This window comes from Xenorhabdus thuongxuanensis, assembly GCF_001908095.1.
Classification (GTDB): domain Bacteria; phylum Pseudomonadota; class Gammaproteobacteria; order Enterobacterales; family Enterobacteriaceae; genus Xenorhabdus; species Xenorhabdus thuongxuanensis.
The window spans coordinates 1-56,244 of record NZ_MKGR01000019.1; the positions used below are offsets into that span (position 1 = coordinate 1).

Below are 56,244 nucleotides of genomic sequence, written 5' to 3' on the forward strand. Positions count from 1 at the left end.
CGCGGCATGATGGTGAGGTCTGGTTGTTTTTTGGCGAAAGTAATTATACCAAATCATCATGCTGTCTAATAATCCCTCACAAAACATCAACACGCCCTACCAAGACGCCGCATTATTTGGATATTCTGAAAAAACAACCCAGTTGGCCTTGCAAATTGCATCGTCCATACTTAAGTATTAATTTTAAGCGCAACCAGATTGTCGGTGCCCTGAATGATCATTATCAAATATTATTCAAACAGTTAGAATATACCATTATTAGTCGGATTTTCGATGTTAATGCTTATTTACTAGCAACCATTCAAGGGAAAAATGAAACATTTTTGTTATATATTGATGCACTGGACAATCTGAATAAAGAAGGTGAACTCTCTCTATATATGACTACCGAGGAGAATGTCATTCTGGCCAAGTGCGCCTTCACTTTATTAACGATTGATGGCAAACAAACACTATTTATTGGTGCACTACAAGGGCCAACCAAAGGAGATAATTCTCTGGAGATTATCCGCCATGCAACCAAAGAGTGTTATGGATTATTTCCCAAGCGCCTGTTGATTGAGGCTATTTGTCGTTTTGCCGATCATATGAATTGTGAGCAAATCTTGGCAGCTAGTAACGAGACTCATATCTACCGTAGCATCCGTTACTGGCATAAAAAGAAAAATCAAATGGTGGCCGATTACAATTCTTTCTGGGAATCGCTAAGTGGTGTCAGAAAGGAAAATAATGAATTCCATCTGCCATCATTGATAGAAAGAAAATCTTTGGATGAGATCCCCAGTAAAAAACGCGCCGAATATCGCCGTCGCTATCAATTACTGGATGATCTGGAAAACGATATCAAAGCATCCCTGAAAGCCGCCTGACTTCCTGCCAGAAAGAAATACCAATTAGGCACTCAACGTGGCTTCGCCATTAACCATGTAAGATGCGTTTTAATGGCGGGCCATTCATTGAACAGAATGCTATAAACGCAAGTATCCCTTATCGAACCATCTTTGGCTCGCAGGTGATGACGCAAAATACCATCCAGTTTTGCTCCCAATCGTTCGATCGCCTTGCGGCTTTGATGATTTAAAAAATGGGTACGGAGTTCCACTGCCACACATTCCAGTTCATCAAATGCATACTGCAACAGTAAAAACTTTGCTTCCGTATTAATCGCAGTACGTTGGACAGAATGCGCATACCACGTAGAGCCAATTTCCAATCTGGGAATATTCGCATCGATATTCATATAAGTGGTCATACCAACTGCCGTCCCCGTTGCATTATTGATGACAGCAAAAGGCAACATACTGCCCTTGGCGTGCAGGGTTAAACGGCGTTCAATTTCCGTCTGGACATTGACAGGATCAGGCACACTGGCATACCACAGTTTATGTAACTGTCCATCCTCAATAGCACGAACAAATTCATCATGTCTATCATGTGACAAAGGTACTAAAGTCACACTTTTTCCGGTTAACGTAACCCAATCTGTTATTTTTCCCATAATGACATTCCTCCACTCTTATTTCTACCACACTTATTTCTACCAAGACTTAATTCCACCATTCTTATCCATCATTACGGAAGAATATATTCACAGTATGCACAGTTAAAAACATGCGACAATCATAAATAAGAGGCATTTCTCGCCTCAATAAATTTTCATTAAGGTGCCATTGAAGCTCTATTTCATGATATTTGTCACAATCAATTAACAAAATGGTTCCAATAACGTTGGAACTGTCTAAATTTGATAATTATCTCATCCGACCACTTGGCTGCTTGCCACCATACGGAAAACAATAATATTTCTTGAGCTACCAAATATTTGATGGAGAATGCAATGAGCAATTACCCTCACCTGCTTGCACCGCTGGATTTGGGCTTTACCACGCTAAAAAACCGTGTATTGATGGGTTCAATGCACACGGGGCTTGAAGAACATCCCGATGGTGCCCAACGTCTGGCTCAATTTTATGCAGAACGGGCTGCGGGAGGAGTCGCACTGATTGTGACCGGCGGTATCGCACCAAACCCTCAGGGCGTTGTTGCCGCAGGAGCAAGCGTCCTGAATAGTGAAGACCACCTGCCCCACCACAAGCTTATTACAGAAGCGGTACATCAGGCTGGGGGAAAGATTGCCTTGCAAATCCTGCATGCCGGACGCTATAGCTACCAGAAACATTCCGTTGCGCCTTCAGCCATTCAAGCGCCTATTAACCCCTTTATGCCTAAAGAAATGTCTGAGCATGACATCCAGCAGACAATAAAGGATTTTGCCCACTGTGCCCAACTGGCACAACGAGCAGGCTATGATGGCGTGGAAATCATGGGTTCAGAAGGTTATCTCATCAATCAGTTTCTGGTCACACGCACCAATCATCGACAGGACAAATGGGGGGGAACCTTCGAAAATCGCATGCGTTTTGCGATAGAAATTGTCAAAGCTGTCCGCGCTATCACGGGGGAACGTTTTATCATTATCTACCGCCTTTCCATGCTGGATTTAGTGGAAGATGGATCTAATTGGCAAGAGATTGAACAACTGGCACGGGAGATTGAAAAAGCAGGGGCATCCATTATCAATACCGGCATCGGTTGGCATGAAGCCCGTATCCCAACAATTGCCACAATGGTGCCCAGAGCCGGATTTAGCTGGGTTACGCAAAAATTAATGGGGAAAGTCAGCATCCCTCTAATTACAACCAACCGCATCAATAATCCCCAGGTTGCCGAACAAGTTCTCAGTGAAGGCTGCGCCGATATGATTTCTATGGCGCGTCCGTTTCTCGCTGATGCCGAATTTGTATTGAAAGCCGAACAAAATCGCGCTGATGAAATCAACACTTGCATAGGCTGTAACCAAGCCTGTTTGGACAGAATTTTTGTCGGCAAGCTGACGTCTTGTCTGGTTAATCCACGCGCCTGCCATGAAACTGAATTCATTGCCACTCCGGTAAAATCCCCTAAAACCATCGCTGTTATCGGTGCTGGGCCGGCGGGATTATCCTTTGCTGTCACAGCAGCCAACCGAGGACACCATGTCACGCTATTTGAACGAGAAAACCAAATCGGCGGGCAATTTAATATCGCCAAACAGATCCCCGGTAAAGAAGAATTCCATGAAACTTTACGCTATTTTGAACGCCAATTAGCATTAAATGGTGTCAAAGTACACCTTAGCCATACTGCAACTATCGACCAACTTTCATCATTTGATGAAGTCGTCATCGCGACAGGGATTATGCCACGCATCCCCAATATCGATGGTATTGAACATGAAAAGGTACTGACTTACCTTGATGTATTGAAACATAAACGGCAAGTTGGAAAACATGTTGCCATTATCGGTGCTGGAGGCATTGGTTTTGATACCGCTGAATACCTGAGTCAAAACGGGCAAAGTACCAGCTTGAGCAGCCATGCTTTTAGCCATGAGTGGGGAATTGATCGAACCATTATGCATAGGGGAGGATTACGCCCAGAAGGTGCACAGGTCGAGCGTTCCCCGCGTAAAATCTATCTGCTGCAACGCAAGGATTCCAAGGTCGGGGATGGCTTAGGAAAAACTACAGGTTGGGTGCATAAAACTAGCCTGTTAATGCGAGGCGTCACTATGTTAAACAGCGTTCAATATTTGAAAATTGATGATCAGGGATTGCATATCCGTCGTGGCGATGAACAACAATGCCTGGAAGTCGATAATGTGATTATTTGCGCAGGACAAGAGCCATTGAAAGCACTCTACCAACCGTTACAAACAATGGGGAAAAGTGTACATCTCATTGGTGGAGCAGATATTGCTGCTGAATTAGATGCACGCAGAGCAATCGCTCAAGGAGCCCAATTGGCGCTTAAAGTGTAGATCAAATCTAAAAGCAAGAACGGTGATAATTTATTATCACCGTTCTTAGACCAACTACTCTTAATTCCAACTCATGATTAACGCTGTGCCAGTCGATCAGCCACTGTACGAGACTCTTCGGCTTGACAAGCAGCTGCCGTAAACAGCACATCGGTAGAAGAGTTTAGGCCTGTCTCAGCAGAGTCCTGCAATACTCCAATAATAAAACCTATAGCAACAACCTGCATAGCTATTTCATTGGAAATACCGAACATGCTACATGCCAGAGGGATCAACAATAATGATCCACCAGCAACGCCTGATGCTCCACATGCTGCAATAACAGAAACGACACTCAGAAATATCGCTTGAGGAATGTCTACAGGTATACCCAGAGTATTCACGGCCGCTAATGTCAATACGGTAATCGTCACAGCCGCCCCCGCCATATTAATGGTGGCTCCCAAGGGAATGGAAACAGAATAAGTATCCTCATTAAGTTTCATGCGGCGGCACATTGCCATATTCACAGGAATATTGGCTGCTGAGCTACGGGTAAAGAACGCTGTTACGCCACTTTCGCGCAAGCAAGCAAAAACCAGAGGGTAAGGATTGCGGCGGATTTTCCAGAAGACAATCAATGGATTGACAACCAGTGCAACAACAATCATGCAACCAATTAGCACGGTTAACAGGTGAACATAGCCGAACAAAGTTTCAAAACCTGTAGTAGCAATCGTTGAGGAAACCAGTCCGAAAATACCAGTAGGTGCCAAACGGATAACAACACGTACAAGTTGTGTCACTGCCTCTGACAGGTCTTGAATCAATGCCTTAGTTGATTCGTTGGCATGACGTAAGGCAATCCCCAAACCAATTGACCATGCCAGAATCCCAACGTAGTTTCCTTTTAATATCGCATCAATCGGGTTAGCAACGATATTGATCAGTAATCCTCTTAACACTTCAATGATATTTGAAGGGGGTGACACATGAGTGTCACTCGTCACCAGAACCAACGTTGATGGAAACAACAAACTACCAATGACAGCCACAACAGCGGCACAGAATGTGCCTAACAGATACAAGATCAGAATGGGACGAATATTGCTTTTCTGGCCTATATTATGGTTCGCTATCGAAGACATGACCAAGATCCACACCAGAACAGGAGCTACCGCTTTCAACGCTCCTACGAAGAGAGTCCCTAGCAATTCAGCCGACTTAGCCGCGGAAGGTGCCAGCCAGGCCAGTAATATCCCTAGTATTAACCCGACAAGGATTTGTTTTACTAGGCTTCCTTGTGCAATATACTGCACAAAGCCTGTTTGTTGTTTTTTCATAGCCTTATCCATAGAAAACGATAAAGAGTAATTTATTGCAATATACAGATAACCCAACAATTGATAACAATTCATTTACATTTGTGTGATCGAAACTGCAATTTTCTCATCCAATATATTCTGAGGGATTCATAGTGTAATAGGCTCTTACCACAAGAAATAACAAATTAATCTATTAATTCAACTAATTACTAAAAAAGCGCATTCAGCAATAAGTGTAGATTATTTATTTAAAACGAATAGCATGGAGAAATTATTCTCCACTATTAATCAAATAGCGAAAGTGAAATTAACTGACAATAGATATAAATTTAGCCATTACACATGACAAATTACTCGTTAATGCTATTTTGTAAAATTTCATCGATCGATTAATTAATTGAAATATCTGAATGAATTAATTTTTACATTTAGGTAAACGTTCAATTGATCAGCAAAATTTTCTGTCTCGATACGGCTGATTTTGTTAAAGTGTGCCAGTCGATCTTTATGCCATCTTGAAGGGATTTCGAGATCATTTTATGACAACTGATATTAATTCCTTTTTATTACAAAGTATTTAATAGAAATTAACCATAAATGCACCATAAAAGTAAGATGTAATTCTTAATCCGTGTTTTAGGAACATTTGATGGAAATTGTAACAGACCTTATTTATGCACTCTGGCACCAAGATTACGAAACACTGGCTAATCCGTCGTTGGTATGGGCAATCTACATACTACTATTTACCATTCTGTTTCTGGAAAACGGGATATTACCTGCGGCCTTTTTACCAGGCGATAGCCTGTTGATATTAGTCGGTGTTTTAATTGCAAAAGAGACCATGAGTTTCCCTGTAACATTAGTCATTCTCACCACCGGAGCCAGCCTCGGCTGTTGGATCGGATATCTTCAGGGAAAATGGCTTGGCAATACAAAATTAGTTCAGGGCTGGCTGTCACATCTTCCTGCACATTATCATCAACGCGCACATAACTTATTCCATCGTCATGGCTTATCTGCCTTACTGATAGGTCGTTTTCTCGCTTTTATCAGGACATTGTTGCCAACACTGGCAGGACTTGCTGGGCTAAAAAATGGACGTTTTCAAATATTCAATTGGCTTAGCGGGTTCATATGGGTGGTTATTCTAACAACATTAGGTTATGCCCTTGGTAAAAGTCCTCTGTTCCGCCAGTATGAAGAATATTTGATGAGCTTTTTGATTCTGTTACCTGTGTGTCTATTGCTCATTGGTTTAATTGGAAGTCTGACTATCATTTGGCGCAAAAAGCGCACTAATAAGCCCCTATCATAAAGCTTTATTTTTCCTTGGGTTCCCCTGTGGTATGGTCGCGAACATACCACAGGGAATCACTCTTCTCGCATCTAACCTTGTCTATTAAGCTTCTACACTTAGCCACCTCAAACAATATTTAAGGTTGATTTGCAATATATTGTGATAATTTTTCATCTATTCATACTTTCATCTCCTGATAAAAGCGTCTATGTTTGAAATTCATCCATCGTATATTTAAGGAGACAGGCAATGCCACAAAAGAAAAGCTCTGAAGATCTACGTGCTGAATTACAATCTCTTGCGGATACGCTAGAAGAAGTCCTCAATAGCTCCAGTGATAACTCAAAAGCAGAACTGGAAAAACTACGCATCAAGGCAGAAAGAACGCTGAGAAATGCGCGTACTACGCTCAGTGAAGCTGGCGATAAGCTGATAGGTCAAACCAAAGAAATTGCAGGTCATGCGAATAGTTATGTTCGCGAAAATCCGTGGGCTGGTGTCGGTATAGGTGCTGCAATTGGCGTTGTATTGGGAGTTCTGCTTTCAAGGCGCTAATATGACCCAATCCCCTCACTCGAAAGGCCCAGGAAAATGGCTCTTTGATACTGTACGGCGAGTAGCAGCAATTGCTGTTCACATAGTTGAAACTCGTATCCAACTCGTTGCCGTTGAGTTGGAAGAGGGAGCAGCAACACTGGTACAACTGCTACTACTGGTAGGATTGACATTACTATTCGCAGGCTTTGGCTTGATGTGCCTATTGGTGCTGATATTCTGGGCCACCGATCCAGCCTACCGAATCACGGCAATAGCTATCACTGCCGGAATGTTACTGCTCCTCGCCGTATTTAGTGCAATATGGACGATAAAAAAGGCTCAAAAACTGACCTTTTTTAACGCGACTCGAACACAATTACATGTTGACCGCAAAATGCTGGAGGATGATTCTCATGAATAAATCTGGGTATCACCAGCGAAAGTTGCAAAAGCAGCAGCTATTAAAAGAGATCCAACAACAACGACAGTTAATTGCTGCATATAGCCGGAATTGGCTTGAAGTGGCACAGCCATATGATAAGGGTTGGCAAACTCTTGTTGCTTTTAAGCCCTATGTTGCCATCGGTTCTGGCCTTGCCCTGCTTTACGGATTCCGCCACCCCAGGCAGTTTTATCGCTGGTCACATCGTATAATCAACATCTTCAGGATCATAAAAATCGTACGAAACACACTATACAAAAATTAATACCATCGAATTCTTTCAAAAAAACTGCTTGAAATAGTTAATATTCCTTACTATCAACCAATAACACCTCTCCTTAAAATACTTCCCATCAGATAATGATTAACAAATCGTACTGTTCAGTCCGTTTTCTGGACAATAAAAGCTGAAACAGACAGTTTATTTATCGCGGCCTGCGGTATTTGTGGAGACAATCATGAAAAAATTTGAAGATAGTGGCCTATTGGTTGCCCGTATTTTAATATCCGTTCTTTTCATTATCGCAGGATATGGAAAACTAGGTGATGCCTATGCAGGAACGCAGGAATTTATGGAAGCCATGAAGGTGCCGGGAATTCTCTTGCCACTGACTATCTTACTTGAACTGGGGGGTGGGCTTGCTGTGATGTTTGGCTTATTGACTCGCACTACGGCTGTGTTTACATTTATTTTCTGTATCCTGACCGCGCTCCTGTTCCATAGCGATTTTTCAAATGACCTGAACATGACCATGTTTCTGAAAAACTTCTCCATCGGCGCAGGCTACCTGTTACTGGCTATGATAGGACCAGGAAGATTCAGTATTGACCATGTAATGAAGAAAAATTGGTAATCGAAGAAAAACAGATCATTGCCCTTTCTTTTTATAGCCCCTTCCTGTGTATTTGCAACAAGGGGCTTCATGATATTCTCTACATTCGCTTTATTATCTTGGTGGCATGTACCTTAATTGTTTTTTCACTCATGTTATTGCTTCGCAAACAATTTAGGGATTTCACGCAAGCACCAAGACTTGGCTTCTCCCATACTATCACGCCGCCATGCCATGATAATGTTGGTTTCATGGCTGTATTCCGAACCAATCACCCGCAAACGACCTTCGGCAATATCTTGTTCCACCATAGGGTATGGCATGGTTGCCACTCCCAATCCTGCCAAAAGCGCCTGACGTTTATCTTCCAATGAACTCACCGTCAAGCGCGGTTGTTTATCCAATAACTTAACCGTCAATACCGGACGCTCCCTTGCCGTATCAGCGACAGCTATTCCACGATATTTCACCCGTGTCGCATCAGACAAGGGTTCGGGTTCATGATGAATAGGGTGATCCGCACTGGCAACATAGACATTGTTAATAGAATAAAGTGTCCGTGAATTCACTTCGGCTGACGCCCTGAAATGAAGAGCCGGTGCAATCACAATATCAGCATATCCTGTTTCCAGACGTTCCCAAGCACCGGCTAATACTTCCGTCATTAACGAAAGTTGCGTATTAGATTTCGCCGCCAATTTATCCACGAGAGGGAACAGAGATGCCATTGGGAACAGCGCTTCACACACAATAGTCAGGTGTGTTTCCCAACCACGGGCGAGTGCTTCTGCATCTGCGGTCAATTTATCCGCAGCTTCAAGCAGTAACCGCCCTCGCTCCAATAGCATCCGGCCAACATTAGTAAATTTCGTGCGATGACCAGAGCGATCAAACAGTACAACGTCCAATTCCTCTTCCAATTTCTGCATGGTATAACTCAGCGCAGAAGGAACCCGACCCAACTCATCTGCTGCCGCAGCAAAACTTCCCCGTCGATCTATCGCATCCATTACCCGCAGGGATTCCAAAGTAAGCGCACGCTCTTTGCCCATATTTTTCTCAATCAGGAATTTTGAATATAGCCACCAGATTAACTGGCTAACATTTCAACGTCCAGATAATTAAGATCGACAGTCATAGATCTATAGTTTAAGAGGTAACAGCATGATAATAATGAGAACAGCAAATCAATGCGGAAAAGCCGATTATGGCTGGTTACAGGCTCGCTATACTTTTTCATTTGGCCACTATTTTGACCCAAAATTTTTGAACTATAGGACGTTGCGTGTTCTTAATCAGGAAGTTTTGGCGCCGAAAGCCGAGTTTCAACCCAAATCTTACCCTCATGTTGACGTCCTGAATATTATCCTGCAAGGAGAAGCTCAATATCGAGACAGTGAAGGTAATAACTTCCATGCACGCCAAGGGGATTGTTTGCTATTTTCTGCGCGTCAAGGGATTCGTTACAGTGAGCACAATACCAGTGACACGCTCCCATTGACACGGTTGCAACTCTGGCTCAATGCCTGTCCTCAGCAAGAAGCACGGCCACTACAGCATAGAGTTCTGCCAAATAAGCCGCTGACATTACTAGCCTCTCCTACGTCAGAAAACAATAGCCTGCATCTGCGCCAACAAGCGTGGATAAGCTATCTCGTACTTCAGCCGCATAACAGCCAAATTTTGTCTTTACATGGCAAACATGCTTACCTTCAATCCATCAGTGGTAATGCAATAATTAATGGCAACCAAAGCAGGGATATAAAGATTAAATGTGGGGATGGTGTATTTATTCAGGAAGAGCAGAACGTGATGTTACAAACGAAGACGCCATTTCGGGGCCTGCTGATTGATTTGGCTGACTATTAATTCCTTATTTATAAAGAAAAAGCCCTATAAAGCATCTGCTCTATAGGGCAAAATCTGTGAAGTTGACCGATAAGCCGGGTTCTGTCTTGGACAGCCATTCATCTAGGCCAGCACTTGCGCACTGGCTCAAGCAACCTACCCGGGTTCGGTACGGGCCGTACCATGCGAACCCCTATTTGGTCTTGCTCCGGGTGGAGTTTACCGTGCCACGAACTGTTGCCAGTCGCGCGGTGCGCTCTTACCGCACCCTTTCACCCTTACCTGATCCCAAAATTGCTTTTACAAACAAAGCTAGGCCATCGGCGGTTTGCTCTCTGTTGCACTAGTCGTAGGCTTTCACCTCCCAGACGTTATCTGGCACCCTGCCCTATGGAGCCCGGACTTTCCTCCCCTTTACTTCTCCCGAGAGAGCGGTAAAGCAGCGACTGTCTGGTCAACTCCGGCGCGGATTATAAGAGGTTTAATATCCAATGTATAGGGTTTTCACGCGTCTTCTTCAATTTGTCCCAAGGTCGTGTTTTGATCGAGTGAATAACGATACAAGGCATTTTTCTTCACACCATGGATCTCTGCTGCCAATGCCGCCGCCTTTTTCAATGGCAGCTCTTTTTGCAGTAATGCCAATGTCCGCAAGGCTTCCTGTGGCAAGCTATCCTCGGCGGGCTTATGATACCCTTCCACAATCAGAACCATTTCTCCGCGGCGACGAGTTTCATCTTCCTTGACCCATGCCACAAGCTCACCTGCGGGCATTCCTTGAATCGATTCCCACGTTTTGGTCAATTCTCGTGCCAACACGATATAGCGATCGGCACCCCATACTTTCACAATATCTTCTAAACTGTCCAACAGACGATGTGTCGATTCGTAGAAAATCAGTGTACGCGGCTCTTGTGCTAATTCACGCAAGGTATCCTGACGTCCCTTACTTTTAGCGGGCAAGAAGCCTTCATAACAAAAACGATCTGAAGGCAAGCCAGCAGCAGACAATGCTGTAATGGCAGCACAAGGGCCAGGTAGTGGAACCACATTGATACCGGCTTCACGGCAACGGCGAACCAGATGATAACCCGGATCGTTAATCAACGGCGTACCGGCATCAGATACCAATGCGATACTCGCTCCTTGTTCGAGTTTCGTAAGCAATTGATCTGCTTTTTGCTGTTCATTATGATCGTGAAGTGCGAACATGCGCGCATTAATGGCAAAATGTTGAAGCAACAAGCCAGTGTGTCGCGTATCTTCGGCTGCAATCAGATCGACATGTTTAAGAACTTCAAGAGCACGCTGAGTAATATCCCCCAGATTTCCAATAGGGGTTGGTACAACATACAGCGTGGATGTCGTAACCGCTGCTCGATTGGTTTGATTCATTGTTTCATCCGAATGACCGATTTAAAATTGAGCATCTTTGAAAAAAACATCACTGGATACAGTATGCTTCCCTCAATTTTTGTGCGTTTAAAAACTGGTTTAATCTATACAGCACTGCTGTCAATTATGATTATTGCAGGGTGTACCATGCCCAAACAGCAAGGGCAACCAACTTCTAAGCCTCAGGATAAGATCAGCGCAGAGATTAACCGCTACCAGGCCATTATTGACGCAGCACACAATCAACCAACGCTAGATGTTATCCGTGCTTATATCGCATTAGGCTCCTACGCACCAGATGAAGCTGCCCGCAAAAAAAACCTCGATGAAACCTGGCAATTACTGACGCAACTCTCCCCACAGCAAATGAGCGAATTAGTGATTAATGCCAATGAGTATACGTTGCAGGGCTGGCTTGATTTACTCAATACCTATCAGACCAATAAACTGGATCTTGATAAACTGCGCCTCGCTATTCACGATTGGCAAATCCGTTATCCAAATAACCCTGCGGCACACAGTTTACCTATTGCCTTGCAACAAATGCTACAAGAAGCCAGCGGCAGCCATGCCACAATTGGGTTATTTCTGCCTTTGAGTGGTCCGGCTAAAATATTTGGTGATGCCATTCGCCAAGGTTTCCTTGATGCCCAAAAAGGATTACCAAAACCATCGTTGCCAGAATCATCGTTGCCAGCAAATGCCACCGATCCAAACGGTGCCGTTAACGCCGAACCATCTGCCAACCCTGAAAATGCCAGCACTGCAAACTCAGGGAATGCTGGTGCTGCCACAACGGAACCGGAAATAGGTGCGATCACAGATACAGCATCCCCAGAGACAGCATCTCCGACAACCACAACCTTTTCTACAATTAATGATGCTCCTGTCAATAATCAGACTATAAAAGTCTATGACACCAACAGCCAACCCCTTACCGAGCTGCTGGAACAGGCTAAACAAGATGGTGTCACTCTGGTGGTTGGACCTTTACTGAAACCCAATGTGGAACAACTAGCTCAAATTGAAACTCCACTAAATATTCTGGCGCTCAATGAACTCGATATGCCACAAAGTCGGCCGAATATCTGTTATTTCTCACTCTCTCCTGAAGATGAGGCAAAAAATGCCGCCATGCATATCTGGCAACAGCAAAAACGCAGCCCTTTGGTACTCATACCTCGCACTGAATTAGGTAACCGAGTTGCACAAGCCTTTGCACAAGAGTGGCAAAAGCTGGGTGGTCAGACGGTATTACAACAATCTTTTGGCACGCTGGATGAAATGAGGCAATCCATGAATCGTGGTATTGGCATTCGTTTGTCTGGCACGCCAGTTATTTCCACAACCCCAGCCATGGGTCCCGTCGATGCTGTTTATATTGTCGCAACAGCAAATGAACTGACAATTATCAAGCCAATGATCGATATGGCAATCAGCTCCCGTAAAAAACCAGCACTTTATGCCAGCTCACGCAGTAATAAAGCAGGTTCAGGCGCTGATTTCCGCCTGGAAATGGATGGCATACAGTTTAGTGACATCCCTCTGCTAACAGGCATAAATGTGCCGTTAATGCAGCAAGCAGCCAAGAAATTCACCAATGATTATTCTCTGATGCGTCTCTATGCGATGGGCATTGATGCATGGTCACTAGCCAATCAATTTACGCAAATGCAGCAAGAAATAGGATTTCATTTGAGCGGTGCTTCGGGGGAACTATCCGTGATGGATAACTGTACTATCTTGCGTCAGTTGCCTTGGATGCAATTCAATAATGGTCGCATAACCCTTGAAAATGCCAATAACACCAAAAATACCAATAGCACGGAAGGTATCGATAACATAGAAAGCACCGATAGTACTACTCGAGGAGAAAATCCCGGAAGTGAATAATTTTCTGTGATTAAAGGTATCGTGGTCATTTCAGGATGAAAAAACCAACAGACAATCGCTACGCGCTGGGGCGCCATTATGAACATCAGGCTAAACTGTTTTTGCAAAAACAAGGGCTTGTCTTTGTTGCTGAGAATGTAAAAATTCGTGGCGGGGAAATCGATCTGATTATGCGTGACAGGCATACATGGGTATTCGTTGAAGTTCGTTTCCGCCGAAATGCACAATATGGTGGCGCCATTGCTACAATTACTCAAAGTAAGCGCAGAAAGCTCTTGTATACAGCTGCTGTCTGGCTGTCCCGACGCAATGAATGTCTGGAAACGGCATCATGTCGCTTCGATGTTTGTGCAATAACAGGACAGAAATTTGAATGGCTGAAAAATGCCTTCACCCTGAATGAGAGCCTATTTTAATAGGTTCTCAATTTTCTCGCTAAATAAATAATTCCAATATACATAGGTCATAACGTGCTGGATAGAATTAAAGTCTGTTTTACAGAAAGTATTCAAACTCAGATCGCAGCAGCAGAAGCATTACCCGACGCCATATCACGCGCCGCGATGATGATGGTTCAATCACTGCTGAGCGGCAACAAAATTCTTTGCTGTGGTAATGGTGGATCTGCCGCAACGGCACAGCGTTTTACTGCCAGCATGATCAATCGGTTTGAAACGGATCGGCCAAGCCTGCCAGCTCTGTCATTGAATACTGATAATGTGGTGATCACCGCTATCGCCAATAGTAAACAGCCTGACGAAATCTACGCCAAACAAGTCAGGGCCCTGGGACAAGCAGGGGACGTCCTGCTTGCTATTTCTACACACGGGAACAGTCGAGATATTATCAAAGCAGTAGAAGCTGCTGTTACACGTGATATGACTATCGTTGCGCTGACGGGTTACGATGGCGGTGAACTGGCGGGCTTACTAGGTCCTCAGGATGTTGAGATACGTATTCCCTCACATCACAGCATCAGGATCCAAGAAGTTCATATGTTGACAATCAACTGTCTGTGCGACTTAATCGACAACACGTTATTCCCTCATCAGGATGAATAAGGAGCCAGCTAATGCGGTTATTTTCTCTATTATTGGTATGTTTTAGTGCAATTCTGTTACAAGGATGTATTGGTGCCGCTGTCGTAGGTTCCGCTGCAATTGCCACAAAAGCCGGTTCAGATCCGCGAACCATTGGGCAACAAGTTGACGACACTACACTGGAAGCTCGTGTCAGCAATGCCATCAGCAAAGATCCACAGATTAAGGCACAAACCCGCATAGCAGTGACTGTGTATCAAGGCAAGATTCTTTTAACCGGGCAAAGCCCCAATATGGCCCTGGCCGAGCGGGCAAAACAGATTGCTTCAAAGGTTGAAGGCACAGATGTGATATATAATGAGATCCGTCAGGGCAATCCCATTACCCTAGGCACGGCCTCCACTGATGCCTGGTTAACAACCAAAGTGCGCTCCAAAATTTTAACCAGTGATGCCGTGAAGTCATCCAGCATCAAAGTGGTAACAGAAGATGGTGAAGTCTTTTTGTTTGGCATCGTCACCCGACAAGAGGGGGTTGCGGTTGCGAAAATCGCCAGCGAAACCAGTGGAGTAAAACGTGTAACAACAGCATTTACTTATCTGAACTAAAAATCATTAGGGCGGCATTAATCAATACCGCCCGATCTCACATCCTGTACTCGACTCCCACCTCAAGTTATTTTGCTTTAAGTAATTCACTCCCCCCATTAACTGCATTTGCCGCAAAATCCATTGCTGACGTTGCAGTACATATCTGGAAGGCGCATTCACTTTATAACGATGAGGGTTTGGCAACACAGCAGCAAGCAATGCAGATTCAGTAGCTGTCAATCGACAGGCTGGCTTGCCAAAGTAATGTTGAGCCGCTTCCTCAACACCAAAAATACCATTGCCAAACTCAGCAATATTGAGATAGACCGTTAAAATACGTTTCTTTGACCAGAGTAATTCCAGTACGGCAGTCATTCCCGTTTCTAATCCCTTTCTTATCCAACTACGCCCTTCCCATAGGAATAAATTTTTAGTGGTTTGCTGGGAAATTGTCGATGCCCCTCGAATTCGCTTCTCATATTTTTTGTTATATGCCATAGCATTTTCGATAGCTTCAAAATCAAATCCCCAATGTTTTGGGAATTTTTGATCTTCCGCTGCGATAACAGCTAACGTCATATAAGGTGAAATATGATTCTGATCCACCCATGAAGAACGAGAAACATAAGACAAATTAATTGATATTAAAGAAACAATTTGTCTCTCTATCATCATCATAGAAAACGGCACTGGTAAAAATGAAAAGGCAATTACAGCAATGAACCACAAAACCGTGATCGACACGACAATTCTTTTCAGCCAGCGCCACAATATTGAAAAAGGATTTCTCATCCGGTTACTCAATCATTTCCAATATTTTCCTAACCAACTTATCAATTCCTTTTTCTGCCTGAGCCAAAGATTCTGCGAGCATATAAGCTGGTGTTGTTACAATTTTGTTTTCAAAATCAATGACAATGTCATCAACAGGGCACTCCACATGTACCCCTCCCATTCTCTCTATTTGAGCCACAGTTTCTGGATCATTGCCGATGGTTACTTTTATCGGTTTGCCTAATATTTTAGGCACCATAACAGGGGCAATGCACATGAACCCCATCGGTTTACCTTGCTGATGCATATTTCGCACTATACTCAAAAATTCTTTATTTATTTCACAATCCGATCCTTTGAATGCGAAATTACATAAATTCTTAGCCGCACCAAAACCACCAGGAATAATTAGCGCATCCAACTTATCAATATTAATTTCGGATAAAGGCTGTATATTTCCTCTTGTTATGCGAGCTGACTCTTCCATTATGTAGCGGATTTCTGGTTTCTCTTCTCCGTTAAGGTGATTAATAACATGATGTTGTACCTCATCAGGCGAAAAAAAAGACACTTCAGAGCCAAGACGGCTTAAAGAGAGCATAGTGAGAACTGATTCGTGAATTTCACTTCCATCGTACACTCCACATCCACTTAATATAACAGCAACAGATTTCATATTTCTCTCCATTTGTAGTAGATTAATGCTTAACCCCTTAGAGGGTTAAACACCAATCTTCATCACAGATTTTAATGAATCTTGTAACAAAAAATCTTATCTTTGCTATGTTGGTACTTGTATTGTGTGTGAAAGAATTCTTTAATTACTCGCATCGAAAATAAACCTTAGATAAGCGGGTAAACAAGTTTCCCTGGTGTTGGCGCAGTATTAGCGCACCCCAACTTCGGTTGGGGTTATTTTTTTGTAACGCTTGATAACCAGTTTCTTAATATTTCTATATCTTGCTTCCATTCCAACTTTAACTCATCCACCCATTCCTGAACATTATCCCACCACGCAGGTAAATCCGGTGATTGAATCTGCTGTGCCAATTGCTGCAAATGGCGTAATCCTACTGAACCAGCTGCTCCCTTGATTTTATGCGCCTCCTCCGTAATGCCTTTTTGATCTCTGGCAGTCATATTGGAGTCCAGTAAAGCAAGGTAATTTGGCATCATGTTTTCAAAAATAATCAGGTTGTCTGTGATCATTTTTGGCCCAACCAATTCGATATATTGGTTAAGCATCTCCGTATCCAGCCGTTCTTCATCCTGATTCACAATATCAACTTCCACTAAGGCAGTGTCAGATTCAGAGCCCTTACCCCAATATTTTTCTATTACGGCAGTCAACGCCTTGACAGATAACGGCTTATTGAGCACATCATCCATTCCCGCATCAAGGTATTCTTTTTTATCCTTTAATACATTAGCCGTCAGCGCGATCAAAGGAGGCAAGGATTGGGAGGAGTAACGCTGGTGCAATTGGCGGGAGATATCCAGCCCCGTCATATCCGGTAATTGGATATCCAGTAACACTAAGTCATATTCATCAGGATCAAACATTGCCAGTGCATCATGACCATTCATGGCAACATCCACACTGTTCCCCAACTTCTCCAGAACAGAACGGGCTACAATAACGTTCAATTCAATATCTTCTACCAGTAAGATATTCAGTGCTGGCAATGGCATAGTATCTTGTTCAACCTTCCCTTTCGGGTGTTCATCAATGGCTGGTGCAACGACAGACAAGGTAAAGCAAGAACCTTTGCCCAACGTACTTTTCACCACAATGTCCCCTCCCATGCTTAAAGCAAGACGCTTCGAAACTGCAAGGCCAATCCCAGTTCCGGTTGCAGGACGCCCACCAGCGCTGTCTTTAACCTGGTAATACATGGCAAAGATTTTTTCCAGCTCGTCAGAAGGAATACCAATGCCGGAATCCGTCACTTCAAAGAATAGGAGTTCCTCTTCTTCTTCACACCAGATACGAACTTTAATCTCGCCTTCAGGCGTAAATTTCACGGCATTACTAATCAGGTTCCACAAAATTTGTCGCAAACGGGTTCCATCAGTCAGCACTTTTGTTGGTAGTGGCAACTCTGGCTCTAGAACAAATTTAATTCCCTTAGGCTGCGCTAATAAACCTGCAATATTTTCTAAATCTGTCATGAAACCGGTGAAATCAATCGGTTGGTTATCAAGTTGGATTTTGCGGCGCTCAATTTTATCTAACTCTATAATATCATTGAAAATATTACCCAATGTAATGGCGCTAACATGGATTGTTTCTAGATACTTACATTGCTCTGGCGTTAAGTCGGTATCCATCAAAATTCGACTCAAGCCCACAATGCCATTTAAAGGCGTACGAAGCTCGTGGCTAATCGTAGAGATAAAAGTTGTCTTATCCCTGCTGGCGTTTTCCAATGCGTCTTGATAGCGTTTACGCTCCGTTATATCGCGCCCAAATCCCATTAATCCATGTCGCTTGCCAACACGATCATAAAAAGGGACTTTCCTAAGTTCAAAACAAGCCTTGCGTCCATCGGGGTAAACTAACCATTGTTCATAGGTCAGGGATACATTGTGGCGAAATACTTTTTCATCGGTTTCCATCACCTTGCTGGCAATTTCTTTATCGTAAACATCTGTCGGCGTCAGGCCAATAAGCTGCTTTTCGCTTTTGCCAGTCAGTAATTCCATCGCCCTATTACAACCGGAAAATTCATTATCTTCATTGCGGTAATAAACCAAATCTGGGGAAGCATCCAGAAATGAACGCAACAGTATCGATTGCTGCTCAAGCTCAATCTGGGTTTTCTCACGCTGTTCCATTTCCAATTTGAGTTTATCCAACAAAACCAAATGGGCTTTTTCCGCCTTCTCTCTGTCACTAATCTCTTGGTTCAATTGATCGATGTTTTCTTTGAGTTGTAGGTTTAATTTCGCATCACGCTGGCGGGATTCTTCAAGTTGTTCTACTACGATGGAGAGAAAATAAACTGCCCAGGGGGTAATTAACAAACCAAAAAAGATGGAACGAATTAAATCAATACTCTGTACTTCCCCATGTAGTACAAATGTCACCGCCATCTGCATCGCCATCGCAAGAACGACTAAAGCTGATGCAAGTAATATAGAAAAACGTACCAGCCCCAGCTTCATCATCAAATCTACATAATATTGGGCAAGTCCTCGAATCAGCTTCATAACAGCTCCCAGTGAAATCTTTTCCAGTAAAGTTACTAGATTGAATCATAACGTAAAAAAGTCCCAACTTCGTTACGGAATATCCCCCTTAACTTCTCACAAAGAATAAAAATGAAAATTATAAGAATAATTATGCAAATAAATTTCATTGATTTAATTTTGATCAGAAAAGCACCGATAACTTCCTCTTACAAATTAAAAAATACACAATATAAATCTAATTTTATATAAAATCTTAGATTAATATATCAAAATGGTTGCTTTTTAAAGCATATCCAAAATAGATAATGTGGTGATTTTAGTGATATAACTCACATCATTTAAGAGGAATGATCTTAGTCACAAAATACAAAAAATCGACATTTACTTATAAAAACCAACAAATTAAATAAAAATTATCAACAAAAAACGTGTTTTAACACGATTTGACCAACACTGTTTTTACCGTTAAGTTGGGAATTCGCTGAAAATCACCTGTCAGATGATCCTCTGGCTCATATTTATGCAGTGATAGATAACATAACATCATTTTGATTCACCGCTTGTTAATGCCAATAAAACAAGTGGCGTTTTACTGAGGGCGCAAATTAGACGCCTGTAGAAAAAATATATATCGATAACCTCGCGAGTGATGTGAGAGTCGGACAGAACTTGGGGAGCTTTACAATGTTGTATGATAGATTGCAGGAAAAAGATAACTGTGGCTTTGGGTTAATTGCACATATTGAAGGAGAGCCAAGCCACAAGGTGGTACGCACAGCCATATACGCACTGGCTCGGATGCAACACCGAGGTGCAATTCTGGCAGATGGAAAAACGGGTGATGGCTGTGGTTTGTTAATGCAAAAACCAGACCGTTTCTTTCAAATGATTGCCAGTGAGCAGTCATGGCGGCTCGCTAAAAATTATGCCGTCGGCATGTTGTTTCTAAGCCAGGATGCCAAAATCGCCCAATTATGCCGTGATATTATTGAACAGGAGTTACAACACGAAACCCTATCTATTGTGGGTTGGCGGGAAGTTCCTATCAATCGCGATATCTTAGGTGATATTGCCCTATCAAGCCTTCCTCGCATTGAGCAAGTCTTTATCAATGCACCTGCCGGATGGCGAGCGCAAGATCTGGAACGCCGCCTGTTCGTTTCTCGACGCCGTATAGAAAAACGTATCACTGACAATGACTTTTATATTTGCAGCCTGTCCAATCTGGTCACAATTTATAAAGGATTGTGCATGGCTGCGGATTTACCGCGTTTCTACCCCGATTTGGCTGACCTGCGCATGGAGTCTGCCATCTGTTTGTTCCACCAACGCTTTTCAACCAATACCGTTCCCCGCTGGCCGCTGGCACAACCCTTTCGTTATCTGGCTCACAATGGGGAAATCAATACCATTACGGGAAACCGAGAATGGGCGAAAGCACGAGCCTATAAGTTCCGTACACCACTGATCCCTGACTTACATACTGCTGCACCTTTTGTTAATGAAACCGGTTCCGATTCCAGTTCACTGGACAATATGCTGGAACTGTTTCTCAATGGCGGTATGGATTTAATCCGCGCAATGCGTCTGCTCGTTCCACCGGCATGGCAGAATAACCCTGATATGGATGATGATCTGCGTGCGTTCTTCGATTTTAATTCCATGCACATGGAACCTTGGGATGGGCCGGCCGGCATCGTTATTTCTGATGGGCGTTATGCCGCCTGTAATTTGGATCGTAATGGCTTACGCCCTGCCCGCTATGTGATTACCAAAGATAAGCTGATTACCTGTGCTTCTGAAGTCGGTATTTGGGATTACAAACCCGATGAAGTCGTCGAGAAAGGCCGTGTCGGGCCAGGTGAGTTAATGGTTATCGATACCTATGAAGGACGTATTCTCCACTCAGCGGAAACTGACAATGATTTAAAAAGCCGTCACCCTTATAAAGAATGGCTAGAAAAAAACGTCAAACGTTTGATTCCATTTGAAGAGTTGCCGGAAACACAAGTCGGGCAGAGAGATTTAGATGATCGCCTGTTGGCAACTTATCACAAGCAGTTTGCCTACAGTAATGAGGAATTGGATCAAGTTATCCGCACCCTTGGTGAAAATGCTCAAGAGGCGACCGGCTCAATGGGAGATGACACACCGTTTGCCGTGCTTTCCAGCCGTCCTCGTATTATCTACGACTATTTTCGCCAGCAATTCGCTCAGGTCACTAACCCTCCCATCGATCCATTACGTGAAGCTCATGTGATGTCCCTGGCTACCCGCATTGGGCGAGAAATGAATGTCTTTTGTGAAGCGGAAGGACAAGCTCATCGGTTATGCTTTCAATCGCCAGTCCTGCTCTACTCTGATTTCGTACAACTGACAACACACCAAGAATCCTATTATCGCGCTGATACGCTGGATTTGACTTTCAATTCACAGGAAATCACCCTGAAACAGGCTGTGCTAGCTTTATGTGAAAGGGCAGAAGAACTCGCCCGCAATGGTGCAGTATTATTAGTACTCTCCGATCGCAATATTACACCAGAAAGAGTCCCCATCCCTGCACCAATGGCTGTCGGTGCGATCCAACACTGCCTGGTTGAGAAAAACCTGCGCTGCGACACTAACTTGATCGTAGAAACCGCCAGTGCACGTGATCCACATCATTTTGCAGTGTTGATTGGTTTTGGCGCTACCGCTATTTACCCCTATTTGGCCTATGAATCACTGGGAAAAATGGTGGATGATGGCACAATCAATGCGCCATATACCCGCGTGATGCTGAATTATCGCAACGGCATCAATAAAGGGCTGTATAAGATTATGTCCAAAATGGGCATCTCCACCATTTCCTCTTATCGCTGCTCTAAGTTGTTCGAAGCCGTTGGTTTACACCTGGATGTGACAGATATCTGCTTCAATGGTGTTGTCAGCCGCATTGGAGGGGCAGATTTCAGCGATTTTGAACAAGATCTGCGGAATCTTGCCAAACGGGCATGGTTGCATCGCCACTCCATCGATCAAGGGGGACTGCTGAAATATGTCCATAATGGGGAGTATCACGCTTATAACCCTGATGTCGTCAAAACATTGCAGACCGCTGTTCACAGTGGCAACTACAGTGATTACCTGAAATATTCCGAACTGGTCAATGGGCGCCCCATCACCACCTTGCGGGATCTGCTTGCCCTTGTGCCTAAAGGTGATCCCACCAATATTGCAGATGTTGAACCCGCAGAAGCACTGTTCAAACGTTTTGATACCGCAGCCATGTCAATTGGCGCACTTAGCCCCGAAGCTCATGAAGCGCTGGCAGAAGCGATGAATACACTAGGGGGCTTTTCTAATTCTGGAGAAGGTGGCGAAGATCCCGTTCGTTATCGTACCAAGAAAGTTTCCCGCATCAAGCAAGTTGCCTCCGGCAGATTTGGCGTTACACCAGCGTATTTAGCCAGTGCCGATGTGATCCAGATAAAAGTCGCCCAAGGCGCAAAACCAGGGGAAGGAGGCCAATTGCCAGGGGATAAGGTAACGCCTTATATTGCCAAATTGCGTTACTCCGTTCCGGGCGTTACCCTGATTTCTCCACCACCACATCACGATATTTATTCAATCGAAGATCTGGCCCAATTGATTTTCGATCTTAAGCAAGTGAATCCGCAGGCGTTGATCTCCGTCAAACTGGTTTCAGAACCTGGCGTAGGAACCATTGCCACAGGTGTCGCCAAAGCCTATGCCGACCTGATCACTATTGCCGGTTATGATGGCGGAACAGGTGCCAGCCCTCTCTCTTCTGTCAAATACGCGGGTTGCCCGTGGGAATTGGGACTTGTAGAAACCCAACAAGCACTGGTTGCCAATGGATTACGCCATAAAATCCGCCTTCAGGTTGATGGTGGTTTGAAAACAGGGATGGATATCATTAAAGCGGCTATTTTAGGCGCAGAAAGTTTCGGTTTTGGCACTGGCCCAATGGTTGCTCTCGGCTGTAAATATTTACGCATTTGTCACTTAAATAACTGTGCCACAGGTGTTGCTACACAAGATGAAAAACTACGTCAATCTCATTATCACGGCCTGCCAGAAAGAGTCATTAACTATTTCCACTTTATTGCGCAGGAAACACGTGAACTGATGGCACAATTAGGGGTAAAAAAACTTACCGATTTAATTGGTCGAACAGACTTGCTGGAAATACTTGAGGGAATTTCAGCCAAGCAAAGCAAGCTCAATCTCGAACCATTACTGGAAACGGTAGAACCCCATATCGGCAAAGCGTTGCATTGCACAGAAGGTAATCCTCCTTTTGACCAAGGTACGCTAAATCAATTGATCGTCGCCCATGCTATGCCTTATATAGAAAATGCACAAAGCAAGTCGTTCTATTTTGATATCCAAAATACCGATCGCTCTGTTGGCGCTTCTCTTTCCGGTGAGATTGCAGCTCGGTATGGCGATCAAGGGCGGGCTACCGATCCGATCAAACTGTATTTCAATGGAACGGCTGGACAAAGTTTTGGTGTCTGGAATGCTGCCGGCGTCGAACTGACTTTAATTGGCGATGCCAATGATTATGTCGGTAAAGGTATGGCTGGCGGCTGTATTACTATCCTTCCTCCTGTCGGCTCAGCATTTAAAAGTAATGCAGCCACTATTATCGGCAATACCTGCCTTTATGGTGCAACAGGCGGGAAACTCTTTGCTGCCGGACATGCCGGTGAACGCTTCGCAGTACGTAATTCAGGTGCCATCACCGTTATTGAGGGGATCGGCGACAATGGCTGTGAATATATGACTGGCGGGATCGTCTGTGTTCTGGGCAGCACTGGCGTAAATTTTGGCGCAGGTATGACAGGTGGATTTGCTTACGTACTTGATGAATTTGATGACTTCCGCAAACGCGTCAATCCAGAACTGGTAGAAGTTCTCTCAATAGACACCCTTGCCATTCATAAAGAACATCTGCGGGGACTAATCACCGAACATGTCCGTCTGACAAACTCTCAACACGGTGAAAGCATATTGGAAAATTGGTCTCAATGGGTCAATAAGTTTGCTTTGGTTAAACCTAAATCCAGTGATGTCAATGCGTTGTTGGGGCACCGTAGCCGTTCTTCTGCCGAATTGCGGGTTCAGGCACAGTAAGGAGTCAATAATGAGTCAAAATGTTTATCAATTTATCGACTTACAACGTGTCGATCCTCCTAAAAAATCATTGAAAATCAGAAAAATAGAATTTATTGAGATTTATGAACCATTTTCTGAAATTCAGGCACAGGCACAAGCAGATCGCTGTCTCTCTTGTGGTAACCCGTATTGTGAATGGAAATGTCCGGTACATAACTACATTCCAAATTGGCTAAAACTCGCCAATGAAGGACGCATCATCGAAGCAGCGGAATTATCCCACCAGACTAACAGCCTACCGGAAGTCTGCGGGCGGGTCTGTCCGCAAGATCGCCTGTGTGAAGGCGCTTGTACCCTGAATGACGACTTCGGTGCTGTCACTATCGGCAACATTGAACGCTATATTAATGACACGGCTATTGCGATGGGCTGGAAACCGGATATGTCGCATGTCATCCCAACCGGTAAACGTGTCGCCGTGGTTGGGGCAGGGCCAGCAGGATTAGCCTGTGCAGATGTCCTGACGCGTAATGGCGTACAAGTGGTGGTCTACGACCGCCATCCTGAAATTGGTGGCTTACTCACATTTGGTATTCCCGCCTTTAAACTAGAAAAAGAGGTGATAATTCGCCGCCGTGAAATATTTTCCGGAATGGGTATTGAATTCCGTCTAAACACAGAGATAGGCCGAGATATCACTCTGGCTGAACTCACCAAAGAATTTGATGCCGTATTTCTTGGGGTGGGTACATATCAATCCATCCGCGGTGGACTGGAGAATGAAAACGCTGACGGAGTATATGATGCCTTGCCTTTCTTAATCGCCAACACCCGTCATTTGATGGGTTACTCTTCTCTACCTGAACAACCTTATGTCGATATGAAGGGTAAACGTGTTCTGGTACTGGGCGGCGGTGATACAGCAATGGACTGCGTCCGTACTTCGATTCGCCAAGGTGCAGCCCATGTTATCTGTGCCTATCGACGGGATGAAGAAAATATGCCCGGCTCTCGTCGTGAAGTAAAAAATGCTAAAGAAGAGGGTGTAGAGTTTCGTTTTAACCTGCAACCAATTAGCATTGAGATTAATAGTGCAGGACGGGTTTGTGGCGTCAAGGTCGTGAAAACACAACTGAGTGCCATAGATGAAAAAGGCCGTCGTCAGGCTGAGATTATTCAAGATTCCGAATTTTTGATAGAAGCCGATGCGGTGATCATGGCATTTGGTTTCAAACCTCACACCATGAGCTGGCTGGATGAACATCAAGTCAAGCTCGATCAAAAAGGTCGCATTATAGCGCCTGAATCCAGTGAACTACCTTTCCAAACCAGTAATCCTAAAATATTCGCAGGTGGGGATGCTGTACGTGGCTCTGACTTGGTAGTGACCGCCATTGATGAAGGTAGAAAAGCCGCTTTCAGTCTCCTCGACTATCTTGAAATCTAATATTCCATTCTTTTTTCTAATGACTTCTCCGACATTTTAGTCGGAGAAGATCCCCCCAAATAAAAATCTCAACATTTTTTTATTTTCTTTTACTACCAGATTACTTGTATTTTTGAGATTTATGCGACTATTCTTATATTCTAAAGTCAAATATATCGATTTAATTCCCTGCTCATTATAGCAACACAGAAAAAGTGCCATACCGTAATACGGCAATAAGGTTTACCTTTTCCGAAAGGGAAACTGATTAGCGTAACTAATTAAATAGAAATGAAATATTAGTAAAGACTATTAAAGTGATAATAACAGGTAGAAATATATGCGCTTATTCACCCAGATACTCTGCTTCTCTTTTATATCCTTAGCGAGTTTTCCCTCACTGGCCAGATTTTCTACTCCTGCCAAAATTATGCAGCAAGTGCAAGAAAGAGGGGTAAATTCTGTTGTAGCAGAGATAAACGCAGAACATAAACAGGACAAAATTATCCAGAATATTGCGACCGGTGATAAACAATGGCTGCAAGTTGCCTTTAAGCTATCCCCTAATATCCATCCAGAATTTTCTCAGCAAATTACTAATGCCCTATCAGTTGCTTTAACTGAAAATCCTGTAGAGGTATTGTCACTGACAAAATCACATCGCACCCTCTCATTCACTGATATCTGCAATATACCTCCAACTATCAGAGGACTCAGCCAACAGAGAGCATTTGCCAAGAAAATGATAGATAGCCTAAGAGCTGCGGAAAAATCGAATAGGGGAAAAAACCAATATAATATCGAAGCCTGTATATGGGAATTTGAGAAAGTGCTTAGTTACATGTAAGGCTAATATGCTAAAAATAAAGGAGATCAACGTCTCCTCTATTTTCATCTTAACGAAACCCTTCACTTTCCAAGCTGCGGTCTTTCTGACAGTAACTTGAAATCTATTGGGTATGAGCTTTGAACAATTATTTTACGACGCGCAAGGCTGGGCGGCCTTTTGGCGGTTGAGGGGGTTCGTCATCTGGCGAATCATCATCGTGAGAAGCCTTTCTATCACGCTTACTAGTATGGATCGGCACCAAATTATCCGCTTCTGGCAGATCCGTTTCTTCTGACGCAATATCATCCGCGTCATAGGCAAGTTCTGGCTCAAACATCATTCCTGCGCCATTTTCACGGGCATAAACCGCAATCACAGCTGCCATTGGAACAGTCACTTGACGGCCAACACCACCAAATCGGGCATTGAACCTCACTTCATCGTTCGTCAATTGCAAATTGCCAACCGCTCTCGGCGAGATATTCAAAATAATTTGCCCATTTTGTGCATATTCCATCGGGACGTTAACGCCATAAAAGTTAACATCCACAACAATATGTGGGGTCATGTCATTATCCAACAGCCATTCATAATGTGCCCGCAATAGATAGGGGCGGCGTGGAGACATTTGAGTCATCTCCATATATTAACTCCGTGATTGTAAACGCATTTCACGTTCAGCTTCCGTCAATGAAGCCAAGAATGCGTCACGCTCAAATACACGCTGCATATAGACTTGCAGATCTTTGGCTCCTGGTCCTGATAACTCAATCCCCAAGACAGGCAAACGCCACAGCAGCGGAGATAAATAACAATCCACCAAGCTGAACTCTTCACTCATAAAGAAAGGCATTTCTCTGAAAATTGGCCCAATTGCCAGCAATTCTTCAGCAAGCTGTTTACGTGCAGCATTCGCTTCCTGAACACTTCCTTCCTGAATTTTGTACATCAGGGAATACCAGTCTTTTTCAATTCTATGCATCATCAGACGGCTGGAACCGCGTGCGACAGGATACACAGGCATGAGTGGTGGATGCGGGAAACGCTCATCCAGATACTCCATAATGATGCGAGAATCATACAGGGTCAGCTCACGATCAACGAGAGTAGGAACAGATTGATAAGGATTCAAATCAATCAAATCCTGAGGCAAATTACCCGCTTCAACGTGTTCAATCTCTACGCTAACCCCTTTTTCCGCCAGCACAATTCTCACTTGATGGCTAAAAATGTCGGTCGGGCCTGAAAACAGAGTCATTACCGAACGTTTGTTGGCAGCGACAGCCATGAAAACCTCCAAGTTTATCTAAAAAAAGGAACGAACAGCCCTTCAATGAACAGCGGCTATTCTCGCTCATATTCTCATCCTGTTTCGCACTTATTATCCGAGGTTATCCCCTTTTATTTCCTGGTGACTGCTTTATCGGCTGTAACAAGAAAATCTCTTGGAATATATTTTACCTCTGCCAAATCGGGCAAACTCATGGATAAGGCAAAAAATTGTTATTAGTCTACCAGATTTTGCACATTTTGTGGGGAAGTACATTGAGAATTAATGATGAAATATTAGAGTCTGGAAATTAATTTCTCAAAAATGCTATTTTTTTGCTAAAAATAGAGAATTATCGAAGAGTGAAAAATCTGAAGGAATAAAAAACCCGCCATAAAATGACGGGTTTTTAACTTTAACCCACTGCCACAATTGTGGCAATAAATTAACGTTTGGAGAACTGTGGACGACGACGTGCTTTGCGCAGACCCACTTTTTTACGCTCAACTTCACGAGCATCGCGAGTAACGAAGCCAGCTTTGCGAAGTTCAGAACGCAGAGTCTCGTCATAAGCCATCAGTGCACGGGTGATACCGTGACGGATTGCGCCTGCCTGACCAGAAATACCACCACCTTTAACAGTGATGTACAGATCCAGTTTGTTCAGCATATCAACCAGCTCAAGTGGCTGACGAACAACCATGCGCGCAGTTTCACGACCGAAGTAAACTTCGAGGCTGCGTTGGTTGATTACGATGTTACCGCTACCTGGCTTAATGAAGACACGAGCGGAAGAGCTTTTGCGGCGACCAGTGCCGTAGTATTGATTTTCAGCCATTGCCTATAATCCCGATTAAATGTCCAGAACTTGTGGTTGCTGTGCCGCGTGGTTGTGCTCGCTGCCCGCGTAAACTTTCAGTTTACGGTACATTGCACGACCCAGTGGCCCTTTTGGCAGCATGCCTTTAACCGCGATTTCAATGACACGCTCAGGACGGCGGGCAATCATCTCTTCAAAGGTCGCTTGCTTGATACCACCGATGTGGCCAGTGTGGTGATAATAAATTTTGTCAGAACGTTTGTTGCCGGTTACAGCAACTTTTTCTGCGTTAACAATAATGATGTAATCACCAGTATCAACGTGCGGAGTGTATTCCGCTTTGTGCTTGCCGCGCAGGCGACGAGCTACTTCAGTTGCAAGACGGCCCAAAGTTTTGCCATCTGCGTCAACAACATACCAGTCGCGTTTTACGGTTTCTGGTTTAGCTGTAAAAGTTTTCATTAAAGCTTACCCAATTATAAGTTACACGTTGGTGAACACTCGATGTTCAGAAACTGTTTTTGAGGTTCACACGACTCATGTCCAGCAAACCTACCCCTTCGAATAGCCTATGCCGGCACTAATGCAAGTTTTTTGGGAAATAAAAAATCCTGCTGTAACGTGGGGTCGCAAGATTATAGAGAACTCATCATAAAAAATCGACCCCAAATTCAATAATTATCCCAAAGGACGAAGGAATCAGGGTAAATGTGGAAGTTTCAGGTATTCCTCACTTTGCATTTCCTGCAAGCGAGACAGACAACGTTGATATTCAAACGTCAACAACTCCCCCTGATAAATCTGTTCCATTGGTGCGTCAGCATTAATGATCAGTTTCACCTGACGCTCATAGAATTCATCTACTAAGGCAATGAAACGCCGAGCGGCATTTTCATTTAATGCCGTTATGATCGGCATATCGTGCAACAAAACAGAATGATAAATCTTAGACAAGGCAATATAGTCCAGTTGACTGCGCGGATCTTCACACAATGTTTTGAAATGGATTGCCAATACCCCATCAACACTACTGATTACAGGCATGTCGCGATGATTGATCTCCAATACCGGATTCGGCTCCCCTTCTCGCCCGGCCAGACGCAGGAACATTTGGCGCATCTCTTGTCGATTCTTTTCTGATAATGGCGTCAAATAGAGATGAGCCTGTGTCAGTGTCCGTAGGCGATAGTCGATACCAGCATCGACATTCATAACATCACAATATTTTTTGATCTGCTCAATGGCTGGCAGAAATCGCGCACGCTGCAATCCATTTCGGTATAACTCATCAGGTGGGATATTGGATGTTGCCACCAAGGCAATTCCCCGTACAAACAAGGCTTCCAGCAATGTGCCGAGGAGCATAGCATCCGTAATGTCGGACACAAAAAACTCATCAAAGCAGAGTATATCCGTCTGCGCCTTGAAACCATCAGCAATTATCTCCAAAGGATCTTCATGCCCTTGTAACGTTGTTAACTCTTCATGTACCCGTAACATGAAACGGTGGAAATGGAGACGCAATTTTCGCTCAGTGGGTAAGCTCTGGTAAAACATATCCATCAGCCATGTTTTGCCACGCCCAACACCTCCCCACATATAAAGTCCCTGAACAGGCTGACATTGTTCAGAAGATGGCCGACCAAACAACTTGCCCAATATGCCTTTCAGTCCACTGGTTTGTGGAGTATGGCTCGGTTGAACCTTGATAAGGTCACGATGAATGATATCGAGGCGTTCAACAGTTTTACGCTGTACTTCGTCAGGTTGATACTGCCCCTCAGACAACGCTGATTGATAGAGAGATGAAGGTGTAATCGGTGACATGAAAATGACAATCCTTAAAGTTTTTTATTCTCAGTGTGTATCGTAATTTACTGGTAAGAGCTATGCCAATTCATACTGATTTGAATTGAGATATACTTTTGGATAAGAACCTTGCCTACATACTTTGGTAAATCTGTATAAAATTAATATATTAGATTACAGATAAATGAATTAATTAATAATCAATATTCCACTCTGACTAAATTAACGGTTATAGTGGTCATCATGAACCAAGAGTCTATCCCAATAGTTGTATATCCTTGCAAACAGAACTGCCTAATGGGATAAGGCTCTGGAACATTGCAGAAATCATCTTGCAGAATAACGATGTTACTAAAGGAGTTGCCATGACTTGGGAATATGCCCTGATCGGATTAATCATCGGTTTTATCGTCGGCGCGCTGGCTGTCCGCTTTGGCAGCTCAAAGCTACGCCAACAAAATGCACTACAAGCTGAATTGGAGAAAAATCGGACTGAATTGGAAGAATACCGCAAAGAGCTGGTCAGCCATTTCGCCCGTAGCGCTGAATTACTTGACAATATGGCGCGCGATTACCGTCAGTTGTATCAACACATGGCTAAAAGTTCCAATGAACTGATGCCCAATATGCCAGTACAGGATAATCCTTTCAATTATCGTCTGAGCGAATCCGAAACCGAGAAAAATAAAGTGACCGCAAATATGCCTCCACGGGATTATTCTGAGGGTGCATCTGGCCTATTCCGTCCGATTCAGGATAAATAATTAATGCACTTTGCCTTGGTAACAATCGCTATCACGGCAAAGGAAAAATTTTTGTTTTTTTATTTTTGATTCACGTAAATACCTGTAAAGAAACGCATTGAAAAGACTTTACTAGTGAACTTTGCTGAATAATTGAGAGTCATAACAGCATTGATACAATGATGCTTAAGGCCTATCTAATCCCAGGAATAAGTGACTTCTAAAGTAGCAAACACCCTGACAGGATAGGTCTCTTAAACACAATTTCCTTTTCTAGCTTAGGTATGTAAGAGAACGTATTCATGAAAAGAAAAAATACATTGCTCAGCGCACTCGCTATTAGTATCGGACTATCTTTAGCTTCAGCTCCAATGGTAAGTAATGCAGCCCTACCTGCTGCGACTGCTCAAGAATCAGCCAGTCTCGCTCCCATGTTGGAAAAAGTGCTGCCTTCTGTTGTCACTGTTCATGTTTCAGGTACAGAAGTACAAAGCCAACAGCTCCAGTTACCTGACGATTTCCAGTTCTTCTTCGGGCCTGCATTTCCTCCGCAAGAACCAAGAAAACGTCCATTCACAGGGTTAGGTTCTGGGGTAATTATTGATGCCAATAAAGGTTATGTATTGACCAATAGTCATGTCATTAATAATGCAAATAAAATACGCGTTCAATTAAATGATGGCCGTGAATACTCAGCAAAACTCCTTGGACGTGATCCACAAACCGACATTGCTCTTTTGCAATTGAAAGATGCCAAAAACCTGACGGCCATCAAGTTCGCTGACTCCGACCAACTGCGCGTCGGAGATTATGCTATTGCCATCGGTAACCCATTTGGCTTGGGGCAAACCGTCACATCCGGGATCATTTCTGCTCTTGGCCGCAGTGGCCTGAATCTGGAAGGTTTGGAAAACTTTATCCAGACCGATGCCCCTATTAACCGCGGTAACTCTGGTGGTGCATTGATTAATCTGAAAGGAGAACTGATCGGTATTAACACCGCCATCCTCGCACCAAGCGGTGGTAATGTCGGTATCGGTTTTGCCATCCCAAGTAATATGGCTAAGGCTCTTTCTGCCCAGCTTATTTCCCATGGAGAAATCAAACGCGGCATACTCGGTATTAAAGGAACCGAGATGACAGCAGACATCGCCAAGGCACTCAATGTTGAAGCACAACAAGGGACATTTGTCAGCGAAGTTCTTCCTAAATCGGCCGCTGCTAAAGCGGGTATCAAACCAGGTGATGTATTAATCTCCTTTGATGGCAAGAAAATTAACAGCTTTGCTGAACTACGGGCGAAAGTTGGTACAACAGTGCCAGGTAAAGAAGTCACAATTGGTCTGCTGCGTAAAGGGAAGCCAATTGAGGTCACCGTTACACTGGATAACAGTGATGGAGAGCCAACGAAAGCAGAAAACTTGAGTATCGCTCTGCAAGGTGCAACCCTGAGTAATACCACCATAAAAAATACTCAAGGCATTAAAGTGGATTCAATTATCCAGAATTCACCTGCTGCAATATCGGGTTTGCAGAAGGATGATTTAATTATTGGTGCCAACAATGTGCGTGTACGAAATCTCAGCGAATTACGCAAGATCACTGAGGAGAAGCCTGCTATTATCGCATTGAACGTCTTACGTGGTGACGACAATGTTTATCTCTTACTGCGTAATTAATCTATTGAGTATACAAAATACAACCTATACCCAGTAGATTTCGAGTTGTGGCACAACCAAGCCACAACTTGCAAAGATGAAACGACAGACGCGGGATGCTGCTGTGTCTGTCCACTTCTATGCTATTCTTCTTTCAATCAATTACTACTCTGAATAATGTCATGCTGATCAAGTTATTTCGCTCTATACTCATAGGATTACTGATTGCCGCTATTTTGCTAGTCGCTATACCATCCCTGCGCCCCAGCAGCTTGAAAAATTTCCTGAGCGATAACAACAGCAGTGATAAGGTATTCAGTTTCAGTAAAGCCGTTCGTCGGGCTGCTCCTGCTGTAGTCAATATTTATAGCAGCAGCATGGGCAGTTTTTCCCAAGAAAGCCGGGAACTTCTTCCCTTGGGTTCCGGTGTTATTATGAGTGAACAGGGCTATATTCTCACTAATCGACATGTTATCAATAAAGCAACTTCCATTATTGTCGCTTTGCAAGATGGGCGCTTTTATGAAGCACTGCTAGTCGGCTCAGATGGCCCAACAGATCTGGCAGTTTTAAAAATCAATGCCACAAACCTGCCTGTGATCCCAATTAATTCTAAACGAGTGGCTCACGTAGGGGATATCGTGTTGGCTATCGGCAATCCGTACAATTTGGGGCAAACCATCACACAAGGCATCATCAGTGCAACTGGACGCGTCGGCCTTAGTCCAACACGCCGCCAGAATTTTCTACAAACAGATGCGTCAATTAACCAAGGCAACTCCGGTGGCGCTTTGGTCAATACGCTAGGAGAATTAGTTGGCATCAATACGCTGACGTTCGATAAGTCTGAGTTTGGTTCAACACCGGAAGGGTTGGGATTTGCCATTCCAACAAAACTGGCGACCACAATTATGCAGAAATTGATCCGTGATGGCCGAGTTATCAGGGGATATATAGGTATCACCGCCAGAGAATTACCCTATATTCGCTCATCAGGCAGTAATATCAATCAAATTCAGGGGTTACGCGTTTTCCAGGTTGCACCTAATGGTCCTGCTGAAAAAGCGGGGATCAAAGTGGGAGATATCATTACCAGTGTTAATCACCAGCCAGCCATCTCACCTGTGGAAACAATGGATAAGGTTGCGGAAATTCGTCCGGGCAGTGTTGTTCCTGTCACGGTACTACGCGATGGAACTTTCCTCACTCTTAACGTCACAATCGATGAGTTTGACGGCTACTAATCTTTTCTCGCCAGCTATTTTCTCGTCCACTCCCCCATAATATGGGCAAGTGGACGAGAAATAATATTCAATTCCGTTTAGCCAGTCGTCTTAATGCGCTCAATATCTGCCCCAAGACCACGCAGCTTATCTTCAATATGCTCGTAACCACGGTCAATATGATAAATACGGTCTACGACTGTCGTTCCTTCAGCAATGCAGCCAGCCAAGACCAAACTCGCAGAAGCACGCAAATCAGTCGCCATGACCTGAGCACCAGATAGCTTTTCAACACCATGACACAACACTGTATTACTCTCAATTTCAGCCCGTGCGCCCATACGAATCAACTCAGGGATATGCATGAAACGATTTTCAAAAATGGTTTCGGTGATCATACCTGCGCCATCCGCAACCATATTCAATAGGCTAAATTGCGCCTGCATATCAGTTGGAAAGCCCGGATGAGGTGCTGTACGAAATGTCACTGCTTTCGGCCGCTGACCATGCATATCAAGGCTAACCCAGTCCTCTCCCACTTTGATATCCGCCCCTGCTTCACGCAACTTGGCTAAAACAGCATCCAAAGTATCAGGTTTCGCATGACGACAAACTACCTTACCGCGCGAAACCGCCGCAGCGACCAAGAAGGTGCCAGTTTCGATACGATCAGGCAGTATACGATGAACACCACCACCTAAACGCTCAACTCCCTCAATCACAATACGATCGGTGCCTGCACCTTTGATTTTTGCTCCCAGCATATTGAGAAAATTAGCTGTATCTTCAATTTCAGGCTCACGCGCAGCGTTTTCAATGGTGGTTGTGCCTTCTGCCAATGTTGCCGCAGTCATGATCGTAACCGTTGCCCCAACACTGACTTTATCCATAACAATGCTGGCACCTTTCAAACGGCCATCCACAGTGGCTCTGACATATCCCTCATCCAGCACGATTTTCGCACCGAGCTGCTCCAGGCCAGAAATATGGAGATCAACAGGGCGAGCCCCAATAGCGCAGCCACCTGGCAAAGAGACCTGCCCCTGACCGAAACGTGCCACCAACGGTCCCAATGCCCAGATGGACGCTCGCATTGTCTTAACCAGTTCATAAGGGGCACAATATTCATTGACTTCACTGGCATCAATAAAAACAGAACCATTGCGCTCTACTCTGGTTCCTAAACGATTAAGCAATTTGATCGTGGTATCAATATCTCTCAATTCAGGAACGTTCTGTAATTCAACTGGTTCTTCTGCCAGTAACGCTGCGAACATAATTGGTAAGGCGGCATTTTTTGCCCCAGAAATAGTCACCTCTCCTGACAGGCAGGTAGGCCCTTTCACACGAAATTTATCCATCTGTCATGATTCTCTTATTTAATTCAAAGTGTGCTGTTCGCGGCGAGGCAAACAACCTCAAAGTCCCTGAAGCTTACGGTCACGCTGCCACTGTGCAGGCGTATAGGCTTTGATTGACAACGCATGTATTCGGTTATCAGCGATGTATTCCATCAAAGGAGCATAAACAGCCTGCTGTTGTTTAACTCGGCTCAGGCCATCAAAAAATGCGCCAACGGCAATAACCTGAAAATGGCTGCCGTCACCGCTAACAATAACTTCATCAAGTGCCAATTTTTCCATCAGCACTTTTTTGATTTCATTCGTATCCATAAATCTGCTCACACTCGTCGTTAGAAAATAGTGTCGTTAAATTAAAAAAATAATAGTAGATGCTTATCCTAATGGAATACAGGCAACTCTTAAACCAAGAAAAACGCCCCTGTAAGTTGATAGCTTACAAGGGCGCTGATGATCAAAAAAAGGAATTACGCCTTAGGCTGATTATCGTCCAAAAGAGCTTGCAGGCCATACAACGTTATCAACGTGCTCAGGCGTTCACCTACGCCTGAAAAAGTCAGTGTCCTGCCACGTTTTTGGTATTCTCCCTTTAATTGGACAAACAGAGCTAATCCCGTAGAATCCACACGACCCAGTTGAGAAACATCAATATTGTCAATATCCTCCAGAGCTCGCTCTTTTTGTTGCCAAAGTGGCAACAGACTATCACGATCCAATGTGCCTCGCAGAAACAATGTATTACCGGCTTTTTTCCAGCTAACAGTTCCCTGATTGGCGCTTTCGTTACTCATCATGCCGTTATCAAAAGTCGCTTTTTCCATATCACTTTTTCTTTTCTAAAGTGATAGGGGTTTTCGCACTGATAGCCAATTGTTCTGTCAGAGCATCAATACCTTTCTGACGCAGGATATCCACCCATTCGTTCTGCTTGGTCGTGATCATGCTCACACCTTCTGCGATCATATCGTAAGCCTGCCAATAACCTGTCTTACTGTTTTTACGCCATTGGAAATCTAAACGAACAGGAGGCTGTCCATTAGGATCAGTAATCGTGACACGAATGGCTATTATCGTCTTATCACCCAACGGCTGTTCTGGTGCAATCTGATAGTTTTGTCCGTGATACATCGCCAAAGCCTGACCATACGCCTGCTCCAGATAGGATTCAAACGCCTTGAAATAAGCATCACGCTGCTCAGGTGTCGCTTGTTTGTAGTAAGGCCCCAGAACCAGTGCCCCTGCATATTTTATCTGCACATAAGGCAGCAATTCTTGACGCACAATCTGGCGCAAAACTTCTGGATTGGCCTGAATCTGTGGTTGCTCGTTCTTCAAACGGCTAAACGTTTTTTCCGCTGCATCTTGCATCAATGCGTAAGGGTTGGTTTGATCTGTAGCGCTGGCCAATGGCGCAATCACCAGCAACGCAACCATAAGTAATCGCTTAAACATAAGTGTTATTCCTCCTAAACAGTGGATTGCTAACTTAGTGTGCTTGTTCAGGTGCCGCAGCGGATTTTCCCTGACTTCCGCTACTACTTTTATACAAGAACTGACCAATCAAATCTTCAAGTACCATTGCTGATTTAGTATCTTCAATACGATCGCCATCTTTCAACATGGCAGTGCCTAAATCAGGGTCATCAAACCCAATATTGAGAGCAACATATTGCTCTCCTAGTAACCCTGAAGTTCGGATAGAAAGCGAACTGGTATTTGGAATATTGTCGTATTGCGTGAAAATATCCAATTCAACTTGTGGCGTATAAGTTTTGTGATCCAGCCAGATTTTCTCCACTCGACCAATCACGACTCCGCCAACTTTCACCGGTGAACGTACTTTCAGGCCACCAATATTGTCAAATGCGGCATATACACGATAAGTTGGCTGGCTGCCAAAAGATCGGATATCTGCAACTTTGAGGCATAAAAAAATGATTGCAGCCAACGCAATCAAGACAAAAATCCCCACCCAAATTTCATTTTTCTTGCTTTGCATCGACTTAGTTCCCAAACATCAGTGCTGTCAGCACAAAATCTAAACCCAATACCGCCAACGACGCATGGACTACTGTGCGCGTCGTCGCCCTGCTGATCCCTTCCGATGTTGGGATAGCGTCATAACCATTGAACAATGCAATCCAGGTTACCGTAATAGCAAAAACGACACTCTTGAGAAAACAGTTGAGCAAATCTTTTTGCCACTCTACCGCAGATTGCATAGATGACCAGAAAAAGCCACCATCAATGCCTTTCCAATCAACACCAACTATTGCACCACCCAAGATCCCCACAGCAACAAAGATTAAGGAGAGCAAAGGCATGCTGATAAGACCAGCCCAAAAACGAGGAGCAATAACTCGGCGCAACGGGTCAACTGCCATCATTTCCAGACTAGAAATCTGTTCAGTAGCTTTCATCAAACCAATTTCTGCGGTCAAAGCTGAACCTGCTCGCCCCGCAAACAGTAGTGCAGTCACCACAGGTCCCAATTCACGCAGCAGTGATAACGCTACCATCATACCAAGACTGCCTTCCGCACTAAATGTGGTTAAAACCAAATAGCCCTGCAAGGACAACACCATGCCAATAAATAATCCCGAAACCACAATGATCAGAAGAGATTGAACACCTACGCTATACAGTTGCTGACGCAACAGTGTCCATTGTTTGGCTGGCTCTGGCTTACCAATGATTGCATTGAACAGCATGAAGCCCGCACGGCCGAATGAAGCCGTAACCTCAATCGTACGCCGGCCCATTGCTGCTAATGCCCGTGTTAACATCAACATTCCATCATCCTAATAACTCAGTTTTGTAATCCCCAGCAGGGAAACGGAAAGGTACAGGCCCATCAGCAATACCATCAAGAAATTGCCGTACCCGTTGATCCTGATTCATTCTCAGTTGATCTGGAGTACCTTCTGCGATCACCCTCTTCTCAGCAACAATATAAGCATAATCGGCAATACTCAGTACTTCAGGCACATCATGGGAAACCACGACACACGTAACACCAAGTGCATGATTCAGCTCATCGATCAGCTTTACCAAAACGCCCATCGTGATGGGGTCTTGGCCGACAAAAGGTTCATCAAACATGATTAAGTCAGGATCGAGTGCAATCGCCCTTGCTAATGCCACTCTCCTTGCCATACCGCCAGAGAGTTCCGATGGCATCAAATGCGCAGCACCACGCAATCCCACCGCTTCCAGCTTCATCATCACGGTTGTGTGAATCAACGCTTCAGGCAGTTGGGTATGCTCACGCAGGGGAAAAGCCACATTGTCAAAAACATTCAGATCGGTGAACAAAGCACCTGACTGAAATAACATGCTCATTTTCTTGCGGGCAGCATAAAGGCGTGGGCGGGACAATGCCGGAATATTATCGCCATCAAACCAAATTTCACCACGTTCAGGACGAATTTGTCCTCCGATCAGACGCAGCAACGTAGTTTTTCCTATCCCAGAAGGTCCCATAATGGCGGTAATTTTTCCTTTCGGAACGGTCAGATTAATATCAGCAAAAATCGGGCGTTGGCCTCGGGTGAAATGCATTCCGCAGATCTCAATAAGATTTGCTGTTTGTTGACTCATTATTGATAGCCCCTAACCGTTAATAGAACTGTCTTCATGACTGTATTTAAATAATTAATAATGCATACTACAAAAAATTGCCCAATTTTGCGTTAGTAAAGTTATGACAAATTTTACTTTTTATCGCTTGATCGTCAGAATGTATAAGTCTAGCTGAATAAACATTCCATGTTTAAAAATCAACCATTATTAGCATTATGCTCGGAATAAAACTTATTTAAGGGACACTCCATGTTTCTGACAATTGTACTGCTCATAACCGGGTTGATTTTACTGGTGTATGGTTCCGATAGATTAGTTTATGGTGCGGCCGTTTTTGCCCGTGCTATGCAAATACCCCCTTTTATTGTCGGCTTGGTTATTATGGGAATAGGAACCTCGCTGCCAGAACTAATGGTATCTGTCACGGCCATTTTAGATGGGCAACCAGACATGGCCATAGGCAATGCCATTGGTTCTAATATTACTAACCTGTTGTTAATTACGGGAGCCGCAGCTTTCATTCGGCCAATCAGGGTAAGATCTGAAATTCTGCGACAAGAAGTTCCCCTAATGTTAGCGATCACCGCATTTGCAGGATATTTGCTGTCCAATGGATACCTGAGCCGACTGGATGGTATCCTGTTAGTGCTTGCAGCCCTCATCTTTATTTCACTGATGATAAAGATGACCGCTTTCTCCCCAAATAATGGGGTTGATAGCTATACCCAAGAACGAAATTCAGAATTGCCTGTCGAAGGCAACAAAGGAATTGCGCTTCTTTGGGTTGTTCTGGGGTTAATTATTCTTCCCATTTCTACCCGCATGGTGATTGATAATGCAACCGTTATTGCACGTATTTATGGTGTTAGCGAACTGGTGATTGGCCTGACAATGCTTGCTGTGGGAACCAGCTTGCCTGAACTTGCCACTGCTATTGCTGCGGCCATCAAAGGTGAGAATGACATGGCAATGGGCAATATTATTGGCTCGAACGTATTCAATGCCACTCTTGTCTTGGGTATTCCAGTCATACTTTCTCCCAGTGCTTTTTCACCGCAAGCATTTTCCCGTGATTTTTGGGTCATGATGGCAGCAAGTATACTATTTACGGTATTTTGTCTGGGAAGAAAGCATAGATTGAACCGATTGAACGGCATCTTGCTACTAAGCTGTTTTATCACTTATTTTGTCGTACTTTTTGTTTCTAATTATTACGGTACTCAGTAATTGCCGATTGAATGGGAAAAGAGTGGGAAATAAAAATGCCTAAAATCGATTTTCAGCAAGCAGGTAAGCAAGTATTACATATTGAACTTGAAGGGCTGGTCGGCCTGGAACAATACATTAATGACGATTTCAGCCAAGCTTGTGAATTAATGTTTGGTTGTGAAGGAAAAGTCATTGTGATGGGGATGGGCAAATCCGGTCATATTGGGCGAAAAATCGCTGCGACATTTGCCAGCACCGGTACACCTTCGTTCTTTGTCCATCCTGGTGAAGCCAGCCACGGTGATCTGGGCATGGTAACAGCAAAAGACATCGTGCTAGCTATTTCCAACTCCGGTGAATCAAATGAAATTCTAGCGTTAATTCCCGTACTCAAGCGACAAAAAGTCCCGCTCATTTGCATGACAAATAATCGCAACAGCAACATGGGCAAAGCCGCAGATATCCACTTATGCATTAAAGTCCCACAAGAAGCCTGCCCATTGGGATTGGCTCCCACAACCAGCACCACCGCAACACTCGTCATGGGAGATGCATTAGCCCTTGCACTTTTGCAAGCCCGTGGCTTTACTGCTGAAGACTTCGCCCTTTCCCATCCTGGTGGATCACTCGGACGCAAACTTTTGTTACTGGCCAGTGACTTAATGACCACAGGTAATGACATTCCCCGTGTTCCTCGTACAGCGACCCTACGTGAGGCTTTGGTGGAAATCACCCGCAAAAAATTGGGTATGACGGTGATTTGTGATGATGACATGCAGATCAATGGTATTTTTACCGATGGCGATTTGCGCCGTGTTTTCGATATGGGTATCGATTTAAACAACGCAAAAATTTCTGATGTCATGACTGCCAGCGGCATCCGCATCAAACCCAATGCACTGGCGGTGGATGCCCTAAACCTGATGCAATCACGCCATATTACCTCGCTATTGGTCACAGAAGGTGACAAATTACTTGGTGTGCTACACATGCATGATCTTTTGCAGGCTGGTGTTGTGTAGTCCGGTCTTGTGTAAAGCAAGTAAACTGATACAAACAAGCATGATATAAATCTTAAGAGAATTTCTTAATGAGTCAAAAAGAGTACCTGGATACCTGTTATGGCCCAGTTAATAAAACAATTATCGAAAAAGCCCGTCAAATCCGTCTTTTGATTTGTGATGTTGATGGCGTGATGTCTGATGGGCTTATCTACATGGGCAATGAAGGCGAAGAACTGAAAGCCTTTAACGTTCGTGATGGTTATGGCATCCGTTGTTTAATCACCTCCGGTATTGAAGTCGCCATCATCACTGGCCGCAAAGCGAAATTGCTGGAAAATCGGGCAGAAACCCTAGGTATTACACATCTTTACCAAGGACAACACGATAAGGTTTTGGCGTATAAGCAACTGTTGGATAAACTAGCGTTGCAGCCAGAGCAGGTCGCCTATATTGGTGATGACCTTATTGACTGGCCTGTCATGGCACAAGTTGGATTATCTGTTGCAGTTGCTGATGCCCATCCTTTACTGTTGCCAAAAGCAGATTATGTAACTCAGATTGCCGGCGGCCGCGGTGCAGTCAGGGAACTTTGTGATTTGGTGCTCTTCGCTCAGAATAAGCTCGAAGATGCCAAAGGGTTATCCATATAAATTAAAATTGAAAAAAGAATGAGCAAAATTCAATCCTGGCTGATCGCAATACTGGCACTGATCGCGCTTGCGCTGATCGGCTGGAATTTCTCGAATGTAAATAATGATGATACCTCATCAGCCGTTGTGGATGATAATTATCCGACTTATCAAACACAGGAAGCCATCACTTTTGTCTATGATCCGGCAGGTAAGCTCACTTACAAGCTGGTTGCTGACGATGTTAAAAACTATACAGAAGCCAAACTGACCTGGTTTACCAACCCTGTATTGACAACATTTGACCCTAATGGCCCCCCTGGAACCCCGTTAGCGACATGGACAGTACGCGCCAACAAGGCCAAACTGACCCAAGATAAGATGCTCTATCTGTACGGGGATGTCCAAGTGGATAGCCTGAACGATGCGTCACAATTGCAGCGGATCACAACAGACAATGCGATCGTCAATCTGATAACTCAAGACGTCGCATCCGATGACCGAGTCACTCTTATCGGTGTCGGTCTGAAATCTGTTGGCATGAAAATGCGGGGCAATCTGCGAAACAAAACTGCTGAACTGATTGAAAAGGTGACCACTCAATATGAGATTCCACATGAACAACCTAATCCGTAATTCCGTTATTGCTAGTACACTTTTTGCTGTCAGCCTGCCCGTACTGGCCTTAAAAGATGATACAAAAAAACCCATTACCATTGACTCAGAAAGACAGTCGCTGGATTTAACAGGAAACATTGCCACATTTACGGATAATGTTAGCGTAAAACAAGGCTCGATCGACATTCATGCAGATAAAGTTGTTGTTACCCGCCCTGAAGGGGATTCTGATAAGACAGTTATTGAAGCATTCGGTAATCCTGCCACTTTTTACCAATTACAAGATGATGGTAAGCCCCTCAAAGGTCATGCATTAAAGATGCGCTATGAGATGGATAAAGAGCTGGTCACCCTGACGGGGGACGCCTATCTTGAACAGCTAGACAGCAATATCAAAGGCGATAAAATCACTTATCTGGTACCGACACAACAAATGGAAGCCTTTAGCGATAAAGGTAAATATGTCACCACCGTCTTGTTACCTACCCAGCTACAAGAAAAAGGCCCAGGTGTTAACGGCGCTGACGCTCAGAAAAAGGGTAAATAACGACTGATGGCAATACTAAACGCAGAAAATCTGGCGAAAGCCTATAAAGGCCGTAAGGTCGTTGAAAACGTCAGCCTAAACGTGAAATCAGGGGAGATTGTTGGTTTACTTGGCCCCAATGGGGCAGGTAAAACCACTACTTTCTATATGGTGGTTGGCATTGTTCCACGTGATGCTGGTTCTATCACCATTGATGAAGAAGATATCAGCCTGCTGCCCTTGCATGAACGGGCACGCCGCGGAATAGGTTACTTGCCTCAGGAAGCTTCCATCTTCCGTCGTTTGAGTGTATTCGACAATTTGATGGCGGTACTGGAGATCCGCAAAGACCTGACTCAAGAACAGAGAAAAGTGCGTGCAGAAGAGTTGATGGAAGAATTTCACATCTCTCACCTGCGTGATAACCTTGGACAATCACTTTCCGGTGGTGAACGCCGTCGTGTAGAGATTGCCCGTGCACTGGCCGCCAATCCCAAATTCATTCTGTTGGATGAGCCTTTTGCCGGCGTTGACCCCATTTCCGTACTGGATATTAAAAAGATCATTCAACACCTGCGGGATTACGGGTTAGGTGTACTGATTACTGACCACAATGTCCGTGAAACACTGGATGTCTGTGAACGTGCTTATATCGTCAGCCAGGGGCATTTGATTGCCCATGGTACCCCGAATGACATTCTGAATAACGAGCAGGTCAAACGCGTCTATTTGGGTGAAGGTTTCCGCCTTTAACTCTTATCCTTCTATCAGGTGCGATTCAAGGAACTATCCAAGCTAGATTAAGGAGAAAGTGGTAACGCTATGAAGCAAAGTTTGCAACTCAGGCTCAGTCAGCAATTGACGATGACGCCACAACTCCAGCAAGCCATCCGTTTGTTGCAACTATCTACGCTGGAGCTTCAGCAAGAGATTCAGCAAGCTTTGGAAACCAACCCACTGCTTGAGCAGGATGACCTGCATCAAGAAGTGGAAAATCAGGCGCTTTCTGATGCCGACACTGAAGTCATGGATACCCGTGAAGCACTTGAACAGAGGGATATGCCGGAAGAGCTACCACTGGATGCCAGTTGGGATGAAATTTACACCGCTGGCACACCTTCAGAGACTAACAGTGATTATAGCGCTGATGATTTCCCCGTCTATCAGGGAGAAACCACTCAAACCCTGCAAGATTATCTAATGTGGCAGGCAAGATTGACTCCATTTACCGAAACAGATGCTGCTATTGCCACTTCAATCATTGACGCAATTGATGACACCGGATACCTGACCATTTCTATCGAAGAGATCCTTGCCAGTATTGGCGATGATGAGCTGGCGTTGGCAGAGGTCGAAACCGTTCTCAAACGCATACAACATTTTGATCCGATCGGCGTTGCTGCCCGTGACTTACGCGAATGTTTGCTTATCCAGCTTTCCATACTGCCGCCAGAGACACTTTATCTAAAGGATGCCAAACTTATTGTCAGCAACTATCTGGCACTACTGGGTAACCGAGACTTCCGTAATTTATTACGTCAGAGCAAATTAAAAGAGAGTACCCTGAAAGGGGCAATTGATATCATTCAATCACTGGAGCCAAAACCTGGTCTGGTAGTGAATACCGGTGAATCCGAATATGTTATTCCAGATGTATTGGTACAGAAAGAAGATAGAAGCTGGCAAGTCAGGCTAAATACCGATAGCATCCCCCGTCTGCGCATCAACCAACACTACGCAGCACTGGGACAACGAGCCAACAATGAGAGTGACAGCCTGTTCATACGCAATAACTTGCAAGAGGCCAAATGGCTGCTCAAGAGCCTCGAAAGCCGTAATGAAACATTGCTGAAAGTCACCCGCTGTATTGTTGAACGACAACAAGATTTTTTTGAATATGGTGAGGAACACATGAAACCAATGGTACTGGCTGATATTGCCTATCAGGTTGACATGCATGAATCCACCATTTCCCGCGTGACGACCCAGAAGTACTTGTATAGTCCACGAGGGATCTTTGAACTTAAATATTTTTTCTCCAGTCACGTCAACACCGACAGTGGCGGTGAAGCTTCTTCTACCGCGATACGTGCTCTGGTGAAAAAACTGGTCGCGGCAGAAAACCCGGCCAAGCCACTGAGTGACAGTAAATTGACCAGCATACTCGCTGAACAAGGTATTCAAGTCGCTCGCCGGACTGTCGCAAAATATAGAGAGTCGTTATCCATCCCGCCTTCAAACCAGCGTAAAAAACTGGTTTGAACAACCCAGAGAAGGAAAACACTATGCAACTCAAAACCATGCAACTCAATGTTACAGGTCACAATATTGAAATCACCGATGCACTGCGCAACGTTGTGAACACCAAATGCGGCAAATTGAATCAATATTTCGATAAAATTAACCTCATCCAGGTCATCCTCCGAGTGGAAAAGGTGCAAAGGATCGCTGAAGCTACGGTGTATGTTAATGGAGGTGAGTTGCATGCAAGCTCAGAACATGAAGACATGTATGCGGCAATTGATATATTAGTAGATAAGCTAGCGCGTCAATTGACCAAACATAAAAGTAAATTGAGACAACATTAATCGCTTTTAGGCAACGGGGCTGTCATAAAATTATCACTGTTCTATCTATAACATCTTCTATAACGCCCTATAATACTATGTACTTAGTGCGATCTGTAGATCGGTTTTAGAGCAGTGTATTAATACCGGATGCCTCATCAGGCATCTGGTATAACAAGGCCCTAAGTGAATAAAGAAATGAACAACGAAACAGATTTACCACTAAGCTCAGTGCTTTCATCCGAATGTACACGCAACAACGTACCTTGTTCGAGTAAAAAGCGCGCCTTAGAGATTATCAGTGAGCTGGCATCAAAACAGCTTGGCGTGCCGGAAAATACCGTATTTGAGGCTATTCTTTCGCGTGAAAAAGTAGGCACAACAGGAATTGGTAACGGGATTGCGATCCCTCACGGCAAATTGAATAAAGAGTGCTCGGATAATGCTGTTGGAGTATTTTTGCACCTGGAACAACCCATTACCTTTGACGCTATCGATAATCAACCTGTTGACTTGCTGTTTGCTTTATTGGTGCCGTCAGACCAGTGTCAAACCCATTTACACTCACTATCATTGATTGCAAAGCGCCTTGCAGATAAAAATCTCTGCCGTCGCCTGCGCTCAGCGCAAAGTAATGAAGAACTCTATAAAATTATTACTGAATAAATAGCGATTATAATTATAAACATTTAGGGGGAGTCACCTCATGGTGCTGATGATAGTCAGTGGTCGTTCAGGTTCTGGGAAATCCGTTGCTTTACGTGCACTGGAAGATATGGGCTTCTATTGCGTAGATAATCTACCCGTTGTGTTGCTGCCAGAATTGGCAAACACACTGGCCGAACGTGATATTTCGGCTGCGGTTAGCATTGATGTCAGAAATATGCCGGAGTCGCCAGAAGTTTTTGAAGAAGCGCTAACGCAGTTGCCTGAACGTTTTTCACCACAGTTACTGTTTCTTGATGCGGATCGTAATACCCTGATCCGCCGCTATAGTGACACGCGCCGTTTGCATCCACTCTCCAGTAAGAACCTGTCACTGGAAAGTGCAATTGACCAAGAAAGCGATTTACTTGAACCCCTGCGCTCACGCGCAGATTTGATCATTGATACATCTGAAATGTCCGTACACGAACTGGCAGAAATGCTCAGGACACGTCTATTAGGCAAGCGGGAACGAGAATTGACCATGGTGTTTGAATCCTTTGGCTTCAAGCATGGTATTCCCATCGACGCAGACTATGTTTTCGATGTGCGTTTCCTGCCAAATCCGCATTGGGACCCGAAATTACGCCCGATGACCGGTTTGGATCGCCCCGTGGCAGCGTTTTTGGATCGCCATACAGAAGTTCATAATTTTATTTATCAAACCCGTAGCTATCTTGAGCTTTGGCTACCTATGCTGGAAACCAATAACCGCAGCTATCTGACTGTCGCTATTGGTTGCACAGGCGGTAAACACCGTTCAGTCTATGTAGCAGAACAGTTGGCTGATTATTTTCGTTCCCGTGGCAAAAACGTGCAATCACGCCACCGCACACTGGAAAAACGCAAATAATACGAATAACACAAGCCATGACAGTCAGACAACGACTTGAAATTAAAAATCGACTCGGGATGCATGCTCGGCCTGCGATGAAACTGCATGATTTGGTACAACAGTTTCAATCAGAAGTGATTCTGCGCAACAGCAGTAACTTACAGGCCGAGGCCCGTAGCGTCATTGCCATGCTAATGCTGGATTCTGAACAAGGCAGCCATATTGACGTTGAAGTCAACGGGCCGGATGAACAGCAAGCGTTGGCGGCCATTATCGAACTCTTCAACGCAGGATTTGACGAAGAGTAACACGTTCCTTGTGACTGTTCCCCGCCCTATCGGCAATGCTCCCCACTTCACTGGCCGCTGCTTGTGCGTGACAAGTCTGACCAGATGTTTCCCCTGCTTCTTTAGCTTTGTATTCGAGCTTCGTCACAAAGCTGTTCCATCCCGCATCAGCAATATGATGAGCCAGTCTGCGGTTTTTGAGCACATTGGTTGTTTTCAGTGTCTCAACTATCACCGCTTGGTTATTCGTTAATAAGTTGTCGGGACAATTTGTGCTGAAAACTCGCACGGGCATTGGTCACTTTTTCATGGCAATGGGGGGTATCCCATATTGCAAAAAAGAAACCTCTTTCTATCTGATTATACAGAGCAGACAGTTAGAGAGCTCTTCAGCGTGGCATGCCATTGATCCTATTTTCAAGGTAAATGCAAAATCAGTGATTAAAACTAACTAAAGATAAAAAATCATTAATATAATCTGCTTATTAAATGTAATGAACCACAAAGAATGAGAAACAAAGATTAATAGGGAATTTGTCAAAATAAACGGGATTTCGCGGATATAAATTCAAGTAATTCACGGAGTTGGGATGTGAGTTATAGAACGGCTTCGACTTCTCGTGCAGACTTACCAAAATGAGAAAAATTTTGAACTATACTTTTTTGATTCACTTGTTTTGGTAAATGTAGGGCTTGCACGATCATCTGTTTAAATCATCTTTAAATATCTTTTAACTAATGGGCCGCCTAGCCCATTAGCTGGCTTTGCTTTTTCCGCTTAAATGGCGGTCAGTATCCTTTTGCTCTTCTTCTCGGATAGATTCCAAAAATCTCTGGCGTTGCTCATCCGTCAATGAATCGTACATGCGAGCGACGAATAGAGCATGATTAGATATAGACTGGTCTTCTGGCGATTGTTCTTGTTTACTGTCTGTCGGTAATACTTGTAGTAACGAAGCAAGACCCAGCCTTACAACTCGAGCAATGATTGCGTCTCTTTCGTCTGGAGTCATCCTATGTAGAAATTCTAACCAAACCTTTTCTTGTGTCTCCGTAACGTGCTCTGGGATTTCCTTTAATTCAGGAACACTATCTACATTACTACCATTTGCCAGCCATTCAATTGATACTTCGCATTTTTCTGCGAGCAAAGCTAGCTTATCTAAAGATGGATATGTTTTACCCGATAAATAAGTTCTTATCGCAGCTTCCGATATACCACATCTTTTAGCTAAGCTATTACCAGATTCATTTCCCATGGCTTGTCTGAGCCTATCCTTAAACTGTGTTATTTTATTTCGTATAAAAACACGATTCATACTTTTGTCATTACTTGCGTTTTTTTCTTTGTCATTCATTGAAATTACTAGCTCCTGCCTTTGATTTACACTTGCGAATAAAAACACGAATTAATCTTGACTTCGTATTTTTATGCGAATATATTTATACCTGTACAGATAATCTTCGATGATTATCGGAACCGATAAATATTATAAGGATCGCATGATGTCGTTAATCTCGCAAGAAGACGTAGATTGGCACCGCGCAGATATCCGCGCGGCATTAGAAAAACGTGGCACAAATTTACGCACACTATCGATAGCAGCAGGTCTGGCCGCTGATACATTGCGTAATGCATTAGTCAGGCCCTGGCCTAAAGGAGAAAAAATTATTGCTCAGGCTATTGGGGTTGAACCTGCAGTTATCTGGCCAAGCCGTTATTCAAAACAATAGAAACAGTAAGGGTGGGACATGGATATTTGGGTTACAGCACAAGAGTGTATCGGGCTACCGAATTTACCAACGGCCCCTTTTAACATCTCTAACCGTTTAAAAAAACTCGCAACTGACGATATGGTCAGGAAGCGTGAAGGCTCTAAGGCGTTTGAGTTTCACATTAGCTGCCTGCCACCTGTTGCCCGTGCCGCGGTATTGAAAAAGCAAGGCGTGATCGAAGTTGCAGGCAATCCGATTGAGATAAAAAAACGCCAGACCGAAACTTATTCCCGCGAGTTGCTTTGGCAGGGCTGGAACAACGCCAATGAAAAGCAGCGTGGAAAAGCACGCGAACGTTGTGAGGCAGTCATCGCCGTGGCGGAATTACTGGACAGTGGCATTGATACGCTGACCGCATTTGATTCCGTGGGGGAAGCCCTGAAGATTGCGCCGGCGTCTGTCCGTCGTTGGTACTACCAGGCCAAGCCGTTTGACCGTTCGGACTGGCTGGCAGCGATGGTCAGCCAGCATGGTCATAGTTTGTCGGCGCGCCGGAAGAAAGAAGCAGAGTGCAGCCCGGCGGCCTGGGATTTCTTTCTGGCCGATTATTTGCGCCCTGAGCAGCCGGCATTGCGGACTTGCTATGCCCGCCTGACAGAAGCGGCGACAGCACAGGGTTGGATAATCCCCAGCCTGTCATCCCTCCGCCGGAAGCTGGAGCGTGAAGTGCCTGCCGAGCAGGTGGTATTGCTACGCGAGGGAGAACACGCCCTGATGCGGTTATACCCTGCGCAGGAGCGTACCGTACTGGATTTGGAGGCGATGGAGTGGATCAACGGGGACGGCTATCAACATAACGTGTTCGTGCGTTGGTTTAATGGTGAAGTCATTCGTCCCAAGACGTGGGTCTGGCAGGATATCCGTACCCGCAAGATCTTATCCTGGCGTACTGATGTATCTGAAAACAGCGACAGCATTCGTCTGGCTCTGGCTGATGTGGTTGAGAAATACGGTATCCCCAGACACGTCACCATTGATAACACGCGAGCCGCCGCCAACAAATGGATGACGGGCGGTGTACCCAACCGTTACCGCTTCAAGGTGAAGGAGGATGACCCTAAAGGCATTATCCCATTATTGGGTATCCAACTGCACTGGACCAGCGTGCTGTTTGGCCGGGGTCATGGTCAGGCCAAACCAGTTGAACGTGCATTTTCCCACGGCGGACTGGGGGAAGTGGTTGACCGCCATCCGGCACTGGCGGGTGCGTATACAGGCCCTAACCCTATGGCAAAGCCGGATAATTATGGTGACCGGGTGGTTGATGCCGAAACCTTTTTACAGGTACTGGCGGAGGGTATCGCTTTCTGGAACCGGCAACCGAAGCGGGATACTGAAGCCTGTCAGGGTGTCCTGTCTTTTGATGCCGCCTTTGAACAGAGTTATCAGGCCAGTGCTATCCGTAAGGCGACGGCAGAACAACGTCACTTACTCTTGTTACCTGCCGAGGCGGTCACGGTGAACAATGGTGCCTTTACCCTGAATGCCGGCGGCAAAATTGCATCACGCAAGAACCGTTACTACCACGAGCAGTTGCTGGGCATTAAACCTCATAAAGTGGTCATCCGGTTTGATCCGCAATCACTGCATGAATCTGTCCTGTGTTACACACTGGATGGCCGTTTTATCTGTGCTGCCCAGTGTATTGAAAAATCAGGCTTTGGTGATACTCAGGCGGCCCGTGAGCATGTCCGCAACCGGACACGCTTTGTCAAACGGACGAAAGAGGCTGCCACAGCGCAGCGCCGCATGACTGCGCTGGAAGTGGCAGAACTGATGCCGGAAACCGTGGCACCTGAACCGCCTGAAACCCGCGTTGTTGAGATTTACAGATCAGCGGGCAATACCGTCCGTCGTGAGCTTGTCGATCTGCACGCCGAGACAGAAAACGATTACGACTACGCCTTTGAAAATGCCGTCGCCCAGTTACATCAACAACAGCAGAAAAACACGATTTAGGGGGAATTATGAGCAACATTATTGAATTGACACCGGCACAAACAGCACAAGCCGATATCCGTGCCGCCATTAGAAATGTGGTCGAGAACGACGGGCTGACCTATAGCAACATCGCCCGTGAAAGTGGTATCTCAGGCACGGCGCTGTCCCAGTTTATGAATGACAGTTATCGGGGTAACAGCGATAGCATTGCCAGCAAACTGTCGGTCTGGCTGGAAAACCGCATACGCCGTGCCAGTGAGATGCCGTCAGCGCCGGATTTTGTCGAAACTAAAACCGTCAGGCAGATTTGGAGTGCCCTGCAATATGCCCAGATAGCCCAGTGTATCAGTGTGATCTATGGCAGCCCGGGCGTGGGTAAGACCCAATCACTGCAACAGTTTGCCAACGAGCGTCCTAATGTCTGGCTGATTACCGTGTCACCTTCCCGTGCCAGCCTGAGCGAATGCCTGTATGAACTGGCGCTGGAACTGGGCATCGGTGACGCACCACGCCGTGCGGGTCAGTTGGGGCGTGCCGTTCGCCGCAAGCTGCGCGGAACATCCGGCTTACTCATTATTGATGAAGCCGATCACCTTGATTATCCCGTACTGGAAGAGCTGCGCATTTTGCAGGAAGACACCGGCATCGGGTTGGCTCTGGTGGGTAATCATCAGGTGTATTCCAAGCTGACAGGGGGAAATTCCCGTAATGTAGACTTTGCCCGTCTGTTTAGCCGTATCGCCAAGAAAGTGGCGATCCTGAAAACCAAAAAAGATGATGTGCAGGCGATATCGGCGGCGTGGGGATTGGGGCAACAAGAGCGTGCACTGGTTCAGCAACTGGCAGAACGCCCGGGCGCATTGCGCACAGTTTCCCATACCTTGCGGCTGGCGGCCATGTTTGCCACAGGGGCTAATGAAGCATTGACGGAAAAACACATTCGTGCCGCTGTCAAAGATCTGGAGGGGACGACATTATGAACCGCAATTGCTTAGCGCAGGCATTTACGTGTGCCGGACTGGCTATTGATGCGCTTACCGCCCGCGGGTTTACTGTCATCAGTGTTGTGATACGTGACAGCGCACCACGTATTCACATTGCCCGTCATACGCTATGTGAACATTTAATTCAGAATGGTAAGGCGAGTTATCGGCACCTTAGCCGTTACAGTCGGCAGGGCTGGTTTACTCACCACGGTTGTCAGGTTTATTGGTCGGAATCTTTACATTAAGGAGAGCAATATCATGGCAGTAAAAATTGAGATCTTAATTACCAGTGAGTCAGGTGAATTAAAACATGAGGTTATCGCCAGTGGTCCTGCGGGTGAATATACCCATCAGGAATATCAAGCCGCGATGCGCTTATCAGATGTGTTAGGTCAGCACTTGACTCATGGCGGGCATGGATTGGTGATACATCAGGTACCCTCACGGTACAACATTCACTAACCATTAACTCTAATATTTCGAAAAGGTAAAATAATGTTAATGATAACAAAACAATTTACAAATCAAATCGCACCGGAAGGCTACTGGATTGATGCGAAAGGCGTGCTGACTCCGGTGGAAATCATCAAAGAAATCGACTTTGAACGTGATCATCTGGTGGGCGAAATTGTGAGACACGCCATCAGCGTGAATGAAGCACTGCATGAACTAAAATTACGAGCCTTTGGCGATATTCAGGCCTTCATTGATCTCTCTGCTGAGAAATACGGTGCTGTCAAAGGCGGTAAAAAAGGCAACGTAACTTTATATAGCTATGACGGCCGCTACAAAGTTCAGCGCGCCATGCAGGATAGGATAGCCTTTGATGAACGTTTGCAGGCCGCGAAGATATTGATTGATGAATGCCTGGCTGACTGGACAGAAGGTGCAAAACCGGAGATCCAGACGCTGATTAACCAGGCGTTTATCACCGATAAAGAGGGCGATATTAACACCGGGCGCGTGCTGGCGCTGCGTCGTCTGGGTATTGATGATGAGCGCTGGGTACAGGCGATGATGGCGATTGGCGAAGCGCTGCAAATTGTGGGCAGTAAGTCCTATCTGCGTGTCTATGAGCGCGTCGGTAGTACAGACCAGTTTCGCCCCATTGCTCTCGATATTGCGGGGGTGTGAGATGGACGAACATATCCATAAAAACCGTGCACGCAATCACTATGCTGCCTACTCATCCGTTGCCGCCCATGCAGAACGCAATACCGATTATCTGAATGCAGCAATGCTATGGGATAACGCGGCTCATCATGCCCGCAGTACAATGACCCGCAATTGGGCAGAACGGCGCAGCGCATTTTGTCAAAACGCCGCCACCAGGGAATGGGGAAAGCCGGATGAAAGCGCCGCAGTTTAACCAGCGTTTCCCGATAGGGCACTGTTTTATCTATCAGCCTAACCGGGTTTTACGGGGCGGCCGGATCGTCAGAACGATTGAGCGGGCGCAGGACTTAAATAATATGACCGTGGTGGAAATCAGTACCGAACCTTATTTAGTCCGAATTGAACATTTAACACTGGCTTAATGTAACAAACTGAAAATTAATGATTTTTAAAAATGGCGTAAATCTGCCAGGGGCTGGCTTACGCCAAAATTCTGATAAGGCGCTATTTATGAACATTGATGACATTGATTTAACGTTATTAAAACAAGAAGTTGTTGATTGGCATGAAGCCGTAAATGAACACTGTGATTTATTAATAGAGCATGCTGATAAGAAAATGGATTTACAAATTGGTGAAACTTTTCAATGTAGCACTCTCGAAGAACAACGTGCATTCAAAGTTGGTGTTCTTCTTGCAAAGGCTCAATTTAGGGATTTGCCCTTCAGGACAGAACAGGAGGAAGATCATGATTAAGATTAAACAGCTTTCACTGGTTACCGCCATTGCAAAAGAGATTAGTCACCAACAGCCTGGCATCACCATCAATCAGGAACAGTTAAATACCCTCATTACCGCAGCCAATAATATCTGTGCGGCATTTGAACAACCTGAAACCCCAGAGCGCGATCTCTGTGATAGCGGCAATGACTGGCCGCGCGGTGGTTGCCAGACTGGCTGTGTAGCTTATAAGTGAGGTGGTTAATGACTAGCCAACAACTTATTCGCCTCATTCATATCGCCAAAACCCAACTTAAATTGGATGATGAAACTTACCGTGCGGCGCTAGTTGCCGCGACGGGCAAATCATCTTGCCGTGGAATGGCGTATGCTGAATTAAAAACCGTCTATAACGCCTTCGTCGAACGCGGATTTAAACGCCGTTTTAAACGGGATCACCAACGGGTTAAACCCCAATTAAACGGTCAAACCAAAGCACCGGAAATTGCCAAGATTCGTGCCATCTGGATCACTATGCACCAGCAAAAATTTGTGATTGATGGCTCTGAAACCGCACTTAACCAGTTTGTCCAGCGTCAGACGGCCAAAATCAATGGGGGTGTCGGTGTGGCCGAAGTGGGCTGGCTTGATGCATCACTGGCCTGTCAGGTTTTGGAGTCCCTGAAACAGTGGCACGGTCGGCTCATGTTGGGAGTGATGCACGTGCGAGGTCAGCACCTGCCGGAACGGCGGGGGTATGATGCCTTGTGTGATGCGTACAATATGGGGAAAGTATGATGAAAATTGGCCGCTGCCCAATCTGCCATTCCGATTTTCACCTGGATGCCATTTTTGAAGATGATGCCAGCCGGCAATTGCTGGCTAAACTCACCGATTTACCCGGTGGTTGTGCCAGACCGTTGGTAGCTTATATCGGCCTCTTTCGTCGGGAGAAAAATAATCTGTCCAATAGCCGGGCATTGAAGCTGGCGGAAGAAGTGCTGGCAATATACTCCGCCAATCGGGTATTGGGCCACGCGCTCAGTGAAACCGTTGAACGTATGCGGGAGAAACGGGCACAAGGCGATAATAAGCCATTAACCAACCATAACTACCTGAAAATTGTTTACCAGTCATCAGAACAGTTATTTGCTCAAGGCAGTAATATCAATGCCAGGGAAAAGAAACAATTATCAGGATCTGATAGTCGTGATGCCTATTTTAAACAAATGCAGCAATATGGTGTTGATTTGGCTACACTATCGGGTGGCAAAGAGTGGTTAGAACAACAGAAAGGAGGGATAAATGGAGAGTGAACTGAGTAGTTTCTTCTTTACATTGATACCGATTGCGGCGGCGTTCTGGGTCTATTTTGATGCGTACCATAATCGGATTGGCACATACCGTGATGAACTAAACCGACTCCGCGGGCATTCGCCAGTCTGGTGGGGAACGTTGACCTTATTATTGTTAATTATCTTTCTTCCTTTATACCTGATTCAGCGGAAGGCATTGCTGGAAATAGCGAAAGAGCACCCCGCTAACAGTGATATGAGCATTGGGATCTTAGTTATGTCAATACTGAGTGGACTGATGATCTGGTATTACAACTTTAATTATTAATGGCTTGACAATATGAGAAATCTACCCCTCTTTGCCGAGAGTCATGACGAATTAGGCCAGCTATTAGATCAGCTGGATACTATCCCAGAGGCAGAGTTACAGACTCGCTGGCCTCAGTTACTGGCGGATATGGTGGATCTGTTCAGTACCGAACTACAGCGGCAGGGCTACGATGAACCCGCCGCCCGCAGGTCGGCCAGTAAACTGGTCGGTTCGCTGGCGCATTACTATGGCGGCCGTGCTGTCTATCTGCCAACGGGTGAGACATTAAAAGCGGCACTGCGGGATAACCAGTTATTCAGTGACTGGAGCCGTTCCCGCGGTAATGTAGATGTATTAGCCCGAAAATATTCCCTGACCCACTCGACCGTTTATGCGATACTGCGCCAACAGTTAACGCTGCACCGTAAACGCTACCAGCCTGAACTGTTCGACTAAGACCAACCCGCTGCGGCGGGTTTTTTGTTTGATACCCCACAAACCCAATCTTTCTCACTAAAAACCGATGATGAGCTACCCATTATTGACAGGTCGCCATCATGACTCACCCTACCTACAGCGTCGCGTTTCTTCATGCCATTCATTACCTGCTGCCTGTTGAAGGCGGTTATGTCAATGCCCCCCATGACCGGGGCGGTGAAACCCAATACGGCATCAGCCAACGCAGTTATCCCCAACTGGATATTCGTGCATTAACCCAGGCAGACGCGACTGCGATCTACTATCGGGATTTCTGGCAGCCGGCAGGTTGCGAACGCGTCCCGTCCGGGATCTCACTGGTGTTGTTTGACAGTGCCGTTCAGCATGGCGTGGTCTCGGCTATCCGGTTATTACAACGTGCAGTGGG

64 protein-coding genes, 1 other RNA gene and 1 pseudogene (1 of these 66 only partly in view) are annotated in these 56,244 nt (G+C 44.9%); 44 read left to right on the forward strand and 22 right to left on the reverse strand.

Going from position 1 to position 56,244, the window contains the following annotated elements:
* Positions 1–869, forward strand: an 869-nt coding sequence (locus tag Xentx_RS12410) for a VirK/YbjX family protein (protein ID WP_074020547.1), incomplete at its 5' end; no start/stop codon positions are given.
* A gap of 32 nt (positions 870–901) precedes the next feature.
* On the opposite strand, the gene Xentx_RS12415 is transcribed toward Xentx_RS12410, so the two are convergent.
* Complete coding sequence (locus tag Xentx_RS12415) at positions 902–1,498, reverse strand: GNAT family N-acetyltransferase (protein ID WP_074020548.1); 597 nt, start codon at positions 1,496–1,498, stop codon at positions 902–904.
* A gap of 339 nt (positions 1,499–1,837) precedes the next feature.
* On the opposite strand from Xentx_RS12415, the gene Xentx_RS12420 reads away from it, so the two are divergent.
* Entirely contained in the window at positions 1,838–3,859 is a 2,022-nt protein-coding gene (locus tag Xentx_RS12420; RefSeq protein ID WP_074020549.1) for an NADPH-dependent 2,4-dienoyl-CoA reductase, read from the forward strand.
* A 77-nt stretch (positions 3,860–3,936) separates the two neighbouring features.
* Here the strand turns inward: Xentx_RS12420 and sstT are convergent, their stop codons facing one another.
* Positions 3,937–5,181, reverse strand: coding sequence for a serine/threonine transporter SstT (gene sstT, locus Xentx_RS12425; RefSeq protein WP_074020550.1), 1,245 nt, complete (start codon positions 5,179–5,181; stop codon positions 3,937–3,939).
* Between the two features lie 631 nt (positions 5,182–5,812).
* Between sstT and Xentx_RS12430 the strand changes: the two genes are divergently transcribed.
* From Xentx_RS12430 to Xentx_RS12450, 5 genes are all read left to right on the forward strand, one after another.
* The gene (locus Xentx_RS12430; RefSeq protein WP_074020551.1) at positions 5,813–6,481 is read left to right on the forward strand and encodes a DedA family protein; all 669 of its coding nucleotides are present in this window, start codon (positions 5,813–5,815) and stop codon (positions 6,479–6,481) included.
* Between the two features lie 231 nt (positions 6,482–6,712).
* The gene (locus Xentx_RS12435) at positions 6,713–7,018 is read left to right on the forward strand and encodes an ElaB/YgaM/YqjD family protein (protein WP_074020552.1); all 306 of its coding nucleotides are present in this window, start codon (positions 6,713–6,715) and stop codon (positions 7,016–7,018) included.
* A 1-nt stretch (position 7,019) separates the two neighbouring features.
* A complete protein-coding gene (locus Xentx_RS12440) occupies positions 7,020–7,421 on the forward strand; it encodes a phage holin family protein (RefSeq protein ID WP_074020553.1) in 402 nt (133 codons plus the stop codon).
* A complete protein-coding gene (locus Xentx_RS12445) occupies positions 7,414–7,707 on the forward strand; it encodes a YqjK-like family protein (protein WP_074020554.1) in 294 nt (97 codons plus the stop codon). The genes Xentx_RS12440 and Xentx_RS12445 overlap by 8 nt, the downstream gene beginning before the upstream one ends.
* Positions 7,708–7,900: 193 nt before the next feature.
* Complete coding sequence (locus Xentx_RS12450) at positions 7,901–8,296, forward strand: DoxX family protein (RefSeq protein WP_074020555.1); 396 nt, start codon at positions 7,901–7,903, stop codon at positions 8,294–8,296.
* Positions 8,297–8,430: 134 nt separating this feature from the next.
* Here Xentx_RS12450 and Xentx_RS12455 read toward each other — a convergent pair whose 3' ends face one another.
* Complete coding sequence (locus tag Xentx_RS12455) at positions 8,431–9,327, reverse strand: LysR family transcriptional regulator (protein ID WP_074020556.1); 897 nt, start codon at positions 9,325–9,327, stop codon at positions 8,431–8,433.
* A gap of 112 nt (positions 9,328–9,439) precedes the next feature.
* On the opposite strand from Xentx_RS12455, the gene Xentx_RS12460 reads away from it, so the two are divergent.
* Positions 9,440–10,144 (forward strand): pirin family protein, encoded by a 705-nt coding sequence (locus Xentx_RS12460; RefSeq protein ID WP_074020557.1) that lies wholly within the window; start codon positions 9,440–9,442, stop codon positions 10,142–10,144.
* Positions 10,145–10,198: 54 nt separating this feature from the next.
* On the opposite strand, the gene rnpB is transcribed toward Xentx_RS12460, so the two are convergent.
* Together rnpB and rsmI are read right to left on the reverse strand one after the other, a co-directional pair.
* Positions 10,199–10,585: RNase P RNA component class A (gene rnpB, locus Xentx_RS12465), an RNA gene on the reverse strand.
* Positions 10,586–10,627: 42 nt separating this feature from the next.
* Complete coding sequence (gene rsmI / locus Xentx_RS12470) at positions 10,628–11,518, reverse strand: 16S rRNA (cytidine(1402)-2'-O)-methyltransferase (protein ID WP_074020558.1); 891 nt, start codon at positions 11,516–11,518, stop codon at positions 10,628–10,630.
* 63 nt (positions 11,519–11,581) lie between these two features.
* Here rsmI and Xentx_RS12475 point away from each other — a divergent pair, with 63 nt between their 5' ends.
* The 4 genes from Xentx_RS12475 to dolP are packed head-to-tail and all read left to right on the forward strand — an operon-like array spanning position 11,582 to position 15,059.
* A complete protein-coding gene (locus Xentx_RS12475) occupies positions 11,582–13,411 on the forward strand; it encodes a penicillin-binding protein activator (protein ID WP_083600957.1) in 1,830 nt (609 codons plus the stop codon).
* 35 nt (positions 13,412–13,446) lie between these two features.
* Positions 13,447–13,827: a YraN family protein gene (locus Xentx_RS12480; protein ID WP_074020560.1), complete on the forward strand. Its 381-nt coding sequence runs from the start codon at positions 13,447–13,449 to the stop codon at positions 13,825–13,827.
* 54 nt (positions 13,828–13,881) lie between these two features.
* Entirely contained in the window at positions 13,882–14,472 is a 591-nt protein-coding gene (diaA, locus tag Xentx_RS12485; RefSeq protein ID WP_074020561.1) for a DnaA initiator-associating protein DiaA, read from the forward strand.
* 11 nt (positions 14,473–14,483) lie between these two features.
* Positions 14,484–15,059, forward strand: coding sequence for a division/outer membrane stress-associated lipid-binding lipoprotein (gene dolP, locus Xentx_RS12490; RefSeq protein ID WP_074020562.1), 576 nt, complete (start codon positions 14,484–14,486; stop codon positions 15,057–15,059).
* A 21-nt stretch (positions 15,060–15,080) separates the two neighbouring features.
* On the opposite strand, the gene mtgA is transcribed toward dolP, so the two are convergent.
* The 3 genes from mtgA to arcB all read right to left on the reverse strand — a co-directional run bounded on the left by mtgA (position 15,081) and on the right by arcB (position 19,028).
* The gene (gene mtgA / locus Xentx_RS12495; protein WP_074020563.1) at positions 15,081–15,833 is read right to left on the reverse strand and encodes a monofunctional biosynthetic peptidoglycan transglycosylase; all 753 of its coding nucleotides are present in this window, start codon (positions 15,831–15,833) and stop codon (positions 15,081–15,083) included.
* 4 nt (positions 15,834–15,837) lie between these two features.
* A complete protein-coding gene (gene elbB / locus Xentx_RS12500; protein ID WP_074020564.1) occupies positions 15,838–16,491 on the reverse strand; it encodes an isoprenoid biosynthesis glyoxalase ElbB in 654 nt (217 codons plus the stop codon).
* A gap of 236 nt (positions 16,492–16,727) precedes the next feature.
* On the reverse strand, positions 16,728–19,028 hold the full coding sequence (arcB, locus tag Xentx_RS12505; protein WP_074020565.1) for an aerobic respiration two-component sensor histidine kinase ArcB: 2,301 nt from the start codon (positions 19,026–19,028) through the stop codon (positions 16,728–16,730).
* A 666-nt stretch (positions 19,029–19,694) separates the two neighbouring features.
* On the opposite strand from arcB, the gene gltB reads away from it, so the two are divergent.
* The 3 genes from gltB to Xentx_RS12520 all read left to right on the forward strand — a co-directional run bounded on the left by gltB (position 19,695) and on the right by Xentx_RS12520 (position 26,407).
* Positions 19,695–24,152 (forward strand): glutamate synthase large subunit, encoded by a 4,458-nt coding sequence (gene gltB / locus Xentx_RS12510; RefSeq protein WP_074020566.1) that lies wholly within the window; start codon positions 19,695–19,697, stop codon positions 24,150–24,152.
* Positions 24,153–24,162: 10 nt separating this feature from the next.
* The gene (locus Xentx_RS12515; protein WP_074020567.1) at positions 24,163–25,581 is read left to right on the forward strand and encodes a glutamate synthase small subunit; all 1,419 of its coding nucleotides are present in this window, start codon (positions 24,163–24,165) and stop codon (positions 25,579–25,581) included.
* A gap of 319 nt (positions 25,582–25,900) precedes the next feature.
* Entirely contained in the window at positions 25,901–26,407 is a 507-nt protein-coding gene (locus tag Xentx_RS12520; protein ID WP_074020568.1) for a hypothetical protein, read from the forward strand.
* 127 nt (positions 26,408–26,534) lie between these two features.
* On the opposite strand, the gene sspB is transcribed toward Xentx_RS12520, so the two are convergent.
* From sspB to zapE, 5 genes are all read right to left on the reverse strand, one after another.
* On the reverse strand, positions 26,535–27,032 hold the full coding sequence (gene sspB / locus Xentx_RS12525; protein ID WP_074020569.1) for a ClpXP protease specificity-enhancing factor: 498 nt from the start codon (positions 27,030–27,032) through the stop codon (positions 26,535–26,537).
* 3 nt (positions 27,033–27,035) lie between these two features.
* Positions 27,036–27,677 (reverse strand): stringent starvation protein SspA, encoded by a 642-nt coding sequence (gene sspA, locus Xentx_RS12530; RefSeq protein ID WP_074020570.1) that lies wholly within the window; start codon positions 27,675–27,677, stop codon positions 27,036–27,038.
* A gap of 427 nt (positions 27,678–28,104) precedes the next feature.
* A complete protein-coding gene (gene rpsI / locus Xentx_RS12535) occupies positions 28,105–28,497 on the reverse strand; it encodes a 30S ribosomal protein S9 (protein ID WP_045959780.1) in 393 nt (130 codons plus the stop codon).
* A 15-nt stretch (positions 28,498–28,512) separates the two neighbouring features.
* On the reverse strand, positions 28,513–28,941 hold the full coding sequence (gene rplM / locus Xentx_RS12540; protein ID WP_011148147.1) for a 50S ribosomal protein L13: 429 nt from the start codon (positions 28,939–28,941) through the stop codon (positions 28,513–28,515).
* Positions 28,942–29,178: 237 nt separating this feature from the next.
* Positions 29,179–30,306, reverse strand: a complete 1,128-nt coding sequence (zapE, locus tag Xentx_RS12545) for a cell division protein ZapE (RefSeq protein ID WP_074020571.1) — start codon at positions 30,304–30,306, stop codon at positions 29,179–29,181.
* Positions 30,307–30,653: 347 nt separating this feature from the next.
* Between zapE and zapG the strand changes: the two genes are divergently transcribed.
* From zapG to degS, 3 genes are all read left to right on the forward strand, one after another.
* Positions 30,654–31,052 carry a Z-ring associated protein ZapG gene (zapG, locus tag Xentx_RS12550; RefSeq protein ID WP_074020572.1) on the forward strand — a complete coding sequence of 133 codons (399 nt, stop codon included), beginning with the start codon at positions 30,654–30,656 and terminating at the stop codon, positions 31,050–31,052.
* Between the two features lie 281 nt (positions 31,053–31,333).
* Complete coding sequence (locus tag Xentx_RS12555; protein ID WP_074020573.1) at positions 31,334–32,710, forward strand: Do family serine endopeptidase; 1,377 nt, start codon at positions 31,334–31,336, stop codon at positions 32,708–32,710.
* A gap of 161 nt (positions 32,711–32,871) precedes the next feature.
* Entirely contained in the window at positions 32,872–33,933 is a 1,062-nt protein-coding gene (gene degS / locus Xentx_RS12560) for an outer membrane-stress sensor serine endopeptidase DegS (protein WP_074020574.1), read from the forward strand.
* 77 nt (positions 33,934–34,010) lie between these two features.
* Here the strand turns inward: degS and murA are convergent, their stop codons facing one another.
* From murA to mlaF, 7 genes are all read right to left on the reverse strand, one after another.
* Positions 34,011–35,273 carry a UDP-N-acetylglucosamine 1-carboxyvinyltransferase gene (murA, locus tag Xentx_RS12565; RefSeq protein WP_074020575.1) on the reverse strand — a complete coding sequence of 421 codons (1,263 nt, stop codon included), beginning with the start codon at positions 35,271–35,273 and terminating at the stop codon, positions 34,011–34,013.
* A gap of 57 nt (positions 35,274–35,330) precedes the next feature.
* On the reverse strand, positions 35,331–35,585 hold the full coding sequence (gene ibaG / locus Xentx_RS12570; protein ID WP_074020576.1) for a BolA family iron metabolism protein IbaG: 255 nt from the start codon (positions 35,583–35,585) through the stop codon (positions 35,331–35,333).
* Positions 35,586–35,740: 155 nt separating this feature from the next.
* The gene (gene mlaB, locus Xentx_RS12575) at positions 35,741–36,094 is read right to left on the reverse strand and encodes a lipid asymmetry maintenance protein MlaB (RefSeq protein ID WP_074020577.1); all 354 of its coding nucleotides are present in this window, start codon (positions 36,092–36,094) and stop codon (positions 35,741–35,743) included.
* A 1-nt stretch (position 36,095) separates the two neighbouring features.
* Positions 36,096–36,725: a phospholipid-binding protein MlaC gene (gene mlaC / locus Xentx_RS12580; protein ID WP_074020578.1), complete on the reverse strand. Its 630-nt coding sequence runs from the start codon at positions 36,723–36,725 to the stop codon at positions 36,096–36,098.
* Positions 36,726–36,759: 34 nt separating this feature from the next.
* On the reverse strand, positions 36,760–37,272 hold the full coding sequence (mlaD, locus tag Xentx_RS12585) for an outer membrane lipid asymmetry maintenance protein MlaD (RefSeq protein ID WP_074020579.1): 513 nt from the start codon (positions 37,270–37,272) through the stop codon (positions 36,760–36,762).
* A gap of 4 nt (positions 37,273–37,276) precedes the next feature.
* A complete protein-coding gene (gene mlaE, locus Xentx_RS12590; RefSeq protein ID WP_074020628.1) occupies positions 37,277–38,059 on the reverse strand; it encodes a lipid asymmetry maintenance ABC transporter permease subunit MlaE in 783 nt (260 codons plus the stop codon).
* 10 nt (positions 38,060–38,069) lie between these two features.
* Complete coding sequence (mlaF, locus tag Xentx_RS12595) at positions 38,070–38,873, reverse strand: phospholipid ABC transporter ATP-binding protein MlaF (protein WP_074020580.1); 804 nt, start codon at positions 38,871–38,873, stop codon at positions 38,070–38,072.
* Between the two features lie 231 nt (positions 38,874–39,104).
* Here mlaF and Xentx_RS12600 point away from each other — a divergent pair, with 231 nt between their 5' ends.
* The 11 genes from Xentx_RS12600 to npr all read left to right on the forward strand — a co-directional run bounded on the left by Xentx_RS12600 (position 39,105) and on the right by npr (position 47,256).
* Positions 39,105–40,082: a calcium/sodium antiporter gene (locus tag Xentx_RS12600; protein WP_074020581.1), complete on the forward strand. Its 978-nt coding sequence runs from the start codon at positions 39,105–39,107 to the stop codon at positions 40,080–40,082.
* A gap of 35 nt (positions 40,083–40,117) precedes the next feature.
* Positions 40,118–41,086: an arabinose-5-phosphate isomerase KdsD gene (gene kdsD / locus Xentx_RS12605; RefSeq protein ID WP_074020582.1), complete on the forward strand. Its 969-nt coding sequence runs from the start codon at positions 40,118–40,120 to the stop codon at positions 41,084–41,086.
* A gap of 68 nt (positions 41,087–41,154) precedes the next feature.
* Positions 41,155–41,718, forward strand: coding sequence for a 3-deoxy-manno-octulosonate-8-phosphatase KdsC (gene kdsC / locus Xentx_RS12610; protein WP_074020583.1), 564 nt, complete (start codon positions 41,155–41,157; stop codon positions 41,716–41,718).
* Between the two features lie 18 nt (positions 41,719–41,736).
* Positions 41,737–42,333 (forward strand): LPS export ABC transporter periplasmic protein LptC, encoded by a 597-nt coding sequence (gene lptC / locus Xentx_RS12615; RefSeq protein WP_074020584.1) that lies wholly within the window; start codon positions 41,737–41,739, stop codon positions 42,331–42,333.
* Positions 42,314–42,862 (forward strand): lipopolysaccharide ABC transporter substrate-binding protein LptA, encoded by a 549-nt coding sequence (gene lptA / locus Xentx_RS12620; RefSeq protein WP_074020585.1) that lies wholly within the window; start codon positions 42,314–42,316, stop codon positions 42,860–42,862. Before lptC ends, lptA begins: the two co-directional genes overlap by 20 nt.
* Before the next feature lie 6 nt (positions 42,863–42,868).
* On the forward strand, positions 42,869–43,594 hold the full coding sequence (gene lptB, locus Xentx_RS12625; RefSeq protein WP_074020586.1) for an LPS export ABC transporter ATP-binding protein: 726 nt from the start codon (positions 42,869–42,871) through the stop codon (positions 43,592–43,594).
* Positions 43,595–43,663: 69 nt separating this feature from the next.
* On the forward strand, positions 43,664–45,103 hold the full coding sequence (rpoN, locus tag Xentx_RS12630; RefSeq protein WP_074020587.1) for an RNA polymerase factor sigma-54: 1,440 nt from the start codon (positions 43,664–43,666) through the stop codon (positions 45,101–45,103).
* Between the two features lie 38 nt (positions 45,104–45,141).
* Positions 45,142–45,429 (forward strand): ribosome hibernation promoting factor, encoded by a 288-nt coding sequence (gene hpf / locus Xentx_RS12635; RefSeq protein WP_074020629.1) that lies wholly within the window; start codon positions 45,142–45,144, stop codon positions 45,427–45,429.
* A gap of 177 nt (positions 45,430–45,606) precedes the next feature.
* Positions 45,607–46,074 carry a PTS IIA-like nitrogen regulatory protein PtsN gene (ptsN, locus tag Xentx_RS12640; protein WP_074020588.1) on the forward strand — a complete coding sequence of 156 codons (468 nt, stop codon included), beginning with the start codon at positions 45,607–45,609 and terminating at the stop codon, positions 46,072–46,074.
* 40 nt (positions 46,075–46,114) lie between these two features.
* Positions 46,115–46,966, forward strand: a complete 852-nt coding sequence (rapZ, locus tag Xentx_RS12645) for an RNase adapter RapZ (RefSeq protein ID WP_074020589.1) — start codon at positions 46,115–46,117, stop codon at positions 46,964–46,966.
* Between the two features lie 17 nt (positions 46,967–46,983).
* Positions 46,984–47,256 (forward strand): PTS phosphocarrier protein NPr, encoded by a 273-nt coding sequence (gene npr, locus Xentx_RS12650; RefSeq protein ID WP_074020590.1) that lies wholly within the window; start codon positions 46,984–46,986, stop codon positions 47,254–47,256.
* A 67-nt stretch (positions 47,257–47,323) separates the two neighbouring features.
* On the opposite strand, the pseudogene Xentx_RS12655 reads toward npr, so the two are convergent.
* Both Xentx_RS12655 and Xentx_RS12660 read right to left on the reverse strand, forming a co-directional pair.
* Positions 47,324–47,546 (reverse strand): annotated as a pseudogene (locus tag Xentx_RS12655) (IS200/IS605 family accessory protein TnpB-related protein); the annotation flags it as partial.
* 444 nt (positions 47,547–47,990) lie between these two features.
* A complete protein-coding gene (locus Xentx_RS12660) occupies positions 47,991–48,593 on the reverse strand; it encodes a helix-turn-helix domain-containing protein (protein ID WP_074020591.1) in 603 nt (200 codons plus the stop codon).
* A gap of 148 nt (positions 48,594–48,741) precedes the next feature.
* Between Xentx_RS12660 and Xentx_RS12665 the strand changes: the two genes are divergently transcribed.
* From Xentx_RS12665 to Xentx_RS12735, 15 genes are all read left to right on the forward strand, one after another.
* Positions 48,742–48,969, forward strand: a complete 228-nt coding sequence (locus tag Xentx_RS12665; RefSeq protein ID WP_074020630.1) for a helix-turn-helix domain-containing protein — start codon at positions 48,742–48,744, stop codon at positions 48,967–48,969.
* 18 nt (positions 48,970–48,987) lie between these two features.
* Positions 48,988–50,970 (forward strand): transposase domain-containing protein, encoded by a 1,983-nt coding sequence (locus tag Xentx_RS12670; protein WP_074020592.1) that lies wholly within the window; start codon positions 48,988–48,990, stop codon positions 50,968–50,970.
* 8 nt (positions 50,971–50,978) lie between these two features.
* The gene (locus Xentx_RS12675) at positions 50,979–51,932 is read left to right on the forward strand and encodes an AAA family ATPase (protein WP_074020593.1); all 954 of its coding nucleotides are present in this window, start codon (positions 50,979–50,981) and stop codon (positions 51,930–51,932) included.
* Positions 51,929–52,183, forward strand: coding sequence for a hypothetical protein (locus tag Xentx_RS12680; RefSeq protein WP_074020594.1), 255 nt, complete (start codon positions 51,929–51,931; stop codon positions 52,181–52,183). The genes Xentx_RS12675 and Xentx_RS12680 overlap by 4 nt, the downstream gene beginning before the upstream one ends.
* Positions 52,184–52,196: 13 nt before the next feature.
* Entirely contained in the window at positions 52,197–52,400 is a 204-nt protein-coding gene (locus Xentx_RS12685; protein WP_074020595.1) for a hypothetical protein, read from the forward strand.
* 33 nt (positions 52,401–52,433) lie between these two features.
* The gene (locus Xentx_RS12690) at positions 52,434–53,072 is read left to right on the forward strand and encodes a DUF3164 family protein (RefSeq protein WP_139292491.1); all 639 of its coding nucleotides are present in this window, start codon (positions 52,434–52,436) and stop codon (positions 53,070–53,072) included.
* 1 nt (position 53,073) lies between these two features.
* Positions 53,074–53,307, forward strand: a complete 234-nt coding sequence (locus tag Xentx_RS12695) for an ANR family transcriptional regulator (protein WP_074020596.1) — start codon at positions 53,074–53,076, stop codon at positions 53,305–53,307.
* The gene (locus Xentx_RS12700; RefSeq protein WP_074020597.1) at positions 53,288–53,476 is read left to right on the forward strand and encodes a hypothetical protein; all 189 of its coding nucleotides are present in this window, start codon (positions 53,288–53,290) and stop codon (positions 53,474–53,476) included. Before Xentx_RS12695 ends, Xentx_RS12700 begins: the two co-directional genes overlap by 20 nt.
* A gap of 19 nt (positions 53,477–53,495) precedes the next feature.
* Entirely contained in the window at positions 53,496–53,810 is a 315-nt protein-coding gene (locus tag Xentx_RS12705) for a hypothetical protein (protein WP_074020598.1), read from the forward strand.
* A complete protein-coding gene (locus Xentx_RS12710; protein WP_074020599.1) occupies positions 53,803–54,030 on the forward strand; it encodes a hypothetical protein in 228 nt (75 codons plus the stop codon). Before Xentx_RS12705 ends, Xentx_RS12710 begins: the two co-directional genes overlap by 8 nt.
* A gap of 8 nt (positions 54,031–54,038) precedes the next feature.
* Entirely contained in the window at positions 54,039–54,572 is a 534-nt protein-coding gene (locus Xentx_RS12715) for a gp16 family protein (protein ID WP_074020600.1), read from the forward strand.
* Positions 54,569–55,090 carry a hypothetical protein gene (locus Xentx_RS12720; RefSeq protein ID WP_244149859.1) on the forward strand — a complete coding sequence of 174 codons (522 nt, stop codon included), beginning with the start codon at positions 54,569–54,571 and terminating at the stop codon, positions 55,088–55,090. Before Xentx_RS12715 ends, Xentx_RS12720 begins: the two co-directional genes overlap by 4 nt.
* On the forward strand, positions 55,080–55,397 hold the full coding sequence (locus Xentx_RS12725; protein WP_074020601.1) for a hypothetical protein: 318 nt from the start codon (positions 55,080–55,082) through the stop codon (positions 55,395–55,397). The genes Xentx_RS12720 and Xentx_RS12725 overlap by 11 nt, the downstream gene beginning before the upstream one ends.
* A gap of 12 nt (positions 55,398–55,409) precedes the next feature.
* On the forward strand, positions 55,410–55,835 hold the full coding sequence (locus Xentx_RS12730) for a Mor transcription activator family protein (RefSeq protein ID WP_074020602.1): 426 nt from the start codon (positions 55,410–55,412) through the stop codon (positions 55,833–55,835).
* A 101-nt stretch (positions 55,836–55,936) separates the two neighbouring features.
* Positions 55,937–56,244, forward strand: partial view of a glycoside hydrolase family 108 protein gene (locus tag Xentx_RS12735; RefSeq protein ID WP_074020603.1) — the 5' portion only. It continues 205 nt past the right edge of the window; 308 of the gene's 513 nt are visible here — the first part of the coding sequence; it begins with the start codon at positions 55,937–55,939; its stop codon lies beyond the right edge, outside the window.

Coding starts and splice junctions, on each gene's coding strand:
- Xentx_RS12415 (WP_074020548.1), bottom strand. CDS start 1,498: ATGGGAAAAATAACAGATTGGGTTACGTTAACCGGAAAAAGTGTGACT.
- Xentx_RS12420 (WP_074020549.1), top strand. CDS start 1,838: ATGAGCAATTACCCTCACCTGCTTGCACCGCTGGATTTGGGCTTTACC.
- sstT (WP_074020550.1), bottom strand. CDS start 5,181: ATGAAAAAACAACAAACAGGCTTTGTGCAGTATATTGCACAAGGAAGC.
- Xentx_RS12430 (WP_074020551.1), top strand. CDS start 5,813: ATGGAAATTGTAACAGACCTTATTTATGCACTCTGGCACCAAGATTAC.
- Xentx_RS12435 (WP_074020552.1), top strand. CDS start 6,713: ATGCCACAAAAGAAAAGCTCTGAAGATCTACGTGCTGAATTACAATCT.
- Xentx_RS12440 (WP_074020553.1), top strand. CDS start 7,020: ATGACCCAATCCCCTCACTCGAAAGGCCCAGGAAAATGGCTCTTTGAT.
- Xentx_RS12445 (WP_074020554.1), top strand. CDS start 7,414: ATGAATAAATCTGGGTATCACCAGCGAAAGTTGCAAAAGCAGCAGCTA.
- Xentx_RS12450 (WP_074020555.1), top strand. CDS start 7,901: ATGAAAAAATTTGAAGATAGTGGCCTATTGGTTGCCCGTATTTTAATA.
- Xentx_RS12455 (WP_074020556.1), bottom strand. CDS start 9,327: ATGGGCAAAGAGCGTGCGCTTACTTTGGAATCCCTGCGGGTAATGGAT.
- Xentx_RS12460 (WP_074020557.1), top strand. CDS start 9,440: ATGATAATAATGAGAACAGCAAATCAATGCGGAAAAGCCGATTATGGC.
- rsmI (WP_074020558.1), bottom strand. CDS start 11,518: ATGAATCAAACCAATCGAGCAGCGGTTACGACATCCACGCTGTATGTT.
- Xentx_RS12475 (WP_083600957.1), top strand. CDS start 11,582: ATGCTTCCCTCAATTTTTGTGCGTTTAAAAACTGGTTTAATCTATACA.
- Xentx_RS12480 (WP_074020560.1), top strand. CDS start 13,447: ATGAAAAAACCAACAGACAATCGCTACGCGCTGGGGCGCCATTATGAA.
- dolP (WP_074020562.1), top strand. CDS start 14,484: ATGCGGTTATTTTCTCTATTATTGGTATGTTTTAGTGCAATTCTGTTA.
- mtgA (WP_074020563.1), bottom strand. CDS start 15,833: ATGAGAAATCCTTTTTCAATATTGTGGCGCTGGCTGAAAAGAATTGTC.
- elbB (WP_074020564.1), bottom strand. CDS start 16,491: ATGAAATCTGTTGCTGTTATATTAAGTGGATGTGGAGTGTACGATGGA.
- arcB (WP_074020565.1), bottom strand. CDS start 19,028: ATGAAGCTGATTCGAGGACTTGCCCAATATTATGTAGATTTGATGATG.
- gltB (WP_074020566.1), top strand. CDS start 19,695: ATGTTGTATGATAGATTGCAGGAAAAAGATAACTGTGGCTTTGGGTTA.
- Xentx_RS12515 (WP_074020567.1), top strand. CDS start 24,163: ATGAGTCAAAATGTTTATCAATTTATCGACTTACAACGTGTCGATCCT.
- Xentx_RS12520 (WP_074020568.1), top strand. CDS start 25,901: ATGCGCTTATTCACCCAGATACTCTGCTTCTCTTTTATATCCTTAGCG.
- sspB (WP_074020569.1), bottom strand. CDS start 27,032: ATGGAGATGACTCAAATGTCTCCACGCCGCCCCTATCTATTGCGGGCA.
- sspA (WP_074020570.1), bottom strand. CDS start 27,677: ATGGCTGTCGCTGCCAACAAACGTTCGGTAATGACTCTGTTTTCAGGC.
- rpsI (WP_045959780.1), bottom strand. CDS start 28,497: ATGGCTGAAAATCAATACTACGGCACTGGTCGCCGCAAAAGCTCTTCC.
- rplM (WP_011148147.1), bottom strand. CDS start 28,941: ATGAAAACTTTTACAGCTAAACCAGAAACCGTAAAACGCGACTGGTAT.
- zapE (WP_074020571.1), bottom strand. CDS start 30,306: ATGTCACCGATTACACCTTCATCTCTCTATCAATCAGCGTTGTCTGAG.
- zapG (WP_074020572.1), top strand. CDS start 30,654: ATGACTTGGGAATATGCCCTGATCGGATTAATCATCGGTTTTATCGTC.
- Xentx_RS12555 (WP_074020573.1), top strand. CDS start 31,334: ATGAAAAGAAAAAATACATTGCTCAGCGCACTCGCTATTAGTATCGGA.
- degS (WP_074020574.1), top strand. CDS start 32,872: ATGCTGATCAAGTTATTTCGCTCTATACTCATAGGATTACTGATTGCC.
- murA (WP_074020575.1), bottom strand. CDS start 35,273: ATGGATAAATTTCGTGTGAAAGGGCCTACCTGCCTGTCAGGAGAGGTG.
- ibaG (WP_074020576.1), bottom strand. CDS start 35,585: ATGGATACGAATGAAATCAAAAAAGTGCTGATGGAAAAATTGGCACTT.
- mlaB (WP_074020577.1), bottom strand. CDS start 36,094: ATGGAAAAAGCGACTTTTGATAACGGCATGATGAGTAACGAAAGCGCC.
- mlaC (WP_074020578.1), bottom strand. CDS start 36,725: ATGTTTAAGCGATTACTTATGGTTGCGTTGCTGGTGATTGCGCCATTG.
- mlaD (WP_074020579.1), bottom strand. CDS start 37,272: ATGCAAAGCAAGAAAAATGAAATTTGGGTGGGGATTTTTGTCTTGATT.
- mlaE (WP_074020628.1), bottom strand. CDS start 38,059: ATGTTAACACGGGCATTAGCAGCAATGGGCCGGCGTACGATTGAGGTT.
- mlaF (WP_074020580.1), bottom strand. CDS start 38,873: ATGAGTCAACAAACAGCAAATCTTATTGAGATCTGCGGAATGCATTTC.
- Xentx_RS12600 (WP_074020581.1), top strand. CDS start 39,105: ATGTTTCTGACAATTGTACTGCTCATAACCGGGTTGATTTTACTGGTG.
- kdsD (WP_074020582.1), top strand. CDS start 40,118: ATGCCTAAAATCGATTTTCAGCAAGCAGGTAAGCAAGTATTACATATT.
- kdsC (WP_074020583.1), top strand. CDS start 41,155: ATGAGTCAAAAAGAGTACCTGGATACCTGTTATGGCCCAGTTAATAAA.
- lptC (WP_074020584.1), top strand. CDS start 41,737: ATGAGCAAAATTCAATCCTGGCTGATCGCAATACTGGCACTGATCGCG.
- lptA (WP_074020585.1), top strand. CDS start 42,314: ATGAACAACCTAATCCGTAATTCCGTTATTGCTAGTACACTTTTTGCT.
- lptB (WP_074020586.1), top strand. CDS start 42,869: ATGGCAATACTAAACGCAGAAAATCTGGCGAAAGCCTATAAAGGCCGT.
- rpoN (WP_074020587.1), top strand. CDS start 43,664: ATGAAGCAAAGTTTGCAACTCAGGCTCAGTCAGCAATTGACGATGACG.
- hpf (WP_074020629.1), top strand. CDS start 45,142: ATGCAACTCAATGTTACAGGTCACAATATTGAAATCACCGATGCACTG.
- ptsN (WP_074020588.1), top strand. CDS start 45,607: ATGAACAACGAAACAGATTTACCACTAAGCTCAGTGCTTTCATCCGAA.
- rapZ (WP_074020589.1), top strand. CDS start 46,115: ATGGTGCTGATGATAGTCAGTGGTCGTTCAGGTTCTGGGAAATCCGTT.
- npr (WP_074020590.1), top strand. CDS start 46,984: ATGACAGTCAGACAACGACTTGAAATTAAAAATCGACTCGGGATGCAT.
- Xentx_RS12660 (WP_074020591.1), bottom strand. CDS start 48,593: ATGAATGACAAAGAAAAAAACGCAAGTAATGACAAAAGTATGAATCGT.
- Xentx_RS12665 (WP_074020630.1), top strand. CDS start 48,742: ATGTCGTTAATCTCGCAAGAAGACGTAGATTGGCACCGCGCAGATATC.
- Xentx_RS12670 (WP_074020592.1), top strand. CDS start 48,988: ATGGATATTTGGGTTACAGCACAAGAGTGTATCGGGCTACCGAATTTA.
- Xentx_RS12675 (WP_074020593.1), top strand. CDS start 50,979: ATGAGCAACATTATTGAATTGACACCGGCACAAACAGCACAAGCCGAT.
- Xentx_RS12680 (WP_074020594.1), top strand. CDS start 51,929: ATGAACCGCAATTGCTTAGCGCAGGCATTTACGTGTGCCGGACTGGCT.
- Xentx_RS12685 (WP_074020595.1), top strand. CDS start 52,197: ATGGCAGTAAAAATTGAGATCTTAATTACCAGTGAGTCAGGTGAATTA.
- Xentx_RS12690 (WP_139292491.1), top strand. CDS start 52,434: ATGTTAATGATAACAAAACAATTTACAAATCAAATCGCACCGGAAGGC.
- Xentx_RS12695 (WP_074020596.1), top strand. CDS start 53,074: ATGGACGAACATATCCATAAAAACCGTGCACGCAATCACTATGCTGCC.
- Xentx_RS12700 (WP_074020597.1), top strand. CDS start 53,288: ATGAAAGCGCCGCAGTTTAACCAGCGTTTCCCGATAGGGCACTGTTTT.
- Xentx_RS12705 (WP_074020598.1), top strand. CDS start 53,496: ATGATTTTTAAAAATGGCGTAAATCTGCCAGGGGCTGGCTTACGCCAA.
- Xentx_RS12710 (WP_074020599.1), top strand. CDS start 53,803: ATGATTAAGATTAAACAGCTTTCACTGGTTACCGCCATTGCAAAAGAG.
- Xentx_RS12715 (WP_074020600.1), top strand. CDS start 54,039: ATGACTAGCCAACAACTTATTCGCCTCATTCATATCGCCAAAACCCAA.
- Xentx_RS12720 (WP_244149859.1), top strand. CDS start 54,569: ATGATGAAAATTGGCCGCTGCCCAATCTGCCATTCCGATTTTCACCTG.
- Xentx_RS12725 (WP_074020601.1), top strand. CDS start 55,080: ATGGAGAGTGAACTGAGTAGTTTCTTCTTTACATTGATACCGATTGCG.
- Xentx_RS12730 (WP_074020602.1), top strand. CDS start 55,410: ATGAGAAATCTACCCCTCTTTGCCGAGAGTCATGACGAATTAGGCCAG.